This is a genomic window from Streptomyces olivochromogenes, assembly GCF_021538895.1.
Taxonomy (GTDB): domain Bacteria; phylum Actinomycetota; class Actinomycetes; order Streptomycetales; family Streptomycetaceae; genus Streptomyces; species Streptomyces olivochromogenes_A.
Genome location: NZ_JADDRL010000081.1, coordinates 1 through 43,479, shown reverse-complemented (window position 1 = coordinate 43,479; position 43,479 = coordinate 1). Strand labels below are relative to the sequence as shown.

The 43,479-nt window shown below is 71.7% G+C and carries 36 protein-coding genes and 2 pseudogenes; 16 read left to right on the top strand and 22 right to left on the bottom strand.

The features are described from left to right. Positions 1–657 (bottom strand): adenosylhomocysteinase (locus IPZ69_RS32490; RefSeq protein WP_235458236.1); only part of this gene is annotated, 657 nt, incomplete at its 3' end. 382 nt (positions 658–1,039) lie between these two features. Between IPZ69_RS32490 and lepB the strand changes: the two genes are divergently transcribed. Beyond that, entirely contained in the window at positions 1,040–1,714 is a 675-nt protein-coding gene (lepB, locus tag IPZ69_RS32485) for a signal peptidase I (RefSeq protein ID WP_235458235.1), read from the top strand. 75 nt (positions 1,715–1,789) lie between these two features. On the opposite strand, the gene IPZ69_RS32480 is transcribed toward lepB, so the two are convergent. The 6 genes from IPZ69_RS32480 to IPZ69_RS32455 form a co-directional block, all read right to left on the bottom strand. Next, positions 1,790–2,770, bottom strand: coding sequence for a cation diffusion facilitator family transporter (locus tag IPZ69_RS32480; protein ID WP_235458234.1), 981 nt, complete (start codon positions 2,768–2,770; stop codon positions 1,790–1,792). Between the two features lie 158 nt (positions 2,771–2,928). Continuing rightward, positions 2,929–4,080 carry a mannose-6-phosphate isomerase, class I gene (gene manA, locus IPZ69_RS32475; protein WP_235458233.1) on the bottom strand — a complete coding sequence of 384 codons (1,152 nt, stop codon included), beginning with the start codon at positions 4,078–4,080 and terminating at the stop codon, positions 2,929–2,931. A 101-nt stretch (positions 4,081–4,181) separates the two neighbouring features. Then, a complete protein-coding gene (locus IPZ69_RS32470) occupies positions 4,182–5,309 on the bottom strand; it encodes an SIS domain-containing protein (RefSeq protein ID WP_235458232.1) in 1,128 nt (375 codons plus the stop codon). 133 nt (positions 5,310–5,442) lie between these two features. After that, entirely contained in the window at positions 5,443–5,613 is a 171-nt protein-coding gene (locus IPZ69_RS32465) for a Trm112 family protein (protein WP_235458231.1), read from the bottom strand. Between the two features lie 132 nt (positions 5,614–5,745). Beyond that, a complete protein-coding gene (locus tag IPZ69_RS32460) occupies positions 5,746–7,110 on the bottom strand; it encodes a phosphomannomutase/phosphoglucomutase (RefSeq protein WP_235458230.1) in 1,365 nt (454 codons plus the stop codon). Between the two features lie 244 nt (positions 7,111–7,354). After that, positions 7,355–7,777, bottom strand: a complete 423-nt coding sequence (locus IPZ69_RS32455; protein ID WP_235458229.1) for a DUF3499 domain-containing protein — start codon at positions 7,775–7,777, stop codon at positions 7,355–7,357. 272 nt (positions 7,778–8,049) lie between these two features. Here IPZ69_RS32455 and IPZ69_RS32450 point away from each other — a divergent pair, with 272 nt between their 5' ends. Further along, positions 8,050–8,502, top strand: a complete 453-nt coding sequence (locus IPZ69_RS32450) for a metallopeptidase family protein (RefSeq protein WP_235458240.1) — start codon at positions 8,050–8,052, stop codon at positions 8,500–8,502. A 51-nt stretch (positions 8,503–8,553) separates the two neighbouring features. Here the strand turns inward: IPZ69_RS32450 and IPZ69_RS32445 are convergent, their stop codons facing one another. The 3 genes from IPZ69_RS32445 to IPZ69_RS32435 form a co-directional block, all read right to left on the bottom strand. Further along, positions 8,554–10,071 (bottom strand): DUF5719 family protein, encoded by a 1,518-nt coding sequence (locus IPZ69_RS32445; RefSeq protein WP_235458228.1) that lies wholly within the window; start codon positions 10,069–10,071, stop codon positions 8,554–8,556. Next, positions 10,068–13,730 (bottom strand): glycosyltransferase family 2 protein, encoded by a 3,663-nt coding sequence (locus tag IPZ69_RS32440; protein WP_235458227.1) that lies wholly within the window; start codon positions 13,728–13,730, stop codon positions 10,068–10,070. The genes IPZ69_RS32445 and IPZ69_RS32440 overlap by 4 nt, the downstream gene beginning before the upstream one ends. A 180-nt stretch (positions 13,731–13,910) precedes the next feature. Next, positions 13,911–14,174 (bottom strand): WhiB family transcriptional regulator, encoded by a 264-nt coding sequence (locus IPZ69_RS32435; RefSeq protein WP_003975777.1) that lies wholly within the window; start codon positions 14,172–14,174, stop codon positions 13,911–13,913. Between the two features lie 670 nt (positions 14,175–14,844). Between IPZ69_RS32435 and IPZ69_RS32430 the strand changes: the two genes are divergently transcribed. The 4 genes from IPZ69_RS32430 to IPZ69_RS32415 all read left to right on the top strand — a co-directional run bounded on the left by IPZ69_RS32430 (position 14,845) and on the right by IPZ69_RS32415 (position 18,879). After that, positions 14,845–15,351, top strand: coding sequence for a cysteine dioxygenase (locus IPZ69_RS32430; RefSeq protein WP_235458226.1), 507 nt, complete (start codon positions 14,845–14,847; stop codon positions 15,349–15,351). A 33-nt stretch (positions 15,352–15,384) separates the two neighbouring features. After that, a complete protein-coding gene (gene cofD, locus IPZ69_RS32425; protein WP_235458225.1) occupies positions 15,385–16,344 on the top strand; it encodes a 2-phospho-L-lactate transferase in 960 nt (319 codons plus the stop codon). 32 nt (positions 16,345–16,376) lie between these two features. Next, the gene (locus IPZ69_RS32420; RefSeq protein WP_235458239.1) at positions 16,377–17,711 is read left to right on the top strand and encodes a coenzyme F420-0:L-glutamate ligase; all 1,335 of its coding nucleotides are present in this window, start codon (positions 16,377–16,379) and stop codon (positions 17,709–17,711) included. A gap of 160 nt (positions 17,712–17,871) precedes the next feature. Then, positions 17,872–18,879 carry a DNA-3-methyladenine glycosylase family protein gene (locus IPZ69_RS32415; protein ID WP_235458224.1) on the top strand — a complete coding sequence of 336 codons (1,008 nt, stop codon included), beginning with the start codon at positions 17,872–17,874 and terminating at the stop codon, positions 18,877–18,879. A 219-nt stretch (positions 18,880–19,098) separates the two neighbouring features. Here the strand turns inward: IPZ69_RS32415 and IPZ69_RS32410 are convergent, their stop codons facing one another. Together IPZ69_RS32410 and IPZ69_RS32405 are read right to left on the bottom strand one after the other, a co-directional pair. Then, positions 19,099–20,181, bottom strand: coding sequence for a nucleotidyltransferase family protein (locus tag IPZ69_RS32410; protein WP_235458223.1), 1,083 nt, complete (start codon positions 20,179–20,181; stop codon positions 19,099–19,101). Positions 20,182–20,345: 164 nt separating this feature from the next. Further along, positions 20,346–20,550: pseudogene (locus IPZ69_RS32405) on the bottom strand (N-acetylmuramoyl-L-alanine amidase); the annotation flags it as partial. Between the two features lie 148 nt (positions 20,551–20,698). Between IPZ69_RS32405 and IPZ69_RS32400 the strand changes: the two are divergent. The 5 genes from IPZ69_RS32400 to IPZ69_RS32380 all read left to right on the top strand — a co-directional run bounded on the left by IPZ69_RS32400 (position 20,699) and on the right by IPZ69_RS32380 (position 28,371). Continuing rightward, a complete protein-coding gene (locus IPZ69_RS32400) occupies positions 20,699–21,454 on the top strand; it encodes a TIGR03089 family protein (RefSeq protein ID WP_235458222.1) in 756 nt (251 codons plus the stop codon). A gap of 104 nt (positions 21,455–21,558) precedes the next feature. Beyond that, positions 21,559–22,764 (top strand): LCP family protein, encoded by a 1,206-nt coding sequence (locus IPZ69_RS32395; protein WP_374294600.1) that lies wholly within the window; start codon positions 21,559–21,561, stop codon positions 22,762–22,764. Between the two features lie 234 nt (positions 22,765–22,998). Beyond that, positions 22,999–24,813 carry an LCP family protein gene (locus IPZ69_RS32390; RefSeq protein WP_235458220.1) on the top strand — a complete coding sequence of 605 codons (1,815 nt, stop codon included), beginning with the start codon at positions 22,999–23,001 and terminating at the stop codon, positions 24,811–24,813. A 128-nt stretch (positions 24,814–24,941) separates the two neighbouring features. Further along, complete coding sequence (locus IPZ69_RS32385) at positions 24,942–26,549, top strand: LCP family protein (protein ID WP_235458219.1); 1,608 nt, start codon at positions 24,942–24,944, stop codon at positions 26,547–26,549. Between the two features lie 103 nt (positions 26,550–26,652). Next, positions 26,653–28,371, top strand: a complete 1,719-nt coding sequence (locus IPZ69_RS32380; protein ID WP_235458218.1) for an LCP family protein — start codon at positions 26,653–26,655, stop codon at positions 28,369–28,371. Positions 28,372–28,393: 22 nt separating this feature from the next. On the opposite strand, the gene IPZ69_RS32375 is transcribed toward IPZ69_RS32380, so the two are convergent. Continuing rightward, complete coding sequence (locus IPZ69_RS32375) at positions 28,394–29,422, bottom strand: glycosyltransferase family 2 protein (protein WP_235458217.1); 1,029 nt, start codon at positions 29,420–29,422, stop codon at positions 28,394–28,396. A gap of 128 nt (positions 29,423–29,550) precedes the next feature. On the opposite strand from IPZ69_RS32375, the gene IPZ69_RS32370 reads away from it, so the two are divergent. Further along, positions 29,551–31,056: an LCP family protein gene (locus IPZ69_RS32370; protein ID WP_235458216.1), complete on the top strand. Its 1,506-nt coding sequence runs from the start codon at positions 29,551–29,553 to the stop codon at positions 31,054–31,056. 567 nt (positions 31,057–31,623) lie between these two features. Here IPZ69_RS32370 and IPZ69_RS32365 read toward each other — a convergent pair. After that, a complete protein-coding gene (locus tag IPZ69_RS32365) occupies positions 31,624–32,199 on the bottom strand; it encodes an acyl-CoA thioesterase (RefSeq protein ID WP_374294594.1) in 576 nt (191 codons plus the stop codon). 92 nt (positions 32,200–32,291) lie between these two features. On the opposite strand from IPZ69_RS32365, the gene IPZ69_RS32360 reads away from it, so the two are divergent. Then, a complete protein-coding gene (locus tag IPZ69_RS32360; protein ID WP_235458214.1) occupies positions 32,292–33,596 on the top strand; it encodes an LCP family protein in 1,305 nt (434 codons plus the stop codon). A gap of 199 nt (positions 33,597–33,795) precedes the next feature. Here IPZ69_RS32360 and IPZ69_RS32355 read toward each other — a convergent pair whose 3' ends face one another. From IPZ69_RS32355 to IPZ69_RS32345, 3 genes are all read right to left on the bottom strand, one after another. Next, positions 33,796–34,629, bottom strand: coding sequence for a class I SAM-dependent methyltransferase (locus IPZ69_RS32355; RefSeq protein ID WP_235458213.1), 834 nt, complete (start codon positions 34,627–34,629; stop codon positions 33,796–33,798). A gap of 79 nt (positions 34,630–34,708) precedes the next feature. After that, the gene (locus IPZ69_RS32350; RefSeq protein ID WP_235458212.1) at positions 34,709–35,071 is read right to left on the bottom strand and encodes a four-helix bundle copper-binding protein; all 363 of its coding nucleotides are present in this window, start codon (positions 35,069–35,071) and stop codon (positions 34,709–34,711) included. Between the two features lie 147 nt (positions 35,072–35,218). Next, positions 35,219–36,376, bottom strand: a complete 1,158-nt coding sequence (locus tag IPZ69_RS32345) for an acyl-CoA dehydrogenase (protein WP_268835320.1) — start codon at positions 36,374–36,376, stop codon at positions 35,219–35,221. Positions 36,377–36,568: 192 nt separating this feature from the next. Between IPZ69_RS32345 and IPZ69_RS32340 the strand changes: the two genes are divergently transcribed. Continuing rightward, positions 36,569–37,912 carry a UDP-glucose dehydrogenase family protein gene (locus tag IPZ69_RS32340; RefSeq protein ID WP_235458211.1) on the top strand — a complete coding sequence of 448 codons (1,344 nt, stop codon included), beginning with the start codon at positions 36,569–36,571 and terminating at the stop codon, positions 37,910–37,912. A 113-nt stretch (positions 37,913–38,025) separates the two neighbouring features. On the opposite strand, the gene IPZ69_RS32335 is transcribed toward IPZ69_RS32340, so the two are convergent. Next, positions 38,026–38,532 (bottom strand): CGNR zinc finger domain-containing protein, encoded by a 507-nt coding sequence (locus IPZ69_RS32335; protein ID WP_235458210.1) that lies wholly within the window; start codon positions 38,530–38,532, stop codon positions 38,026–38,028. Positions 38,533–38,644: 112 nt separating this feature from the next. On the opposite strand from IPZ69_RS32335, the gene IPZ69_RS32330 reads away from it, so the two are divergent. Continuing rightward, positions 38,645–39,004: a VOC family protein gene (locus tag IPZ69_RS32330; RefSeq protein ID WP_235458209.1), complete on the top strand. Its 360-nt coding sequence runs from the start codon at positions 38,645–38,647 to the stop codon at positions 39,002–39,004. A 109-nt stretch (positions 39,005–39,113) separates the two neighbouring features. On the opposite strand, the pseudogene IPZ69_RS32325 reads toward IPZ69_RS32330, so the two are convergent. The 4 genes and pseudogenes from IPZ69_RS32325 to IPZ69_RS32310 form a co-directional block, all read right to left on the bottom strand. Beyond that, positions 39,114–39,670, bottom strand: a pseudogene (locus tag IPZ69_RS32325) (membrane dipeptidase); the annotation flags it as partial. 103 nt (positions 39,671–39,773) lie between these two features. After that, the gene (locus IPZ69_RS32320) at positions 39,774–40,952 is read right to left on the bottom strand and encodes a dipeptidase (RefSeq protein ID WP_235458208.1); all 1,179 of its coding nucleotides are present in this window, start codon (positions 40,950–40,952) and stop codon (positions 39,774–39,776) included. A gap of 5 nt (positions 40,953–40,957) precedes the next feature. Next, positions 40,958–41,485, bottom strand: coding sequence for a 5-(carboxyamino)imidazole ribonucleotide mutase (gene purE / locus IPZ69_RS32315; protein ID WP_235458207.1), 528 nt, complete (start codon positions 41,483–41,485; stop codon positions 40,958–40,960). Then, positions 41,482–42,621 carry a 5-(carboxyamino)imidazole ribonucleotide synthase gene (locus IPZ69_RS32310; protein WP_235458206.1) on the bottom strand — a complete coding sequence of 380 codons (1,140 nt, stop codon included), beginning with the start codon at positions 42,619–42,621 and terminating at the stop codon, positions 41,482–41,484. Before IPZ69_RS32310 ends, purE begins: the two co-directional genes overlap by 4 nt. A gap of 174 nt (positions 42,622–42,795) precedes the next feature. Here IPZ69_RS32310 and IPZ69_RS32305 point away from each other — a divergent pair, with 174 nt between their 5' ends. Continuing rightward, positions 42,796–43,296, top strand: a complete 501-nt coding sequence (locus IPZ69_RS32305; protein ID WP_235458237.1) for a GtrA family protein — start codon at positions 42,796–42,798, stop codon at positions 43,294–43,296. The last annotated feature ends 183 nt before the right edge of the window (positions 43,297–43,479 follow it).

Below are 43,479 nucleotides of genomic sequence, written 5' to 3'. Positions count from 1 at the left end.
GGGGAAGAGGAGCACGCCGTCGCGCTGCATCTCGTACAGACGGTGCACGCCCGTCGTGGTCTCCTCGGTGACACCGCGGATCTCCGAGGCCAGCTGGGTCCACTTCTGGGGGTTCTCGCCCAGGGTGCGGTGCAGGAGCTGGAGGATGACGCGGTGCTCGTCGGACTCGGCGGTCTCCAGGCCGGGGACCTTGCCGTCCTTCTCGTACTCGACGCCCTTGTGGACGAGGAGGGTGGCGTCACCCCCGTCGTCCAGGATCATGTTCGGACCGCCCGTGGGGCTGTCCGCCCAGGTCAGCGCCTGCTCGGTGCACCACCAGTACTCCTCCAGGGTCTCGCCCTTCCAGGCGAAGACCGGGATCCCGGCGGCGGCGATGGCGGCGGCCGCGTGGTCCTGGGTGGAGAAGATGTTGCAGGAGGCCCAGCGGACCCGGGCGCCCAGGGCGACCAGGGTCTCGATGAGGACGGCGGTCTGCACGGTCATGTGCAGGGAGCCGGTGACACGGGCGCCGGCGAGGGGCTGAGCCTCGGCGTATTCCTTGCGGATCGCCATGAGGCCCGGCATCTCGTGCTCGGCGAGGGTGATCTCCTTGCGGCCGAACGCGGCCAGGGAGAGGTCGGCGACCTTGAAGTCCTGTCGGTTGTCGACAGTCGTCATTGCGAGCTGCTCCTCGGGATGGGGTCGAGGTGGGTACGGCTGGTCTGCGCGGCGGCGGACAGGGGTGCCCGAAAAGAGGGCACAGGCATGCCCACGTACGCGCAGCGCAGTCCGTCGGAGGCCCTCTCTCCCTCGGACGGTCCGCTGTGGGACCGCCCGACCGCCATCAGCAGCGACGTCTGGCTCCGTCCCAAGCTACACCGCGGGCCCCCGCGGTCCCCAGTCCGGCAGCGAACACATCACGCCGATCACGGTGTGTGACCGGGAGCCGAGACGGGCCACCTGGGGTCGCTTCTGAGGTTGGAGTGACGGGTGTGCACAGGTAGTTCACAGTGGCCCGATATCCTCGCGCGCCGCGGATGGGCCGCAAGGGGAGGATCGGATGGCGGGCAAGGGACGGGGACTCGGAGTCTCGGCACTCGTGGTGGGGCTGCTGGGGTTGTTGCTGGCGATCGGCACCTTCGCTCACCTGCGGTCGGCGTACGGGGCCTCCACCATGTCGGGCAGCAGCATGCGGCCGACGTACGACACGGGTGACCGGATCATCTGGGAGCACGTCGACGGGAGCGAGGTGCGGCGCGGCGACGTCGTGATGTTCACGCCGCCGGAGTCCTACGGGTTCGACGGGATCCTGATGAAGCGGGTCATCGGTGTGGGCGGGGACCGCGTCGCGTGCTGTACGACCGTGGGCACGCAACAGCGGGTGACGGTGAACGGGAAGCCGATCGAGGAGCCGTACGTGTACGGCGGTGACGCCGACGGCGCGCACCAGTCGTACGACGTGAAGGTCCCAAAGGGGCGGCTGTTCCTGCTGGGCGATTACCGCGCGAACTCCAATGACTCGCGTTTCCACGCGACCGACCACGGCGGCACGGTGTCCGTGGACGCGGTGCAGGGCCGCGTGACGGACGACCGCAGGACGCCCGCGCTGCTCGGTGCGGCGCTGGTTCTCGGGGGCGTCCTGGTCCTGGTCGGTATCGGGCTGGGGATCGGGGCGTGGGCCGTGCGGCGGCGGAAGGCCGTGCAGGCGCCGCCCTCGCCGTGGCCGGTTCACTAGGAAGACGAGAACGGCCGTGGGGCCCGCCGATTCGCTCGGCGGGCCCCACGGGCGTGACTGGGGTCGGTGACGGACTCAGTGTCCGGCCGGGTGCGGCGTCGGGCCGCCCGGGGTGGCCGCCGGGTCCGGGCCCTTGGCGGCCTCGGCCTCGCTGTAGATGTCCGGTTCGAGGTAGATCACGCGGGCGATCGGGACGGCGGCGCGGATGCGGGCCTCGGCGGCGTTGATGGCCTTGGCGACCTGGGCGGCCGTGTCGTCGTGCCGGACGGCGACCTTGGCGGCGATCAGCAGCTCCTCCGGGCCGAGGTGGAGCGTGCGCATGTGGATGAGGCGGGTGACGGTCTCGCCGTCGACCATGGCGGCCTCGATCTGCTTGACGACGTCGAGGCCGGCGGCCTCGCCGAGCAGCAGCGACTTGGTCTCGGCGGCGAGGACGAGGGCGATCGCGACGAGCAGGACACCGATGCAGACGGTGCCGATGCCGTCCCAGACGCCGTCGCCGGTGAGCAGGGACAGGCCGACGCCGCCGAGGGCGAGGACCAGACCGATCAGCGCGCCGAAGTCCTCCAGGAGGACGACCGGCAGCTCGGGGGCCTTGGCGCGGCGGATGAACTGTGCCCAAGAGAGCTTGCCGCGCAGCTCGTTGGATTCCTTTATGGCGGTGCGGAAGGAGAAGCCCTCGGCGATGATCGCGAAGACGAGGACGCCCACGGGCCAGTACCAGTGCTCGATGTCGTGCGGGTGGCTGATCTTCTCGTAGCCCTCGTAGATGGCGAACATGCCGCCGACCGAGAAGAGGACGATCGAGACGAGGAAGGCGTAGATGTAGCGCTCGCGGCCGTAGCCGAAGGGGTGCTGCGGGGTCGCCTCGCGTTCGGCCTTCTTGCCGCCGACGAGCAGCAGGAACTGGTTGCCGGAGTCGGCGACCGAGTGGACGCCCTCGGCGAGCATCGACGACGAACCGCTGAACGCGAACGCCACGAACTTCGATGCCGCGATCGCGAGGTTGGCGCCGAGTGCCGCCACGATCGCCCTGGTGCCGCCTGACGCGCTCATGTGTCCGCGTTGTCCCTTCGCCTACATCCGTCTACGCCGCCGACCGGGCCCGCGCCTTCGGCTTTGCCCGCCCTTTGCCGGTGGGCCATTGTTGCAGCCCTTCCCGGCGACGCCGCTTCAGGTATCCACAAGCCCAGTCAGACAATCACAAGGCGCGGTCAGACAATCACGGTGGCCCGGAAGACCGTGCCCTCTCCGGTCACCTCGGCCTTCTCGCCCGCCGGGACGAAGACCGACTGGCCGGGGGTCAGCCGGTGCTCGCCCGCCCGCACGGAACCCGCCGTGCAGAGCAGGATCTGCGGGGTCGCGAGGGTGAGGTCGTGGGCGGCGGCGCCCTCGGGCAGGGTGTAGCGGGACAGCCGGAACTCGTCGATGGGGGTCTCGTAGACCTCCTCGCCCTCGAAGGACGCCTCGGGGCGCAGGACACCGGGGTCGCCGGCCTCGAAGTGAACGATGCGCAGGAGTTCCGGGACGTCGACGTGCTTGGGGGTCAGGCCGCAGCGCAGGACGTTGTCGGAGTTGGCCATGATCTCGACGCCGAGGCCGTTCAGGTAGGCGTGCGGGATGCCGGCGCCGAGGAACAGGGCCTCGCCGGGCTGCAGGCGGACGTGGTTGAGGAGCATCGCGGCGATGACGCCCGGGTCGCCCGGGTAGTGGTGGGCTATCTCGCCATAGGGGGCGTAGTCGCCGCCGAGGCGGGTGCAGGCGGCCGTGACCTCGGCGACCGTGTGGGCCATCTCCTCGGGGTCGGCGCTGAGGATCGCGGTGAGGACCTCGCGCAGGGCCGCGTCCTCGGGACGCGCGTGCAGCAGATCGACGTACGGCTTGAGGGAGTCGACACCGAGGCCGTCGAGCAGGTCGGCGGTCTGCCGCGGGTCGCGGAAGCCGCACAGGCCGTCGAACTCCGTGAGCGCGCAGATCAGTTCGGGCTTGTGGTTGGCGTCCTTGTAGTTGCGGTGCGGGGCGTCGACGGGGATGCCCCGCCGCTCCTCGTCCGCGTACCCCTCCTTGGCCTGCTCCAGGTTGGGGTGCACCTGGAGGGAGAGCGGGGCGCCCGCGGCGAGGATCTTGAGCAGGAAGGGCAGCCGGGGACCGAACTTCGCCACGGCCTTCTCGCCCAGCTCGCGCTCCGGGTCCGCGTCGATCACCTCGGCGAGCGTCCCGCGCGCGGTGCGCGAAGGAGCGCCCGGGTGAGCGCCCATCCACATCTCCGCCTGCGGCTCGCCGGTGGGCTCCGCGCCGAGGAGCTGCGGGATGGCGGTGGGAGAACCCCAGGCGTAGGGGCGGACGGTGTTCTCAAGGCGGTCCATGTACTTCTCTCTGCCGGTTTTCTCTGCGTACGACACCGGTTCGCCGGGAGTTCGGTCGGCGCGCCGCGCCACACGGAACGGTCGGGGCGTCGTGGTACAGATCACGCCCTCGAAGCGAGCGCCAGGTAAACGGCGGCGAAATCCGTGACGGCGATCAGCTCGGCGAGGGTGTCGAGTTCGTCGCCGGGCTCCGGCTCCAGCTCACTGATCGGCGTGTCGTGGCTGAGGGCCAGATCGCGGGCGGTCGGGGCGGCGGTGAGGCCACCGATGGGGCGGTCGCGAAGCAGCACCACGCGCGCGTGCAGCGCCGGGGCCTCCTCGACGCGGTCACGGAAGAAGTCGTCGGGGTCGGCGCTGGCGGCGAGCGAGCCCGCCAGCAGGGCGCTGTGCGCGGCGAGTGCCAGCGGGAGTTCCTCGACCAGGGCGGGGCGGCCGCCCAGTTCGGCGAGGGCGGCGGCGAAACGGCGGCCCGCGGCGCCGGCCGAGGTGCCCTCCGTCCAGATCACCGGGAGCGCGTCGGCGAGTTCGGCGGCGAGGGTCTTGGCGGGGTTGCTGTAGGTCGCGATGGCCGGGCCGCAGCGCTCGGCGATGTGGTCGAGGCGGTCGGCGACCTGCTCCAGGGCCTCGGGCGGGGCGGCGAGCAGACCGACCCGGTCGAGGAGCGCGAGGAGCGGGGTGAGCAGCGCCCACAGGACGCCCGGGGAGGACGCGGCGAGGGGCTCGTCGTGGTCGTAGGGGGCCGTCGCCATCGGGACGAACAGGCCGTGGGCACCGGAGACCGCCTCGGCCAGCGGGGTGCCGGCCGGGGCCACGGCGGCGACCGAACAGCCTCGGCGGTAGGCCTGCTCGGCGAGCAGGGCGAGGCTGGGCTCGGTGCCGTCCGGGGTGGCGATCAGCAGCAGGTCCACGGAACCGGCCCAGCCGGGGAGTTCCCAGCGCAGGGCGCCGGCTGCCGGGGCGACGCCGGTGGGGGCCAGACGGGTGACGGGGCTGCCGGCGCCGGCCAGCGTGCCGAGGAGGTCGGCGGCGTGCGTGGCGGCGGCGCCGGGGCCGGCGATCAGGACCGCCCGGGGGCGGCCGTCCGGCTTGAGGTCCTGGACGCCGGCCTCGACGGCGTGCCGGGCCGCGGTGCGGACCCGGGCGCCCGCCTCCGCGGCGCCGCGGAGCAGGCCTCGTTGGTCGGCCTCCGCGAGGCCCTCCGGGGTGTCGAGCAGCGCTTCGTCGAGCATGGGCGGCAGCCTCCGATCGCCGGGGGTCCTTGAGGGGCGGCTCGTTTGTGTGGGGCGGGTGCCTGCGCGGGGCCCTGTGCCCCGTCGTCGCGCCGGGCGTGCGGCCTCGTGGTCGTACGAGGCGCTCGCGGGCCTACGCGGGGCGGCGGGCCTCGTCCACCAGGAGGACGGGGATGCCGTCGCGGACGGGGTAGGCCAGGCCGCAGTCCTGACCGGTGCAGATCAGCTCGGCTTCCTGCTCCGAGAGGGGAGCGTGGCAGGCCGGGCAGGCGAGGATCTCCAGGAGGCCGGCTTCGAGCGGCATGGGGTGTCCCTTCGGGCGGGTGTCGGCGTGCACTGATGTGCCTGGTCAGCGTACCGCCGTGGGGAGCTGGGCGGAGGGCTTGGGCGAGCAGGGGCGGGGCGCCGGGCCGTCTTGGGCGGCCCGGCGCCGGCGTCAGCCGCGGATGATCGCGAGCGCCTCGTCCCTGATCTTGTTCATCGTCGCCTCGTCGCGGGCCTCGGCGTTCAGGCGCAGGAGGGGCTCGGTGTTCGAGGGGCGGACGTTGAACCACCAGTCGGCGGCGGAGACGGTGAGGCCGTCGAGGTCGTCGAGGGTGACGTCGTCGCGGCCCTCGTAGGCGGAGCGGATCGCGGCGAGGCGGCCCGCCTGGTCGGCGACCGTGGAGTTGATCTCGCCGGACCCGGCGTAGCGGTCGTACTGGGCGACGAGGGCGGACAGCGGGCCGTCCTGGCCGCCCAGGGTCGCGAGGACGTGGAGGGCGGCGAGCATGCCCGTGTCGGCGTTCCAGAAGTCCTTGAAGTAGTAGTGCGCCGAGTGCTCACCGCCGAAGATCGCGCCCGCCCTGGCCATCTCCGCCTTGATGAAGGAGTGACCGACACGGGTGCGCACGGGCGTGCCGCCGTTCTCCCGGACGACCTCGGCGACCGACCACGAGGTGATCAGGTTGTGGATGACCGTGCCCGCGCCGCCGTTCCTGGCGAGTTCGCGCGCGGCGACCAGGGCGGTGATCGCCGACGGGGACACGGGAGCGCCCCGCTCGTCGACGACGAAGCAGCGGTCGGCGTCGCCGTCGAAGGCGATGCCGAGGTCGGCGCCCTCCTCGCGGACCCGCTTCTGCAGGTCGACGATGTTGGCGGGGTCGAGGGGGTTCGCCTCGTGGTTCGGGAACGTGCCGTCCAGTTCGAAGTACATCGGGACGAGGTTGAGGGGCAGGCCGGCGAAGACCGTGGGGACCGTGTGGCCGCCCATGCCGTTGCCCGCGTCGACGACGACCTTCAGGGGGCGGATGGAGGTCAGGTCGACGAGCGAGCGGAGGTGCGCCGCGTAATCCTCCAACGTGTCGCGCCGGCTGAGCGTTCCCGGCTCGGCGGCCGGCTCCGGGGCGCCCGACTCCAGCCACCGCTCGGCCAGTTCACGGATCTCGGCGAGGCCGGTGTCCTGCCCGACCGGGGCCGCGCCCGCACGGCACAGCTTGATGCCGTTGTACTGCGCGGGGTTGTGCGAGGCCGTGAACATGGCGCCCGGCAGGCCGAGTGCGCCCGAGGCGTAGTAGAGCTGGTCCGTCGAGCACAGGCCGATCTCCGTGACGTCGACGCCGCGTGCGGCCGCGCCGCGCGCGAAGGCGCGGGACAGGCCGGGCGAGGAGGGTCGCATGTCGTGGCCGATCACGATCGCGGTCGCGGCGGTCACCTGGACGAAGGCCGCGCCGAAGAGTTCGGCCAGCGGCTCGTCCCACTGGTCCGGGACCACTCCGCGTACGTCGTACGCCTTCACGATCTGCGACAGATCAGCAGCCACGGCCAACCCTCCTGAAAGTCCTATCGGTCGCCACAAACTACCCGCCCCGGACGGCGGCCCGCTGGGCGGACACCCTGTGGACTCCGAGCCGTGACGTCAGGTCAGGCGCGGCACCCGGGACCCGGGCACGGCGGCCGGCTTCGTACGGCGGGACACGCGCGTACAGGGCACGTCGCAAGCGGGAGGGACGTCCCGCGCGCGGGAACGCGGAAGGAGCGTGTCACACGCGAGAGGGAGGGGTCGCTCAGTTGTCCGGTGAGCGCAGCACCCGCAGGTGGCCGCGGCGGGCGACCTCCATCGGGTCCGCACCGCGTCCCCCGCCGCCGGCCTCGGCCGCGCGCTCCTGGGGGCGGGCCGCCTCGCGCACGGCGTTGGCGAGCGCTTCCAGGTCGTCCCCGGTGGGCCGGGCCGGCGCGGAGCCGTCGAGGAGGCGGACGACCTCCCAGCCGCGCGGGGCGGTGAGGCGCTCGGAGTGCTCGGCGCACAGGTCGTAGCAGTGGGGTTCGGCGTAGGTGGCGAGCGGGCCGAGGACCGCGGTCGAGTCGGCGTAGACGTACGTCAGCGTCGCGACGGCGGGTCGGCCGCAAGCGGTGCGCGAACAGCGACGTACAGGGCTCACGACGATGGACGGTACCGCACTCTTGAGCGGGCCGCGACGACTCTCCACCAGGTCACCCCACCGTGTCGTGTGGCGAGACGCCGCACACACCCATCGAAACGCACCTCGCTGACCTGCATGGACGGCCCTCCGTCCGACCTGGGGCGGGTCCGCTTCTGGTCAGCACTCGGTACAAACAGCGTCAAATGCCTTGAGCTCGACGGTCTCGGAGAGATACGGAAACGAGCCCAACGTTGGCCGGAATGGTCATCCCGCGACATGCCTGGTTGCCGCATGGGGGTCGGGCGGCCGAGCCGCGCGAGGACTACGCTTCACCGGTGATGGACAACCGTGTACCGCCCCGTGCCGCCGGCCCCGGGCCTCGTCGTCGTGATCGCCACGGGCGGGGCATGCGCGGACCGATCGCGCCGCCCCAGGTGCCACTCGCGGCGAGCCGTGCCGAGGCGTTCGCGGATCTGGTGCAGGACTCCGTGGAACGTCTTGAACGGCGGTGGCCGCAGCTGGCCGACATCGACTTCCTGGTGCTGGAGGTACCGCGCCTGGAGGGGCGGCCGGAAGACGTGTGGAGCGACGAGGCCGTACCGCTCGGGGGGACGATTTCCGCGCGCGACGGACACCGGGCCCGGGTCGTGGTGTACCGGCGGCCCGTCGAGATCCGCACGAAGGGGCGGGACGAGCGCGCGGCGCTGGTGCACGAGGTGGTCGTCGAGCAGGTGGCCGAGCTGCTGGGGCTCACCCCCGAGACGGTGGATCCCCGGTACGGGGAGGACTGAGCGCGGGCCGCACGGCCGGCCCCGGAAGCCCGTGGACGGCCGCGCCGCGCGCTACCGCTGCAGGATCGACAGGTCCTGGTCCGCCTGCGGTACGGCCACCGTGCCGCGGTCGTCCGGGAGCGTCTGGATGGTGAAGCCGGGGACGCCGTTCTCGGTCGCGGAGAGGGTGCGGGCCGCGTAGACCGGGCCACCGTCGAGCGGTTCCACCGTCAGGGCGTAGGTGCCCTTCAGACCGGACGGCACCGGGGCGTCGATGTTCTGGGTGGTGCCGGACTTGATCGTGTAGGTCTTCGAGACCGGCTGACCACCCTCGCTGCCCGCCGACGCCGTGACCTTGACCTTCGCGGCACCGGTGGGGGCCGTGAGGGAGAGGGTCGTGCCCTTGGCGCTGTTGTCGGCGGAGGTCGCGCGCGTGCCGACGGGGGCGGTGGCGGGGATGAAGGCCGTCTCCTGGTTCGCGCCCTTGCCGCGGACGACCCGCAGCGCCGCCACGACGGGGACGGACCGGCCGCTGGGGCTCAGGATCAGGGAGCCCGCCTCGCCCCGGGTGACGTCGCCCAGGTCCACCGCCGTGGTCATGCCCGACTTCACGTGCAGCGTCTCGTTCCCGGCCGGGGTGATCTGGCCGTCCGGGGAGGCCAGGCGGACCTTCAGGTCCGCGTCGGCGTCCCCGGGGGTGAAGGCGATCAGACGGACGGACGTGGCGTCCTTCGGGATACCGGGGAGGACCAGGTCGCCGGCCGGATCGGCGGAGGCCGCGAGCCAGTCACCGCCGAGCTTGTCGTCCAGAGCCTGCACGGCCGCGCCGACCCGCCCGCTGCGGACGCTGACGTGCACGGTCAGGTTGGTCTCCCGCGCGGCGGCGAGCGTGGACAGCAGGACCGGCTCGCTGGAGTGCGGCTGGACCGTGATGCCCTCCCCCACCGTGGACTTGATCGCGCCGTCCTTGCCGTAGAGCTCGATGTCGACCACGGCGGGGCCGTCGTCCGGGTTGGTGAGGTGCACGTAGTCGGTGCGGGCGGCGTCCGTGCTGGCGCCCGGGAACCAGAACTCCGTGTCCGGGGCGGTGCAGTTGACGCCCTGCAGGCCACGGCCGGTGCCAGCGGCGATCTCCGTGGTCTCCTGGACCGTCCAGCCGGGCGCGAACTTCCCCTCGGCGGTGCCGACCAGCGCGGGTGTGTCGGAGCCGGAGCTGTCGCCGGTGGCCGGCGTGCCGGGCGTCTTGGGGGTCACCAGGGACTTGGGCGCCTTCTTCTTGCCGTTCTTGTCGCCCTTGCCGTCCTTCGAGCCGCCCGGTGCCTGCGTCGACTCCTCCGTGGCGGACTGGAGTTCGGCCTTGCCGCCGCCGTCCGTGCCCTTCGTGACGGGCGTGAACGACGTGTACGAGGTCTCGGCGATGTCGGAGAGGCTCGGCGCCGGGCACAGCAGGCTGGTGCGCTCCACGGGCAGTTGGGCCGCCGCCTCGGCGCTGTGCGTGCCGGACGCGTCCGGCTTGCTCACCGCGGCGAAGCCGGTGACGGCCGCGAGCGCGGCCGTGCCGGCGATCAGGGACAGGGTGGTGCGCTTCACTGCTGGCTCCCGTCGGGGCGCTCACTGCCGGTGCCGTGGGGGTGGGACTGCGCCGGGTCGTACGCGGGGTCGTAGCCCTGCTGGTACGTCGGGTCGTACGACGCCTGCTGCGACTGCCCGCCGTAGGCGTACGGGTCGTACTGCCCGTTCTGGCCGTTCTGGTACGGGTCCTGGTACGCCTGCTGGTCGTAGCCGCCCGGCTGGTACTGCCCGGCGTCCTGGTACTGGTCGGCGCCGTAGCCGCCGTACGCGTCGCCCGCGTAGCCGGTCGTGTCCCACTCGCCGTACGACGCCTGGTGCGGCACCGCGGCGGGTGCCTCCTCCGGAGGAGGAGGCATGGCGTCGAGCCCGGACTCGTCCGTCTCGGCGGCCCCCTCGGCCTCGGCCTGGGCGCGCAGGCGGCGGGCCCGGCGGCCCTCGCCGGCGGTGGCCTCGGCGGGCACCGGCAACTCCTCCTCCGGGAGGTCGTCGTCGATGTCGCGGCGCCTGCCGGGCAGGGCGAGCACGACCAGGACGACGGCGAGCGCGCCCTGCGCCCACAGCCAGCCGGTGTGGCTCATCGGGTCGTCGTAGGCGACGTCCAGCCTGCCGCCGCTCGCGGGGAGTTCGAAGCCCTGGGCCCAACCGTCGACCGTGGTGCGGGTGAGCGGCTTGCCGTCCAGGGTGGCGGTCCAGCCCGGGGCGGTGGAGTCGGCCAGGCGCAGGATCCGGCCGTCGGAGCCGGTCGGGACCGTGGTGTGGATCTCGACGGGTCCGGCGGCGACGGCCTGCGGGGTGCCCGAGCCGGCGGCGGACACGATGGCGGCGCGGGAGACCTGCTGGTCGATACGCCACAGGGCGCTGCCGTCCTGCTGGCTGAGCCGGGACAGGCCGGGCGTGGCGTCCAGGACGCGGCTGACCTCGCGGGGCGCGCCCTTGTGGACGAGGACGTAGCGCACGGCGAAACCGCCGAGCTGGTTCACCTGGTCGGCGCCGGAGCCGGCGACGAGGTTGGCGACGACCTTGTCGAGCTTGCTGTTCTCACCGTCGGCGGCGGCGAGTTCGGCGTCGCCCATGCGGGCGCCGGAGCCACGGACGAGGGTGTACCGCACGCGCGCGTCGGAGTCGCTGTCGAGGACGAGAGTGCGGGCCTGGTCGCGGGTGTTGCTCTCCTCGGCGACGAAGGCGGGCACCTGCACCGGGTCGCGCCGCTCGACCGGGCCGTCGGCGCCGCGGATCATCCAGCCGGCGGCGAGGAGCAGCGGGCCGGCGGCGGAGGCGAACGCGATCAGCGCGGCGACCGGCTGACGCCAGCCGAAGCTCTGCTCGGCCACGCGCGCGCGTGCCCCGTCGGCGCCGAGCGCGGCGGCGGCCAGGAGGGCGAGGGCGTAGACGAGGGTGGCGGGTCCGGCCCAGGTGGACTTGTTGGACAGGACGGCGAAGACGAGGCCCACCAGGGCGACCGCCCAGGCCGTCCGGACGGCCCACTGCCGCTCCGTGCGCATCAGCGCGGCCAGCGCGGCCAGGACGACGCCGATGAGCATCAGGCCGTCCATGGTGCCGGGGCCGCCCGGGCTGGCGCCGAGCAGGTCGAGGGCGGAGGCGGCCGAGGAGCCGTACTCCAGACCGGCCTCCTTGAAGAAGCCGAACGGGAGCAGCGTCAGCGACCAGGGGGCGAGGACCAGGAGCGGGATGCCCAGCTGGACCAGGAAGCGCAGGCCGTGGGCGACGAGGTCGGCGCGGCGCACGGCCAGCACGCCGATCCCGAGGACCAGGGCGATGGGCCACACGATCGGCGTGAACGCGGTCGTGAGGGTCAGCAGCAGCGCGTACGCCCAGGTGGCGCGCCAACTGCCGCGCGCGCCCGAGGCGTGCGCGAGGCCGGCGGCGGCGACGCCCGCGCGGGCCAGCAGCGGCAGCAGCACGGCGAGGACGGCGGTGCCGATGCGGCCGGCCGCGAGGGCGCCGGTGGCGGCGGGCAGGAAGGCGTAGGCGACGGCCACCCACGCGCGCAGGAGCCGGGAGGTGACGAGCGGCCGGGAGGCGAAGTACGCGGTGAATCCGGCGAGCGGCACCGAGCCGATCAGTAGGACCGTGACCGCGAGGCCGGTCGAGCCGAACAGCACGGAGGCGAGCATCGCCACGATCGCGAGGTAGGGCGGAGCGGACGGGGTGCCGCCCGCGCCCACGGGATGCCACGAGTCCAGGTAACGGGACCACAGCTCGCCGGAGTCGCCGGGGGCGGGCAGCAGGGCGCCGCCGGTGAGCGCGCCGCTGCCGAGGAGTGCGCGGCAGGCGCCGAGCGAGACGAGCAGCAGCACCAGGAAGAGCACCGGGCCGGGCTTGCGGGCGATGCGCTTGAGGCGGGCGAACTGCTCGATCTCCAGGAAGTCGGCGTCGTCGCCGCCGGGGCCGGACTCGACGGAGCCGCCGTGCCGGCCGGCCGAGGAGACCTCCGGGTCGGAGCCGCCGAAGAGGTTTCCGGCGACCTGTTCCACGGTGGCCCGCACGGTCGCGCCGGGCGGCGGGAACAGGGGCCGCAGCTCGTCCTTGTCGATCTGCGGGCGGCCGCGCCTGCGCCGTCCGGCGAAGATCCGTCCGGGCCGCAACAGGGTGCCCAGCAGGCCGCGGATCTCGTCGACGGCCTGTCCGGGGACCTTGCCGACGAGGTAGGCGACGGTCCGCAGGAGCGTGCCGAGCACGAGGCGCAGCAGCACCCAGGGCAGCGTCGCCGCACGCGTGTTGACGAGGAGGGTGTAGACGGCGCCCGCCTTGTCGACCTTGTGCGGGGAGGCGGCGGTGCGGCTCACGCAGTCGACGGTGCGGCGTTCGCGGGAGGCGGCCTCGGCGTGTCGTACGACCGCTTCCGGGGCGACGAGGACACGGTGGCCGGCCGCGTGCGCGCGCCAGCACAGGTCGACGTCGTCGCGCATCAGGGGCAGCCGGCGGTCGAAGCCGCCGAGCTCCTCGAAGACGTCGCGCCGGATGAGCATGCCGGCGGTGGAGACGGACAGCACGGGCCGTACGTGGTCGTGCTGGCCCTGGTCCTGTTCGCGGCGGTCGAGGCCGGTCCAGCGGCGGCCGGAGTTGGCGATGGTGACGCCGACCTCCAGGAGCTGCCGGCGGTCGTACCAGCCGCGGAGCTTGGGGCCGACGACGGCCACGTCGTCGCGGCCGAGTTCCCTCTCGTTCTCGACGATCCGCAGCAGCTGGGCGAGGGCGTCGGGTTCGGGGGCGCAGTCGTCGTGCAGCAGCCACAGCCACTGGACGGGCTCCCCGTGCGGGAGCTCGGGCATGTCGTAGGCGTCGTCGCGCCACGTGCGCGTGACGGGGTCCCAGCCGCTGGGGCGCTTGAGGTACGACAGCTCGTCCGGGGTCAGGACCGGTGCCGTGCGGATGGCCTCCTCGACGGCCTGGCCGAAGCCGGTGCGCCGGGCGAGGTGCAGCACGCGGTCGGCGCCGAGCGCGTCGGTGACCAGCTGGGCGGAGGCGTCCGCGCTGCCGGTGTCGGCGGCCACGGCGTACTGAACGGGGCGCTCCTGGCCGAGCAGCCCGTTGAGCGCGTCGGGCAGCCAGCGGGCGCCGTCGTGGGCGACGAGGACCGCCGTCACCACGTGACGCGGGAACTCAGGGGCGGCAGCGGGGTCTTGATGGGCTGCCGTATGGCTGTGCACGGACATCGAGGTACGGGCCCCGGTTCGATGGACTGCGGTGGACACCTGTGCCCCGAGGGGGCAGCGGGACGTCTCGGACGAGCGACCACACTATCGGCTGGGCATGACGACGGCCCGCCGCCTGTGGATAACCCACCGACTACGGGCCGTTCGTTACGTATGTACGGAGAGGTCCGGCGCGCCCCGTCAGACGGCGGCCTTCTTCAGCCGGCGCCGTTCGCGCTCCGACAGGCCGCCCCAGATGCCGAAGCGCTCGTCGTTGGCGAGGGCGTACTCAAGGCACTCGGAGCGGACCTCGCAGGCGAGACAGACCTTCTTGGCCTCTCTGGTCGAGCCGCCCTTCTCGGGGAAGAAGGACTCGGGGTCGGTCTGGGCGCACAGCGCGCGCTCCTGCCAGCCGAGTTCCTCGTCCGCGTCGTCGACCAGCAGTTGCTGCACCAGCTCGGTCATGTGCGCCCCTCGTCTGTCTTTCGCGTCCCCGTGTCGCAGCCGATACCGATTTGGGCTGAACGACACGAGTGAAATTACAAGTGTGCTGCTCCGGGCGAGTCAAGCCGGGATCTGCTATTGGGCCCGTTATTCACTCTGCGGAACCAAGGCCGTGCGGAAAGTGTTCAAATCGGCATAAACCTTGACACGCAGAACGAGCCCTGTGGGGGGCACCAGCTCCGCACAGACCTGTACGGAGAAGGACGCCCTGGAGTTCGATCGCGTTCCAACGAGGCCGCCGCGCCCGGATGTGCGCGATGTGTCCTGGCGAACGAATGAACAAACCTTTCATCAGGGAGATGAACCGGATGAGGTGAAACATGTCCCACATTCCGGGCGTCGAGTTGACAGTGCGGGTGTGAACCGCTCTCCTTGTGGGCATGCTCGCGAACTTGGCGCTCACCTCGACCCGCACCGCCGGGTCCCACGGTGCTGCCCGCGCTCGCTGTAGCTGTTGTTGCTGTTCCAGCTGTTGAGCCAAGCGCGCTCCGGCTGCCCTGAGTCCATCCCGACTCGGCTGCTGTCCCCTTCCCGCCCTCATCCCGGGCGCCCCTCCTGCCCGTGATCCGGGCGGACGGTACGCGACACCCCAGCCAGCCCCCCACTCTTCACCGAGGAACCTCACACCCCGATGAACAGCGACAACGACCTGCAGATCGCCGGCGACATCCTCGAAGTGCCGCACCTTCTCCAGCCCCCGCGCGAGCACCCGGCCACCGTCGCCGAGTTCGTCGGCCTGGCCCGTGCCATCGCCGCCGACCGCTCCCAGTGGGAGCACCTCGTCCGCTACGACGCGACCACCCGCTGGTACCACCGCCTGCGCACGGGCCCCGGCTACGAGGTGTGGCTGCTGTCCTGGGTGCCGGGGCAGGGCAGCGAGCCGCACGACCACGGCCGCTCCTCCGGTGTCCTGACCGTCCTGGAGGGCACGCTGACCGAGCGCACCGAGCGCGGCACGTGCGCGTTGGAAGCGGGCGCGCAGCGGGTGTTCGCCCCGGGCTATGTGCACGAGGTCGTCAACGACACGCTGGAGCCGGCGGTCAGCCTGCACGTGTACCACCCGGGCCTGACCGAGATGCCCATGCACACCACCCCGCACTGCGAGGCGCGCAGCGAACCGCGTCCGGTGACTGCCTGACGCTTTGTCGTACCCGCCTGCCAGACTTCTCCCATGCGCATTGTGGTTCTGGCAGGCGGCATCGGTGGTGCCCGGTTCCTGCGCGGTCTGAAGAAGGCCGCGCCGGACGCGGACGTCACGGTCATCGGCAACACCGGCGACGACATCCACCTCTTCGGGCTCAAGGTCTGCCCGGACCTCGACACGGTGATGTACACGCTCGGCGGCGGCATCAACGAGGAGCAGGGCTGGGGGCGGGCCGAGGAGACCTTCCACCTCAAGGAGGAGCTCGCGGCGTACGGGGTCGGCCCGGAGTGGTTCGGGCTCGGCGACCGGGACTTCGCCACACACATCGTGCGGACGCAGATGCTGAGCGCCGGGTATCCGCTGAGCGCGGTGACCGAGGCGCTGTGCGACCGCTGGAAGCCGGGCGTCAAGCTCGTCCCCATGACCGACGACCGCGTCGAGACGCACGTCGCGGTGGAGATCGACGGGGAGCGCAAGGCGATCCACTTCCAGGAGTACTGGGTGAGGCTGCGGGCCTCCGTCCCGGCCGAGGCGGTCGTGCCGGTCGGCGCCGAGCAGTCGAAGCCGGCGCCGGGGGTCCTGGAGGCCATCGCGGAGGCGGACGTGATCCTCTTCCCGCCGTCCAACCCCGTCGTCTCCGTGGGCACGATCCTCGCGGTGCCGGGCATCCGGGAGGCGATCGCCGAGGCGGGCGTGCCCGTGGTGGGCCTCTCCCCCATCGTCGGGGACGCGCCCGTGCGCGGGATGGCCGACAAGGTGCTGGCGGCGGTCGGCGTCGAGTCCACCGCCGCGGCCGTGGCCGAGCACTACGGCTCCGGGCTCCTCGACGGCTGGCTGGTCGACACCGTGGACGCGGGTACGGTCGAGCGGATCGAGGCGGCCGGCATCCGCTGCAGGGCCGTACCGCTGATGATGACCGACCTGGACACGACCGCCCGGATGGCCCGCGAGGCGCTGGAGCTCGCGGAGGAGGTGCGCGGAGCGTGAGCGGCGGGGTGACCGAGGGGACGGCCGGCGCGGTGGCCGAGGACGCCGCCGCGGCGAGCGGTGCGGGCGATGCGGGCGGATTCCGGGTCTGGGCCCTGGACGGGCTGCCCGAGGTGCGGCCGGGCGACGACCTCGCCAAGCTGATCGCGGCCACCGAGCCGGGACTGGTCGACGGGGACGTGCTGATCGTCACCTCGAAGATCGTGTCCAAGGCGGAGGGCCGGATCGTCGAGGCGGCCGACCGGGAGGCGGCGATCGACGCCGAGACCGTACGGGTCGTGGCGCGGCGCGGGGCGCTCAGGATCGTCGAGAACCGGCAGGGGCTGGTGATGGCCGCCGCGGGGGTCGACGCCTCCAACACCCCCGCGGGGACGGTGCTGTTGCTGCCCGAGGACCCGGACGCGTCCGCGCGGGCGATCCGGGACGGGCTGCGCGACACCCTCGGCGTCGACGTCGGGGTCCTCGTCACCGACACCCTCGGGCGACCCTGGCGCACGGGGCTCACGGACGTCGCGATCGGCGCCGCGGGCGTACGCGTGCTGGACGATCTGCGCGGGGGCACGGACGCGTACGGCAATCCGCTCAGCGCGACGATCGTCGCGACGGCGGACGAACTCGCCGCCGCGGGCGACCTCGTCAAGGGCAAGGCGACCGGGCGCCCGGTCGCCGTGGTGCGCGGGCTGCCCCACCTGGTCGCCGAGGACCACGGGGACGGAGCGCGGACCCTGGTGCGCGACGCGGCCACCGACATGTTCCGGCTCGGGACCTCCGAGGCGGTCCGGGAGGCGGTGACCCAGCGGCGTACCGTACGGGCCTTCACCGACGAGCCCGTCGACCCCGGAGCGGTACGGCGGGCGGTGGCCGCGGCGGTCACCGCGCCGGCGCCGCACCACACGACGCCGTGGCGGTTCGTGCTGCTGGAGTCGCAGGAGTCCCGGACCCGGCTGCTGGACGCCATGCGGGACGCCTGGATCGCCGACCTGCGCCGGGACGGCAAGAGCGAGGAGTCGATCGCCAAGCGGGTCCGGCGCGGGGACGTGCTGCGCAACGCGCCGTACCTGGCGGTGCCCTGCCTCGTCATGGACGGCTCGCACACCTACGGGGACGCGCGGCGGGACGGGGCCGAGCGGGAGATGTTCGTGGTCGCCACGGGCGCGGGCGTGCAGAACTTCCTGATCGCGCTGGCCGGTGAGCAGCTCGGTTCCGCGTGGGTGTCGTCGACGATGTTCTGCCGGGACGTGGTGCGCGAGACGCTCGGGCTGCCGGAGAACTGGGATCCGATGGGGGCGGTGGCGATCGGACGTCCGGCCGAGGACCCGCGGCCGCGCCCGGCGCGCGAGGCCGGGGCCTTCATCGAAGTGAGGTGACGTAAGGGGGCGTGAGGGGGCGTGAGGTGAGGCCACCGGGGCGTACGACCCCCTAGGCTCGAAGGGCGAACCTCGTGGCTCGCCCCACTCACCTCGCTCGCCTCGGTCACCTCCTACCGCTCCGGCACCACTCCGCTCCGGCCTCCCTGGGATCTCATCCGTGTCAGGACGTTTCGCTCCGCGGCCCACGCGTACGACCGTGCGCGGTGGCCATGTCGCCGTGCCCGCGACGCCGGGGCTGCCGCGGCAGGCCGTGGCGCCGGGCCGGGTACGGACCTGGGCGCCGGCGGGGCCGCTCGACCTGGGGCTGGTGCTCGGGCCGCTGCGGCGCGGACCCGCGGATCCGACGTTCCGTACGACGCCGGACGGGAGCGTGTGGCGGGCCAGCCGGACGCCCGCCGGTCCGGGGACGCTGCGGGTCGCGGCGCACGGCGGTGAGGTGCGCGCGCAGGCGTGGGGGCCGGGGGCGCAGTGGCTGCTGGAGGGGCTGCCGGACCTGCTGGGTGCCGCCGACAATGCCGACGCGTTCGCGCCGCGGCACCGGCTGGTGGCGCTGGCCCGGCATCGCCGACCGGGACTCAGGCTGACGCGGACCGGGCTGGTGCTGGAGTCGTTGATCCCCTCGATCCTGGAGCAGAAGGTCACGACCGACGAGGCGTACCGGGCCTGGCGGCTGCTGGTGCGGAAGTTCGGGGAGCCCGCCCCGGGGCCCGTGGACGGGCGGTTGTGGGTGATGCCCGAGCCGCGGACCTGGGCGCTGATTCCGTCCTGGGAATGGCATCGGGCCGGCGTCGACAACAAGCGGGCGTCGACGATCCTGCGGGCCGTGCGGGTCGCCGCGCGGCTTGAGGAGGCGGTCCGGATGGAGCCGGCGCAGGCGCAGGCGCGGTTGGAGATCGTGCCGGGGATCGGGCCCTGGACGTCGGCGGAGACCGTGCAGCGCAGTCATGGGGCGCCGGACGCGGTGACCGTCGGGGACCTGCATCTGCCGGGGATCGTGGGGTGGGCGCTCGCCGGGGACCGGCACGCGGACGACTCCGTCATGCTGGAGCTGCTGGAGCCGTATGCCGGGCAACGGCATCGGGCGGCCCGCTTGATCCTGCTGAGCGGGAAAACGCCGGCGCGGAGGGCCCCACGGATGCCTCGCGGCGATATCGGCCGGTTGTGAGCTGCGTTCGGGTCGGCTTCGGGGGTGCTCGGAGCTGCCGCTGGGCGGGGGTGGGTCGCGCGGCCCGGCGCTGACGGGGCGCCGCTGCGCCCACCCGTGCCGCCTGGGGGTCCCCCCTGCTCGAAGAGCTTGGGGGAGGCACGATTGCCCGCAGCTACGGCTAGAGCAGGGGGTTTGAGGGCGCAGCCGCCAAGGACCGGACCCCCAATCACCCACCCTTTACTGATCGGAAGAGAAGCGGAGCGCCCCCGCCGGGATTTGCGCGTCGCACCACACCCGTACGCCCTCGCGGAGTTCGTTGTCGGCGCCGACGACCGCGCCGTCGCCGATGACCGTGCCGGTGAGGACGGAGCGTTCGCCGACGCGGGCGCGGGTGCCGATGAGGGAGTCGGTGATGACGGCGCCGGGGCCGATCACGGCGCCCGGCAGGATCGTGCTGCCGAAGACCCGGACGCCCTCGGCGACGAACGCGCCCTCACCGACCACCGTGCCGCCGGTCAGCTTGGCGTCGGGGGCCACCGTGGCCGTGGGCAGGACGAGACGGTCGCCGCAGCGGCCCGGGACGGCGGGTGACGGGGCCCGGCCCAGGACCAGGTCGGCCGAGCCGCGCACGAAGGCCGCCGGGGTGCCCAGGTCCAGCCAGTACGTCGAGTCCACCATGCCCTGCAGATGGGCACCGGCCAAGAGCAACTCGGGGAAGGTCTCGCGCTCCACCGACACCGCGCGGCCGCACGGGATCGTGTCGATGACCGAGCGCCGGAACACGTACGCCCCGGCGTTGATCTGGTCGGTGACGATCTCCTCCGGCGTCTGCGGCTTCTCCAGGAAGGCGAGGACGCGGCCCGTGTCGTCGGTGGGGACCAGGCCGTAGGCGCGCGGGTCCGTGACCTTCGTGAGGTGCAGGGACACGTCCGCGCCCGTCGACGCGTGCGTGTCCACCAGCGCCCTGATGTCCAGCCCGGTGAGGATGTCCCCGTTGAAGATCAGTACGGGGTCGTCCGGACCTGAGTGGAGACGGGAGGCCACGTTGCGGATCGCGCCGCCCGTGCCGAGGGGTTCGTCCTCCGTGACGTACTCGATGTGCAGGCCGAGCGCCGAACCGTCGCCGAAGTACGGCTCGAAGACCTCCGCCAGATAGCTCGTCGCGAGCACGATGTGGTCCACGCCGGCCGCTTTCGCCCGCGCCAGCTGGTGCGTGAGGAACGGGACTCCGGCCGCCGGAACCATCGGCTTGGGAGTGTGCACCGTGAGCGGACGCAGCCGGGTGCCTTTGCCGCCGACCAGGAGGATCGCTTCTGTCACCTGTCGTCTCTGCTTCCTGCCGGGACCGGCCGAACTGTGTTCCGGCCGGCCAGTGTATGCAGACCGTGCGACGGCGCCCTCGATGGCCGCGCGGTGTTCCGCGTCATCCGCGTGCGGTTTCCCCCGGCTGCCCCCGACGGCGGTGAACGCGCGCCCCGGCCTCGGCGCCCTGGGTGGCGAGCCGCGGTGGAACGGGCCGAGCCGAGCCTGGCGTGGAGCCGCCTGCTCGGGCAGTCCGTGGCGAACCCGTCCCGATGGCCGGAGATCACGTTCAGTCGTACGTTCTTCCCCTTTTGGGAAGAGATTGCCACCGCCGGACTTCAGGTATGTCTTTCCTCGCGGATTGGCCCCGTAGAGCCCGAGCTTCCCTCCGCACGTGGTAGCGGTGGATACCGCGAATGACGCACGGGGCCTGCGAGCAGCCGCACTTGTCACCTCTGTCTGATCTGTCTGATCTGTCCGAGCCAGTGGCCCCGCCACCCGGTGCCCGGCTTGGGCGCCGCGTACGCTTGCGCGGGTGAATGCCACCGATCGCACCCCTGCCGACCTGCTGCGTTCCGCGCTCGCCGCGGACCCCGGACGCCCCCTGGTGACCTTCTACGACGACGCCACCGGCGAACGGGTCGAACTGTCCGTGGCCACCTTCGCCAATTGGGTGGCCAAGACGGCGAACCTCCTCCAGGGCGACCTGGCGGCCGCGCCCGGCGACCGGGTCGCGCTGCTGCTGCCCGCGCACTGGCAGACCGCGGTGTGGCTGCTGGCGTGTTCGTCGGTGGGCGCGATCGCGGACGTGGCGGGCGACCCGGCGGCGGCCGACGTCGTGGTCAGCGGTCCGGACTCGCTGGAGGCGGCGCGGGCCTGCCGCGGGGAGCGGGTCGCCCTCGCGCTGCGGCCGCTCGGCGGGCGCTTCCCGCAGCCGCCGGAGGGTTTCGTGGACTACGCCGTCGAGGCGCCGAGCCAGGGCGACCGCTTCGCGCCGTTCGCGCCGGTGGATCCCGAGGAACCCGCCCTGATCGTGGCCGGGGCGGAGTACACGGGGGCCGAGGTCGTCGAGCGGGCGCGCGCCGACGCGCCCTCGCTGGACCTGACGGGGCCCGGGTCCCGGCTGCTGTCGGGGCTGCCGTACGACACCTGGGAAGGCCTCAGCGCGGGGCTGTACGCGCCCCTGGCCGTCGGGGGGTCCGTGGTCCTGTGCCGCCGTCTGGAGCAGCTGGGCGAGGACGCGCTGGCCAAGCGGATCGAGAGCGAACGAGTGACCGCGTCCCGGCACTGACTGTCACCCACTCGGAGTAACACCGCCCGCCCTCGGCGCCCGCTCGGGGCCATGGTCGTAAGAGCAGGACGACACGCTCGTACGCCATGAGGGGTGGCCCAGACGTGACCGACACCGCAGGTACGCCTTCTGGAGGCACCCTCGGTCCCGGCGCGGGTGCCTCAGCCACCGGCGACGGGCTCATACGCAGGCGCCGGCGACGCTGGGTGCGGGGCGCGGCCCTGGGCCTGGGCGTCCTGGTGCTCGCGGCCGCCGGCGGCGGCTGGGCCGTGTACGCGAAGCTCAGCGCCAACATCACGCCCGACGAAGCGGCGGCGGCCGAGCTCGCCCGGTACGAGCGGGAGCGGCCCACCGCCCTGGTGCGCGGCGCGCAGAACATCCTGCTGATCGGGTCCGACACCCGGGCGGGGGACGGCAACGGGAAGTACGGCAAGGACCTGGGCAGCGAGCGGTCCGACACCACGATCCTGCTGCACCTGGCGCACGACCGGCGCAGCGCGACCGCCGTGTCCATCCCCCGCGATCTGATGGTGGACGTGCCGGGCTGCCTGCGGGCGGACGGCCGCCGTACCGCGCCGACCTTCACGATGTTCAACTACGCCTTCGCTATGGGTGGTTCGGCATGCACCATCCGTACCGTCGAGAAGCTGACCGGCGTTCGGATCGATCACCACGTCGTCGTGGACTTCCACGGGTTCAAGGAGATGGTCGACGCCGTCGACGGTGTGCAGGTGTGCCTGAAGGCGCCCATCGACGACAAGGCGGCCAAGCTGAAGCTGCCCGCGGGCCGGGTCACCCTCGACGGAGAGCAGGCGCTCGGTTACGTCAGGGTCCGCAAGTCGCTCGGCAACGGCAGCGACACCGACCGGATGGACCGGCAGCAGCAGTTCCTCGGGGCACTGGTCAACAAGGTGCGCAGCGGTGATGTCCTGCTGAACCCGGTGAAGCTCTATCCCGTCCTGGACGCGGCCACGTCGGCGCTCACCACTGATCCGGAACTGGCGAGTTTGCGCGGTTTGTACCAACTGGTGCGCGGGCTGCGGGACATCCCCACCGAACATGTGCAGTTCTTGACCGTTCCGCGGGAGTCGTACGTCTACGACCTCAATCGCGATCAACTCGTGGAGCCCGAGGCGGAGAAGCTGTTCGCGCTGCTGCGCGCCGACAAGCCGGTGACGGTCGCGAAGTCGATTCCAGGGGAATCGACAACAAAGAGTGGTAATTCGGATAGCAACGGGGACGCTTCCGACACCCCCTCCACCGCTCCCACGTTCCGCGGAAACACGGCCGCCGAGGACAGCTGCGAGTAAAGCACCCACCAAGGCCGCGAACTTCGCTTCAGGAAAATGCGGCGGATTGCCCGGTTGTAGGGACGTGGAATTTGTCACCGCCGTCGCTTGACGCTGAACTGGGCGGATAGTGTGAGCGACCCGGTGCACCCAACCACGAGAACCTTCTTGGAGCCGTGCACTGATTGACCGAGACCCGAGCGCCTTTGTAGGGGGGAAGGCGCCGCGTGGCCCCGACGGAGGATTCGGACAACCGTGGACGCGCAAAGCCGTGGGCGGGCGGACAACATCGATCCCGCAGACCAGTGGGTGCTCAATCCGAACACAGGCGAATACGAACTGCGACTGAGCCCTTCCACACCGCAGTCGGCGGTACCCGGTCCCCGTAGATCCGGAACACGCGGCTCTGGCCGTCCCGGTGGCGGGCCGCGGGACCGGGCCGGCGCACCGGGGCGGGAGGGGCGCCAGGCGCCGGGCCGGGAGACACGCCAGGCACCGGGCCGGGACACGCGCGAGCCGGGCCGGGAGACTCGTGAGTCGCCCGACGGTGACGTGCCGCCGCAGCGCAGGCGCCGCGGCGAGCCCGAGCCATTGCCGGGGCGCCGCAACCGGCGGCCGGTGAAGAAGAAGTCGAAGGTCAAGAAGGTCCTGATGTGGACCGGCGGCACCATGGCGTTCGTGCTGATCGCCGCGGGCGCGACCGCCTACCTCTACCTCAAGCACCTGGAGGGCAACGTCACCACGACGGACGTCGGTGACGCGGGCTCGAAGGGGTTCAGCAAGGACGAGGCCTTCAACATTCTGATCATCGGCACCGACAAGCGCACCGGCAAGGGCAACGAGGGCTACGGCGACCAGGGCAGCGTCGGGCACGCCGACACCAACATCCTGCTGCACGTCGCCAAGGACCGGACGAACGCCACCGCGATGAGCATCCCGCGCGACCTGATCGTGAACGTGCCGGACTGCCCGACGAAGCAGGAGGACGGCACCGACAAGGTCATCCCGGGCACGCGGAACGTCCGCTTCAACACCAGCCTGGGCCAGGACGGTCGCGACCCGGGCTGCACGATGCGCACCGTCCAAGCGGTCACCGGCATCCACGTGGACCACTTCATGATGGCGGACTTCAACGCGGTGAAGACGTTGACGTCCGCGGTGGGCGGTGTGCAGGTCTGCCTCGCGCACCCCGTCAACGACAAGCAGTCGCACCTCAAACTGCCCGCGGGCAAGTCGGTCGTGGAGGGCGAGCAGGCCCTCGCCTTCGTCCGCACCCGGCACAGCTTCGGCAACCAGGGCGACCTCGACCGGATCAAGGTGCAGCAGCAGTTCCTGAGTTCGCTGATGCGCAAGATGTCCTCCGGCGACACCCTGACCGACCCGACCAAGCTCGTGGAGCTGGCCGAGGCCGCCACCAAGGCGCTGACCGTGGACACCGGCATCGGCAAGGTCAGCACGCTCAAGGACGTGGCCCTGGAGCTGAAGAAGGTGCCGACCAAGAACATCAGCTTCCTGACGGTGCCGGTGATCGACAACCCGGCGGAGAAGGTCCACGCGACCGTCGTCGTCAACCAGACCACGGCGCCCGAGGTCTTCGACGCGATCAAGAACGACGTCTCCTTCACCGAGGTGAAGAAGAAGCAGAAGGCCCAGAAGGACGCCCAGGCCGCCCGCCTCAAGGGCACCAAGGCCGCGGCCTCCGAGGTCCGGGTGCGGATCCTCAACGGCGGCGCCCCGTCCGGCAGCGCGCAGGAGACCCTCCAGTGGCTGCAGAACGACGAGGGCGTGCTCAAGTCGGAGAACGCGGGCAACGCCCCGGCGGCACTGGGCAGGACCACGCTGGAGTACGGGCCCGACCAGGCGGCCCAGGCACGCAGGCTGGCCGCGATCATGGGTCTGTCCGGATCCGCGATGAAGCCCGGCAAGAGCGTGACCAACTCCCAGGGGCTACCGGCGATGACGCTGACTCTGGGCAAGGACTTCAAGGGTGCGGGCGTGTCCCTCACCGCTCCGTCGAAGGCGCCGGAGGTCGACAAGTCCACGGCGGACAAGGTGAAGTGCGCCTCGTAGGTAACCCAACGGGCCCCTCGTGCGTCTAACCGGACGCGGGAGGGGCCCGTTGTCAGGCGCAGGGTGGGGAGGGCAGGTCGTTGGCGCAGAGCAGTGTGCGGGGGGAGGTTCCTGCGGTGGAGGACACGATGTCACTCACGCCACAGGAGCCGGGTAAGTCCGACGGACAGGGCCGGCACGGCGGAGGCGGGCGGCGCAGAGGCGGCCCGAAGGGGGACGGCCCACGGCGCAGACGGCGCGCGTTGCGCTGGTCGGCGACCGTGCTGTCGGTGCTGATACTCGGCACGGCCGGCGCCGGATACCTGTACTACCAGCACCTCAACGGCAACATCCAGAAGGGCCGCCGGGACATCGGCGACTCCAAGGCGTCGAAGACCGCGCCCAACGCGGCCGGCCAGACGCCGCTGAACATCCTGCTGATCGGCTCCGACAGCCGTAACTCCGCGCGGAACCTGCAGCTCGGCGGGTCCCGGGAGAACGTCGGCAGTCCGCCGCTGGCCGACGTGCAGATGCTCATCCACCTCTCCGCGGACCGCAAGAGCGCCGCGATGGTGAGCATTCCGCGCGACACCCGGGTCGAGATCCCCAAGTGCACGGACCCGGACACCGGCAAGGTGTACCCGGCGACCGACGACATCATCAACACGACGCTGGCCCGTGGCGGGGCCGGCTGCACGCTGGCCACCTGGCAGAACCTCACCGGGGTCTACATCGACCACTGGATGACGATCGACTTCGCCGGCGTGGTGTCCATGGCGGACGCCATCGGCGGCGTCGACGTGTGTGTGAAGCAGAACGTGTGGGACCACTCGACGCCCAGGGTGCGCGGTGGCTCGGGACTGAAGATGACGGCGGGCACGCACAAGGTCAAGGGCGAGAAGGCCCTGCAGTGGCTGCGCACCCGGCATGCCTGGGGCAGCGACCTGATGCGGGCCAGGGCCCAGCACATGTACCTGAACTCGATGATCCGCACGCTGAAGAAGCAGAACGTCTTCACCGACACCGGGCGGCTCACGGACCTGGCCGAGGCGGCCACCAGCTCCCTGAAGGTCTCCGAGGAGATCGGCACGGTCAAGAAGCTCTACGACCTGGGCATGGAGCTCAAGTCGGTGCCGACGGACCGCATCACCTCGGTGACGATGCCGAACGTCGAGGACTCGCGGAACATCGATCACGTCGTGCCGGACGGCGCCAACGCCGACAAGCTGTGGCAGATGCTCCGCGACGACGTGCCGCTCGACAAGAACGGCAAGAACGACAAGGGCACGGACGCGAAGAAGAAGACCGGCAAGGGCCCGGCCGCCAAGCCCGCCTCGGTCGACGCGAGCCGGCTCGGTGTGACGGTGCAGAACGCCACCGGGACCTCCACCGAACCCGCGGTCGGCGGCCGGGCGAACGCCATCACCCAGGAACTCGCCGGCAAGGGCTACGCGCGGGCGACGGCGGACCGGACGGCGGCCCTGTCCGAGGACAAGACGGTCGTGCGCTACCCGAGCGCCGAGTTGGAGGGGGACGCGCAGCGCGTCGCCAAGGCGCTGGGCATCCCGCTGAGCGCGGTGCGGAAGTCGACCGATGTGTCAGGTGTCACGGTCGTCGTCGGCTCCGACTGGCGTACGGGCGCGGCGTATCCTAAGCAGTCCGCGCCGAAGGCGGGCGACCTGCCCAGCAACTCCGACGCCATCAACGGCTCGGACACCAAGCAGTGCATGGACGTCTACAAGGTCTACCAGTGGTAGCGCCTTCTCCCTAGGACACCCGGTGCCGGTGCCCGCACGCCGTGCGGGCACCGGCGAACCGCGTCTTCGTGCGCACAGGTAACTCTTACCTGTCTGCAGAACAATGCGGGCACGCCCGGGCCCGAAGGCCGGGCACCAGTGGCATGAGCGGGTGGGAGGGCAGGCAGTGGTGCGAAGCAGTGTGCGGGGCGAGGCTCCCCCGTCCGGCGACACGACCGGCGGCACGACGTCCCCCACGCGGCAGCGCCAGGACTCCCCGGCTGACGGTGACGGTGGCCGGCACGGCGGCGGGCGACACGGTGGCCGCGAGGACACCGGCGACGACCGCAGGCCGCGCAGACGCCGCGCCCTGCGCTGGTCGGCGACGATCCTGGCGGTCGTGATACTCGTCACGGCCGGGGCCGGATACCTCTACTACCAACACCTCAACGCGAACATCAAGAAGGACGCCCTCAACATCGGCGACGCCAAGGACAGGGCGGCCGCGTCGAGGGCGAACGCGGCGGGCCAAACCCCGCTGAACATCCTCCTCATCGGCTCCGACGCGCGGAACACCGAGGAGAACCAGAAGCTCGGCGGCGCCAAGGACACCTTCAACACGCCGCCCCGCGCCGACGTCCAGATGCTGGTGCACGTCTCGGCGGACCGCTCCAACATGTCGGTGATCAGCATGCCGCGCGACACCCTGCTGCGGATACCGAAGTGCACGGACCCCAACAGCGGCAAGGTGTACGAGGCGAGCACCTCGTTCGCGATGACGAACGACTCCCTGGGCCGCGGCGGCCCCGGCTGCACGGTGGCCACCTGGGAGAAGCTCACCGACATCCACATCGACCACTTCATGATGGTCGACTTCGCCGGCGTGGTGTCCATGGCCGACGCGATCGGCGGCGTACCGGTGTGCGTGGACGCCAACGTCTACTCGCACACCGCCTCCGGCCACGGTTCGGGCCTGAAGCTGACGAAGGGCACCACCTCCATCAAGGGCAAGCAGGCCCTGCAGTGGCTGCGCACGCGCTACGGGTTCGAGGACGGCAGCGACATAGCCCGGACCAAGGCGCAGCACATGTACATGAACTCGATGGTCCGCCAGCTGCGCGCCAACGCCACGCTCAGCAACCCCAACAAGCTGCGCAAGCTGGCCGAGACGGCCACGAACGCGCTGACGGTGGACGACGGGCTCGGCACCGTCGCGAAGCTCTACGACCTGAGCACGGAGCTGAAGAAGGTCCCCACCAAGCGCATCACCATGACGACGATGCCGTGGGTGTACTCCTCGGACGGCAACCGGGTGCTGCCCAAGCCCGCCGACGCCGCGAAGCTGTTCCGGCTGGTGCGCGAGGACATCGCGCTGGACGGCAAGGACAAGAAGAAGACCACGAAGCCGAAGACGTCCACGGACCCGGCCGCGCCGGACGACGAGATCGCGGTGCAGGTGCAGAACGGCACGCGCGGCGACAGCGGGGTGGCCGTCACCGGCCGCGCGGGCGCGATCACCCAGCTGCTCGTCGGCAAGGGCTTCGACAAGGCCGTGGCGGACCCCTCCGCGCAGCTCGGCGAGGAAAGGACGGTCGTCCGCTACCCGAGCGCCGACCTGGAGGGCGACGCGCGGCGGGTCGCCAAGGCGCTGGGCATCCCGGCCGGCCAGGTGAAGAAGTCGACGGACGTGTCCGGGGTCACGCTCGTGGTCGGCGCGGACTGGCGCTCCGGCACCGAGTACGTCGCCGTGGCGGACGACAACAGGACGCCGGAGTCGGCGAGCGCCCTCAACGGCGCGGACACCACGGCCTGTATGCACGTCGACCCGAACTACACCTGGTAGTCCGGGCCGGGGCGGGCGGTGCTCAGCGGGAGGTGAGCACCGCCGGACGACGGGACGCGATGACCTTCTTCGCCAGCGCCTTCGGGCTGGTGAGGAAGCCCCAGCCCCACGACATGTGCATGGTGGCGAGGGCCACGGGGATCTGCAGCCGGGCCTTGAGCGGCAGCCCCTTGCCGGCCGGTACGGAGCCGAGCGCGATCGCCGCGAGATAGCCGCCCGGGATCAGGAAACCCAGCGGGGTCAGGGCCGCGCCGACCACGAGTCCGGCCGCGATCGCGCACACCGCGACCGGCGGGGCGAGATAGCGCAGGTTGATGGAGCCCTCGTGGTAGCGGGCGACGACGTGCCGCCAGCGGCCGTAGTCCTTGTACTGCTTGGCAAGGGCGCGCACGCTCGGCCGCGGCCGGTACGACACCTTCAGCTCGGGCGAGAACCAGATCAGTCCGCCCGCCTCCCTGATCCGGAAGTTGAGCTCCCAGTCCTGGGCGCGGATGAACTCCTCGTTGTAGCCGCCCTGTTGTTCCAGGGCCGCGCGCCGGAAGACGCCGAGGTAGACCGTCTCGGCCGGTCCGGCCGAACCGCCGGTGTGGAAGGCGGCGTTGCCGACCCCGATCTTCGAGGTCATCGCGGCGGCGACCGCGTGCTCCCAGTCGTTCTCGCCCTCGGCATGCATGATGCCGCCGACGTTCTGCGCGCCGGTCTCCTCCAGGAGCCGTACGGCGGTGGCGATGTAGTTCGGCGAGAGCATGCCGTGACCGTCGACGCGGACCACGATCGGATGACGGGAGGCCTTGATCGCGGCGTTGAGCGCGGCGGGGGTGCGGCCGGTCGGGTTGGGGACGGTGTGCACGCGCGGGTCGTCCCGTACGAGCTCGGCGGCGATCTCGTCCGTGCGGTCCGTGGACGGACCGAGGGCGATCACGACCTCCATCTCGCCGGCGTACTCCTGCGCGAGGATCGCTTGGACGGCTCCGCGCAGATGCCGCTCCTCGTCGAGGACGGGCATGATGACGGACACGGCGGGGAGCTGCACGTCGGGATTGGCGTTCATAGGGGGCTCACGTTACCGCGAACGGGGGACACCGGTGCGCGCCGCCGGTCCGCCGCCGCGGGCTGGAGATCGTATGGGCCTACGGTGCTCACGATCCCACGTACGGCCCCGCCCCCAGCGGAGGTTCCATGCCCGCTCCACCGCCCCGCTCCCCCGCACGGCCGCGACAGAGCCCCCGGCCGCCCCAGCCGCGGCGTGCGCCGCAGTCATCCGTACGGCGCAAGCCGCCGCGCAGACGGCCGCGCTGGGCCATGCGGGCGGTGACCACCCTGTCCGTGGTGGTGCTGGCCTCGGCCGGGATCGGGCACGCGGTGGTCACCAGCCTCGACGCGGACATCGCCCGGGTGGATCCGTTCAAGGACATGAAGAACCGCCCGCGCGGGAGCCACGGCATGAACGTGCTGCTGGTCGGCACCGACGGCCGCGACAAGATCACGGAGCAGGAGCGGCGCCGGTTCCGGCTGGGCGGGGCGCCCTGCCACTGCACCGACACGATCATGATCGTGCACATCTCGCAGGACCGGGAGCGGGCGAGCGTGGTGAGCCTGCCGCGCGACTCGTACGCCGAGGTGCCCGAGCACGTCGACGAGGCGACCGGGCGGTCGCTGGCGCCGCACCCGATCAAGATCAACGCGGCGTACGCGGAGGGCGGGCCGCAACTGACCGTGCGCACGGTCGAGAACATGACCCATGTGAAGATCGACCACTATCTGGAGGTCGACTTCACCAGCTTCATGCGGACCGTGGACGTGCTCGGCGGCGTGCGGATCTGCACCGCGCAGCCGATGAAGGACTCGTACACCGGCCTGGACCTGCCGGCCGGCACGCACACGCTGATGGGCGGGCAGGCCCTGCAGTACGTCCGGTCCCGGCACATCGACGGCGCCTCGGACCTCGGCCGGATGAAGCGCCAGCAGCGGTTCCTGGCGGCGCTGATCGAGCGGGCGACCTCCTCGGGGGTGCTGCTGAATCCGATGAGGTTCCGGGACGTGACGCGGGCGGTGCTGGGCTCGGTGCGCGCGGACAAGGGCTTCGGCGCGGACGAACTGCTCGACCTCGGCCGGGCGATGCGCAGCTTCTCCCCGTCCTCGTCCGAGTTCACCACCGTGCCGATCGGCCGGCTGGGATACCCGGTGAAGGGGATCGGCTCGACGCTGAAGTGGGATCCGGCCGGGGCGGACCAGCTGTTCCAGGCCCTGCGCGACGACAAGCCGCTGGCCCTGAAGCGCCCGCGGCACGAGCACGGCCCGGCGGCCGTGCCGGTGGAGGTGGCCCCCCAGCAGGTCCGCGTCCAGGTGGAGAACGGCACCGCGACGGCGGGGCTGGCCCGGCGGATGGACACGGCCCTGGCCGCGACGGGCTTCGCCACCACCCGGCAGCCGGTGACCTCCACGGAGCACTCCGTGCGCCGGACGGTGATCGTCTACGACCCCCGCTGGGACCGCTCGGCCAGGACCCTGGCGGCGGCCCTGCCCGGCAGCGAACTACGGCCGACGCCGGGCCGTGGGCCGGTGCTGCGGGTCATCGCCGGCGCGGACTTCAAGGAGGTACGCAAGGTGAAGCCGGACACCCTGGACCAGGGCCGAGCGGGAGTGGTCCACGGCGACGAGGTGGTGTGCCCCGGCAACGCGTGATCCAGGGCGTTCCCGGGGCGCCGGGCCCGCGTCACCGGCGCGAGGCAGCGGGCAGACTCCAGGGCCCGTCCCGGGTACCGGGCCCGCGTCACCGGCGCGAGGCAGCGGGCAGAGACCCGAGGCCTGCCCGAAGCGCCGGGCCCGCATCACCGACGCGAGCCACCGAGCAGGACCCAGGCCCGTCCGAGGTACCAGGCCCGCATCAGCGACGTGAACCGCCGAGCAGAACCCAGAACCTGTCCGAGATACCAGGCCAGCGTCACCGGCGCGAGCCAGCGGCGCACCCAGAACCTGCCCGAGTGCCGGGCCCGCATCACCGACGTGAGCCGCCGGGCAGAGCCCGAGGCCTGTCCGAAGTGCCAGGCCCGTCACCGGCGCGAGCCGCCGGACACAACCCAGGACCTGCCCGGGGTGCCAAGCTCCGCGTCATCGACGTGAGCCAGCGGGCAGAACTCAAGGACCGCCCGAAGTGCCGGACCCGCATCACCGGCGCGAGCCGCCGGGCAGAGCCCAAGGGCTGCTCGACGTGCCAGGCCCGCGTCTCCGACGGGATCCGTGGGGCGGGCCCTAGTCCTCGAAGCCCTCCGCTGCGCGCCTCTCGCGGAGTTCTCTGATTTCGCGGCGGCGGGCCAGGCGGTGGGTGCGGCGGATCTGGGCCTCCTGGTAGCGGCGCTTGTCGCGTTCCGTCTCCGGGAGGACCGGCGGGACCCGGCGGGGCTTGCCGTCGGCGTCGACGGCCGCGAACACGAGGTAGGCGGAGCCGACCTGGGTGGGCGGGGTGGACTCGTTCCAGCGCTCGGCGAGGACCCGTACGCCGACCTCCATGGAGGTCCGCCCGGTCCAGTTGACCTGGGCCTTCACATGGACCAGGTCGCCGACCCGGACCGGTTCCAGGAACGCCATCTCGTCCATGGACGCGGTGACGGCGGGACCGCCGCAGTGCCGGCCGGCCACCGCGCCCGCCGCGTCGTCGACCAGCTTCATGATCACACCACCGTGCACCGTCCCCAGAAGGTTGGTGTCGTTGTGGGTCATGATGTGGCTGAGGGTGGTGCGGGACGCCGAGGTCACCTTGCCCGGAATGTCCGGATCTATGTCCGGAACCTGGTCTGTCATGGCCTCCACCTTATGCCGAAGCAACATGCGCGGACTTTGTGTCATCTTCGCAACAGCGCTGCCCTGATTTTTCGACGCCCCTTGTCGAGCACACAGTCCGTCCCTGCACACTGGGGCCCATGAACGATTGGCCCGAGCGATGGTCCGACGACAACGGCAACCGCTACGGACGCGGCAGTGCCAACGCGCAGCCCGAGAGCGCGCGGGTGATGCGCCAGGTCCGGCGCGGCCCGGCGGCCCCGTCCGGGCGCCAGGGCGGGTACGGCAACGGCGGCCCGTCCGCACCGCCGTACGGCGCCGGTGTCCCGCAGCAGCCGACGTACTCCGACGGTCAGGGGTACGACGACGGCTACGGTGACTACGACAGCGGCTACAACACGGGCCAGGTCTACGGCGGCGGCCCGGGCGGCGGCGACGGTACGCCCGACTACGGTCCGCGTCCCGCCCCGAACTGGCGGCGCCGCCTCAAGTGGACGGCGATCACCCTCGTGACCGTCCTGGTCGTCACCTCCGTGGCGACCTATTTCTGGGCCGACTCCAAGCTCCACCGTGACGTCGACCTGTCCAAGGTCATAGACCGGCCCGAGACGGGCGACGGCACGAACTACCTGATCGTCGGCTCCGACAGCCGCAAGGGCATGACGGCCGAGGACAAGAAGAAGCTGCACACCGGCTCCGCCGAGGGCCAGCGCACCGACTCGATGATGATCCTGCACGTCGGCGACAGCGGCGACACGCTGATCTCGCTGCCACGTGACTCGGACGTGGTGATCCCGTCGTACAAGGGATCGGCGTCCGGGAAGGTCTACCCGGCCCGGGGCCGCCACACCAAGCTGAACGCGGCCTACGCCGAGGACGGCCCGACGCTGCTCGTGCGCACCGTCGAGTTCAACACCGGCCTGCACATCGACCACTACGTGGAGATCGGCTTCGGCGGCTTCGCGAAGATCGTGGACGCGGTCGGCGGCGTCGAGATCGACATCGACAAGGGCTTCAAGGACAAGTACTCGGGCGCCGACTTCAAGGCGGGCAAGCAGACGCTGAACGGCGAGCAGGCCCTCGCCTTCGTCCGCACCCGGCACGCCTTCGCCACCTCCGACCTCCAGCGCACGAAGAACCAGCAGAAGTTCCTCTCGGCGCTGGCCCACCAGGTGGCCACCCCGTCGACGGTCCTGAACCCCTTCAAGTTCTACCCGACCATGGGCGCGGGCCTGGACTCCCTGACCGTCGACAAGGACATGAGCCTGTGGAACCTGGCCTCCATGTTCTGGGCGATGAAGGGCGTCAACAGCGGTGACGGCACCTCGCTGAACATGCCGATCTCCGGCTCCACCGGCGGCAACCTCGTCTGGGACAAGGCGAAGGTCAAGACGCTGGTCAACGAGCTCAACAACGACGAGAAGGTGACCGTCACCGGTAACTAGGGGGTGTCGTTTGGATCAGGCCGGCCGTGACGAACGGTGCGGATCGGCCGACCCCGAGCGGGGTCTGGTGCGTGCAGCTGCAAGGCGGAGGAGGGAGTCGACGCGGAGCGTCGGCGAGTGACGACAACGCGGCAGATGTGCGTGCCAGACCCCGCGACGCCGGGATGATCCAAACGACACCCCCTAGGGCCGATCCGTCCTAGGCCGTCGCGGCGGCGAGCAACGACACATGGGGAAGGGCCAGGTGCCCTTCCCCATTCGTTTCCGGGGCGGCGAACTCGGCGCACAGCCGCTCGTACTCGTGCCTGATGCGTACGACGGTCCCGGCGTCCTGCGACGTGACGACCAGCCCGATGGTCGCGAGGCCGTCGGCCGCGGCGCCCCACCACTCCTCGACGGTGGTGCGGTGGTCCCAGGCGAGTTCGCCGGCGTCGGCGTCGGCGAACCCGGCTTCCCGCAGAAGCCCCGCGAGGCCGTCCGGGGTCCGGGCGAAGTCCTCGGCCGGATCGAGCCGCGGCAGGTACGCCGGCGGCACGGCCCCGCCCGCCGTACAGGCCCGGCCGAGCAACTCCTGCCCGGCGCCGCGCCGGGCGCCCCAGGTCGTCAGGGCGACCCGCCCGCCGGGCCGCAGCACCCGGCGCAGCTCGGCCAGCGCGGCACGCGGGCGGCCGACGTGGTTGAGCACGAAGTTCCCGACGACGGCGTCGAACGCTCCGTCCGGGAAGGGCAGTTCCGGAAGGACGGCGACCTCGGCGGCGATCCCGCGCCGTACGGCGGCCGCCACCATGCCCGGATCCGCGTCCACGGCCCGCACCAGCGCCCCGCGCTCCCGCGCGGCCACGGCCGCCGTGCCGGTCCCGGTGCCGACGTCGAGGACGCGCGTCCCGGCGCCCACCCGCGCGGCGTCGAGCAGCGCCTCCACGGGGTACGCGCACAGCCGGGCGAAGCTTCTGCCGTAGGCCTCGGCCCGGCCGTCCCACATGGCTCGCTCGGCGGCGTCGAAGGCTTCGGTGGCGCTCGGAGAGATCGTCATGGGGTGAGCCTGCCGCAGGGGGCGTCGGAAAAAGATCAAGGGCGCCCCGTGAGGCGCCCTTTGGTGGTGCCGGGGTGGGTCACATACGGGCGCCCGCCATCGCGCGGCACATGTCGGCGCAGCGGCGACACGCCTCGGCGCAGCGCATCATCTGGGGATCGTCCGGCATCGCCATACACGCCTCGGCGCACATGTCGCACGCCTTGGCGCACATCGCGCACATCTCGGCGGACATGGGCGAGCGGCGCATCATCATGTCGGCGCACATCCGGGTCATCTCGGAGCAGTCCATGAGCGCGCGCATGATCTGCATCTGGGCCTGACCGCCCATCTGCATGCAGGAGCTCATGGTCTCCTCGCAGACGGTGTGGCAGGACATGCACGCCTCGACGCAGTCCTGCATCTGCTTGCTCATGGCGCTCATGGTTCCGGGCTGGGTCATGGCTCCTCCTGAGAGGCAGAGGGGCCCAGGGCGGGCCCCATGTGGTTCCGTCCTACGCCCGACCGCCCGGTAGTGCCATTCAGGAGACGCCCGTGGCCCTCCGTCCGGGCGGGACGAAGGGCCACGAAGCCGCGAAGAAGGCGTGCCCTACGGCAGGTTGCGGGCCATGACGATCCGCTGGACCTGGTTCGTACCTTCGTAGATTTGTGTGATTTTCGCATCACGCATCATGCGCTCCACCGGGTAGTCCCGCGTGTAGCCGTAGCCGCCGAGGAGCTGGACGGCGTCCGTCGTGACCTCCATCGCCACGTCCGAGGCGAAGCACTTGGCCGCGGCGCCCTGGAAGGTGAGGTCGCTGTCGCCGCGCTCGGAGGCTGCCGCGGCCTGGTAGGTGAGGGCGCGGGCGGCGGCGATCTTCATGGCCATGTCGGCCAGCATGAACTGGACGCCCTGGAAGTCGGCGATCGGCTTGCCGAACTGCTTGCGCTCCTGGACGTAGCCCTTGGCGTAGTCGAGGGCGCCCTGGGCGACGCCGAGGGCCTGGGCGGCGATGGTGATGCGGGTGTGGTCCAGCGTCTTCATCGCCGTGGCGAAGCCGGTGCCCTCCTCGCCGATGATGCGGTCGGCCGGGATGCGGACGTTGTCGAAGTAGACCTCGCGGGTCGGGGAACCCTTGATGCCGAGCTTCTTCTCCGGGGCACCGAAGGAGACGCCCTCGTCCGACTTCTCGACGACGAAGGCGGAGATGCCCTTGGTGCGCTTGGTCGGGTCGGTCACGGCCATGACCGTGTAGTACTCGGAGACGCCCGCGTTGGTGATCCAGCGCTTCACGCCGTTGAGGACGTAGTGGTCGCCGTCGCGGACCGCCTTCGTCGTCATGCCGCCCGCGTCCGAGCCCGCCTCCGGCTCGGAGAGGCAGTACGAGAACATCGCGTCGCCCTTGGCCAGCGGCGCCAGGTACTTCTTCTTCAGGTCCTCGGAGCCGGAGAGGATCACCGGCAGCGAGCCCAGCTTGTTCACCGCGGGGATGAGGGAGGAGGACACACAGGCGCGCGCCACCTCCTCGATCACGATGACCGTGGCGAGCGCGTCGGCACCGGCGCCGCCGTACTCCTCGGGTACGTGCACGGCGTGCAGGTCGTTGGCGACGAGAGCGTCGAGCGCCTCCTGCGGGAAGCGGGCCTCCTCGTCCACCGCGGCGGCGAACGGCGCGATCTTCGCCTCGACCAGCGAGCGGACGACATCGCGGAGCATGTCGTGCTCCTCGGACGGGCGGTACAGGTCGAAGTCAGCCGATCCGGCCAAGGTCTCTCACGCTCCAAAGACGCAGTGATTAATGGCGTGGCATTGATGCTAATTACCGTTAAGTAACTCAAATTTTAGGGCCCGGCCCCGGGGACGCCTACGTGAGCTTGGCGACAGCGGGAAAGTTGCCCTGCACAGGGCCCGGATATGCTCGGGCCCGCACCACCGCCGTCCCGTCTGCTGGAGCACTTCATGAGCCTCAAGATCACCGTGATCGGCACCGGCTACCTCGGCGCCACGCACGCCGCGGCCATGGCCGAGCTGGGGTTCGAGGTGCTCGGACTCGACGTCGTGCCCGAGAAGATCGCCCTGCTCCAGCGGGGTGAGGTGCCGATGTACGAGCCCGGCCTCGAAGCCCTGCTGAAGAAGCACGTGGCGGGCCTGGAGGGGTCCTCCGGGCGGCTCCGGTTCACCATGGACTGGGCCGAGGTCGCCGCCTTCGGCGACGTCCACTTCGTCTGCGTGAACACCCCGCAGAAGCACGGCGAGTACGCGGCCGACATGTCGTACGTCGACAACGCCTTCGCCCTCCTCGCTCCCCATCTCACCGGCCCCTCTCTCGTCGTCGGCAAGTCCACCGTGCCCGTCGGCTCCGCCGAGCGCCTCGCGGCCTACCTGGCCGAGCACGCGCCCGCCGGTGCCGACGCCGAGCTGGCCTGGAACCCGGAGTTCCTGCGCGAGGGCTTCGCCGTCGCGGACACGCTGCACCCCGACCGGATCGTGGTGGGTGTGCGCAGCGAGCGGGCCGAGAAGCTGCTGCGCGAGGTCTACGCGACGCCGGTCGGCGAGGGCACGCCCTTCGTGGTCACCGACTTCCCCACCGCCGAGCTGGTAAAGACGTCCGCGAACTCCTTCCTCGCCACCAAGATCTCCTTCATCAACGCGATGGCCGAGGTGTGCGAGGCCGCGGGCGGCGACGTCGTGAAGCTGGCGGAGGCCATCGGCCACGACGACCGGATCGGCAAGAAGTTCCTGCGGGCCGGGATCGGCTTCGGCGGCGGGTGCCTGCCCAAGGACATCCGGGCCTTCATGGCGCGGGCCGGCGAGCTGGGCGCCGACCAGGCGCTGACCTTCCTGCGCGAGATCGACTCCATCAACATGCGCCGCCGCGGCCAGATGGTCGAGATGGCCCGCGAGGCGCTCGGCGGCGGCTCCTTCCTGGGCCGCCGGGTCGCGGTCCTCGGCGCCGCCTTCAAGCCCGACTCGGACGACGTCCGGGACTCGCCCGCGCTCAACGTGGCGGGCCAGATCCACCTCCAGGGCGGCCAGGTGACGGTGTACGACCCGAAGGGCATGCACAACGCCCGCCGGCTCTTCCCGACCCTCGGCTACGCCGACTCCGCGCTGGACGCCGTCCGGGGTGCCGACGTGGTCCTGCACCTGACCGAGTGGCGGGAGTTCCGCGAGCTGGACCCGGCGGCGCTGGGCGAGGTCGCGGCGGCGCGGGTGATCCTCGACGGGCGCAACGCCCTCGACCCGCAGGTGTGGCGGCAGGCCGGGTGGACGTACCGGGCGATGGGCCGTCCCACCGCGTAGGGGCGGCAGGCGTACGCGTGACGCCGGTTCGGCCGAGGCTCAGTCGGCCGAACCGGCGTCTTGTTGCATTCTGCACCACGCGACCCCGGCATGGCCGGTGAACCTGCTGTGGCTTACGGCTCTTTGGCCCGGTACCGCCGCATCTTCGCGCGCGCCCCGCACACCTGCATCGAGCACCAGCGGCCGCGGCCGGCCGGGCTGCGGTCGTAGTACGCCCAGTGGCAGGTCACGGCCTCGCACGCCTTGAACCGGCTCCAGGTGCCCGCGACCAGCGCCTCGGCCACGGCGGCGGCGACCCGGGAGAGCAGGGGGCCGTCGCCCGCGGGGGCAAGGCTCGCGGAGCCGTCGCTCGGGTCGATCGCCAGGTACAGCGGGGCGCCGGCGAGCAGGTCGCCCAGCGGGGTCACCTCGCGGTGCGGCGGGTGGCCCGCGTGGGCCAGCAGCGTGGCGCGCAGCGACTCGCGCAGCTCGCGCGCGCCCGGCAGCTCGTCCTCGGTGAGCCCGAAGGGGGCCCGGCCGTCCGGTGTGTCGAGCAAGTCGCCGCCGCTCGCGATGTCGAGCGTGTTCAGCAGGGCCTCGATCAGGGCCAGGCCTCCCGGCGCGGGCGATCTCTCACTCATGCCTGCAAGTTACCTCCCGAATTCACTTGCGACGTTACCTCCACTACGGGAGCATGCGGTAACCGTTACCGGTTGCCCGCTGCTATGGGTAACCCGCTCCGTGGAGGAAGCCATGGCACTCGCCAAGCTCGGCCCCGTCGTCCTGGACTGCCCCGACCCGCGCGCGCTCGCCGGCTTCTACGCCGAGGTGCTCGGCGGCACCGTGGAGGGCGAGGGCGAGTGGGTGGACCTCCGGCTGCCCGGCGGACAGGCGCTGGCCTTCCAGGCCGCGCCCGGCTTCGTACCGCCGCGGTGGCCCGCGGCCGATCACTCGCAGCAGTTCCACCTGGACCTGGTGGTGGAGGACCTGGACGCGGCGGAGAAGGGGGTGCTGGAGCTCGGCGCGCGGCCGCTGGACACCGACGACCGCTCGCGCGGCTTCCGTGTGTACGCGGACCCGGCGGGGCATCCGTTCTGTCTGTGCGCCGGCTGACAACAGGGCGCCGGGTCGACGTGGGAGGAGGTGGACGCCGCCCACGAGAAGGTGCTCGCGCTGGGCGCGCGGCTCCGGATCCCCTCTCCGTCCGGCTCCGGTCCGTCTGTCCGTCCAGCTCCGCGATCTTCGCGGTCGAGGCCTCGCGGCGGAGCTGGGCAGCGCGGGCCGTGCAGTCGGCGGTGCGCAGCACCCGCTGGACGTTGCCCCAGGTCAGCAGGCGAGCTCGATGTCGGACCAGCCGCGGTGGAGCAGCTCGGCGATCAGGTGCGGAGAGCAGGAGGCGTCGGTGAGGTCCTGGGGGTGGGCGGCGCCGGAGTCGTAGGTGCCGGACAGGCCGACGCTCTCCGGCCCGGCGACCGTCCGCACGTGGTCGAGATGGTCGGCGACGTCCCGGACGCTCGGGCCGGTCTGCTCGGCGGTGAGCGGCACCATGCACAGGCCCTGTGCGGCGCCCAGCTCGGCGAGGAGGTCGTCGGGGAGGTTGGCGAGGTGCGGGCGCAGGGCGCGGGCCGCGGAACGGGTGCACATCACCGGTGTCCTGGAGAGCACGACGGCCCGGCCGACCGTGGCGTCGGAGGCACCGGAGACGTCGGCGAGCACGCCGAGCCGGTTCATCTCCCGCAGGACCTCCTCGCCGAACCGGGTCAGCCCGGCCCCGCTCGCCCTGACCTGCGCTGCCGCGCCGACAGCGACGGCTCGGCCCCTTCTCCCGGGCCGAGCCGTCGCTCACTCTGTCCCGGCGCGCTCCCCGCGCCGGATCCGGCGCTCAGCCGTCGAGTTCCTCGATCCTCGCGCGGGAGGGCGCGCGGGTCGCCCGCAGGTCCCGGGAGACGTCCTCCGCCGCACCGAGCACCCGTACCGAGTTCTGCCAGGTCAGCTTGGCCAGGTCGGGCTTGGACCAGCCGCGGTCCAGGAGTTCGGCGATCAGGTTGGGGTAGCCGGAGACGTCGTTCAGGCCGTCGGGGGTGAACGCCGTGCCGTCGTAGTCGCCGCCGATGCCGAGGTGGTCGATGCCGGCGACCTCGCGCATGTGGTCGAGGTGGTCGGCCACCGTCGCCACCGTGGCGATCGGGCGGGGGGTGCGCTCCTCGAAGGCGGCGTGCACCTTCATCGCCTCGGCGGTGGTGTCGAGGTGGTGGAAGCCGTGCGCGCGCATGTTCTCGTCGGCCGCGGCCGTCCAGTCCACGGCCGCCTGGAGCACGAACTTCGGTACGAACGTCACCATCGCCACGCCGCCGTTCGCGGGCAGCCGTTCGAGGATCTCGTCCGGGATGTTGCGGGGGTGTTCGCACACGGCACGGGACGAGGAGTGCGAGAAGATCACCGGCGCGTCCGAGGCGTCGAGCGCGTCGCGCATCGTCGTCGCCGCCACGTGGGAGAGGTCGACGAGCATGCCGAGGCGGTTCATCTCCCGGACGACCTCGCGGCCGAAGGCCGACAGACCGCCGACGTTCGGCTCGTCCGTCGCCGAGTCCGCCCAGTCGTTGTTGTCGTTGTGGGTGAGCGTCATGTAGCGCACGCCCAGCTCGTACAGCCCGCGCAGGGTGCCCAGCGAGTTGTCGATCGAGTGGCCGCCCTCCGCGCCCATGAGGGAGGCGATACGGCCCTCGGCGCGCGCCGCCTCCATGTCGGCGGCGGTCAGCGCGGCCCGCAGGTCGGCGGGGTAGCGGTCGATCAACTGCCGCACGCAGTCGATCTGTTCGAGCGTGGCCGGGACCGCGCCGGGCAGGTCCGAGCGCACGAACACCGACCAGTACTGCGCGCCCACGCCGCCCTCGCGCAGCCGCGGGATGTCGGTGTGCAGGTGCGCGTTCTGGTGGGCGGCTATGTCGCGGGCGGCGAGGTCGTAGCGGACCTGCTCGCGCAGCGCCCAGGGGAGGTCGTTGTGGCCGTCGACGACGGGGAACTCGCGCAGGAGTTCCCGGGCTTCCTCCAGCGGGGCCATCGGCGTCACTTCCCCGAGCCGAAGCCGAAGCCGCTCGCGCCCTCGACCTTGGCGCGCAGGCGCTTGCCCTTCTCGGTGGCCTGGTCGTTCAGCTCCTGCTGGAACTCCCGCATCCGGCCGAGCAGTTCCTCGTCGTGCGTGGCGAGGATGCGGGCCGCGAGGAGACCGGCGTTGCGGGCACCGCCCACGGAGACCGTCGCGACGGGGACGCCGGCCGGCATCTGCACGATCGACATCAGGGAGTCCATGCCGTCGAGGTACTTCAGCGGGACCGGGACGCCGATCACCGGCAGCGGGGTGACCGAGGCGAGCATGCCGGGCAGGTGGGCGGCGCCGCCCGCACCGGCGATGATCACCTTCAGGCCGCGCCCGGCGGCCTGCTCGCCGTACGCGATCATCTCGCGCGGCATGCGGTGCGCGGAGACGACGTCGACCTCGTACGCGATCTCGAACTCGTCGAGGGCCTGCGCGGCGGCCTCCATGACGGGCCAGTCGGAGTCCGACCCCATGACGATGCCTACAACTGGGCTCATTCGGTGATGGTGCCTCTCAGGTAGCCGGCAGCGTGACGGGCGCGCTCCAGCACGTCGTCCAGGTCGTCGCCGTAGGTGTTGACGTGGCCGACCTTACGGCCGGGCTTCACGTCCTTGCCGTACATGTGGATCTTGAGCTTGGGGTCGCGGGCCATGCAGTGCAGGTACGCGGAGTACATGTCCGGGTAGTCGCCGCCGAGGACGTTGACCATGACCGTCCACGGGGCGCGCGGGCGCGGGTCGCCGAGGGGCAGGTCGAGGACGGCGCGGACGTGGTTGGCGAACTGCGAGGTGATCGCGCCGTCCTGGGTCCAGTGGCCCGAGTTGTGCGGGCGCATCGCCAGCTCGTTGACGAGGATGCGGCCGTCGCGGGTCTGGAACAGCTCGACGGCGAGGTGGCCGACGACACCGAGTTCCTTGGCGATGGTCAGGGCCATCCGCTCGGCCTGCAGCGCGAGGCTCTCGTCGAGGTCGGGGGCGGGAGCGATCACCGTGTCGCAGACGCCGTTGACCTGCTGGGACTCGACCACCGGGTAGGCGACGGCCTGGCCGTGCGGGGAGCGGACGACGTTGGCGGCGAGCTCGCGGACGTAGTCGACCTTCTCCTCGGCGAGGACCGGGACGCCCGCCCGGAACGGGTCGGCGGCCTCCTCGGCGGTCTCCACGACCCACACGCCCTTGCCGTCGTAGCCGCCACGGACGGTCTTGAGGACGACCGGGAAGCCGTCGCCCTCGGACGCGAAGCGGACCACGTCCTCGGGATCGGACACGATCCGGTGGCGGGGACAGGGAACGCCGATGGCGTCGAGTTTGGCGCGCATCACCCCCTTGTCCTGGGCGTGCACGAGCGCGTCGGGGCCGGGGCGCACGGGGATGCCGTCCGCCTCCAGGGCCCTGAGGTGCTCGGTGGGCACGTGCTCGTGATCGAAGGTGATCACGTCACAGCCGCGAGCGAAGGCGCGCAGTGTCTCCAGGTCGCGATAGTCGCCGATGACGACATCGCTCACGACCTGGGCCGCGGAATCCTGTGGGGTGTCACTGAGGAGCTTGAACCTGATGCCGAGCGGGATGCCCGCCTCGTGTGTCATACGAGCGAGCTGGCCCCCGCCGACCATGCCGACTACCGGGAACGTCACGCCCCTAGGGTATCGGCCACGCCGCGCGGGCCGGATTCCGTGCCTCTTACCCCACTTCTTACCTGGGCTTTTCCTGTGTGTTGCCCGTCCGTGGCCGGATGCGCGGGCGGGACGGGGAGGGGGGTGGTTAGCATGACTGGGCTGACGAAACCTACGGACGGGGACTGCACGATCATGGAACGTGGTTCCTCGGGGCTGGACAGGTTCGTCCACGAGGTCGCGAAATTCGGCGCCGTGGGCGCCCTGGGCACGGTCGTGAACTTCGGCGTGTCCAATCTGCTCTGGCACCTGACCAGCCTGCAGGCCGTACGCGCCAACGTGATCGCCACGGTGGTCGCCATCGCCTGCAACTACGTGGGCTTCCGTTACTTCACGTATCGGGACCGTGACAAGGGCGCCCAGAGCCGGGAGCTCACGCTGTTCCTGGCCTTCAGCGCCGTCGGCCTGGTGATCGAGAACGGCATCCTGTACGCGGCCATCTACGGCTTCGGCTGGGACAGCTCCCTGCAGCGCAACATCTTCAAGGTCGTGGGCATCGGCATCGCCACCCTGTTCCGCTTCTGGTCCTACCGCACGTGGGTGTTCCGCACCCTCCCCACCCACGAGGCCGTCGCCGACGCGGAATCCTTCCTGGAGGAAGAGACGAAGACCCGCAAAGCGACCCAGCGGGCCTGACCACGCCCTGAGCAACGCCTGCCCCACCCAACGCCCCGACCGAGCAGGCTGCCGGGCAGGCCACGCCGACGGTCGCACCGCTGGACCCGGCGACCGCGCGGCCAGATCCGGGTCGCCGGGCCGACCGCCCCGGCCGCAGCACCGCCGGATCCAGCCACCACACCCTCACACCGGCTGTCTCAC

Coding starts and splice junctions, on each gene's coding strand:
- IPZ69_RS32355 (WP_235458213.1), bottom strand. CDS start 34,629: ATGACGATCTCTCCGAGCGCCACCGAAGCCTTCGACGCCGCCGAGCGA.
- cofD (WP_235458225.1), top strand. CDS start 15,385: ATGCGCATTGTGGTTCTGGCAGGCGGCATCGGTGGTGCCCGGTTCCTG.
- IPZ69_RS32375 (WP_235458217.1), bottom strand. CDS start 29,422: ATGAACGCCAATCCCGACGTGCAGCTCCCCGCCGTGTCCGTCATCATG.
- IPZ69_RS32385 (WP_235458219.1), top strand. CDS start 24,942: ATGTCACTCACGCCACAGGAGCCGGGTAAGTCCGACGGACAGGGCCGG.
- IPZ69_RS32350 (WP_235458212.1), bottom strand. CDS start 35,071: ATGACCCAGCCCGGAACCATGAGCGCCATGAGCAAGCAGATGCAGGAC.
- purE (WP_235458207.1), bottom strand. CDS start 41,485: ATGAGCCCAGTTGTAGGCATCGTCATGGGGTCGGACTCCGACTGGCCC.
- IPZ69_RS32440 (WP_235458227.1), bottom strand. CDS start 13,730: ATGTCCGTGCACAGCCATACGGCAGCCCATCAAGACCCCGCTGCCGCC.
- manA (WP_235458233.1), bottom strand. CDS start 4,080: ATGGACCGCCTTGAGAACACCGTCCGCCCCTACGCCTGGGGTTCTCCC.
- IPZ69_RS32380 (WP_235458218.1), top strand. CDS start 26,653: ATGCGGGCACGCCCGGGCCCGAAGGCCGGGCACCAGTGGCATGAGCGG.
- lepB (WP_235458235.1), top strand. CDS start 1,040: ATGGCGGGCAAGGGACGGGGACTCGGAGTCTCGGCACTCGTGGTGGGG.
- IPZ69_RS32340 (WP_235458211.1), top strand. CDS start 36,569: ATGAGCCTCAAGATCACCGTGATCGGCACCGGCTACCTCGGCGCCACG.
- IPZ69_RS32320 (WP_235458208.1), bottom strand. CDS start 40,952: ATGGCCCCGCTGGAGGAAGCCCGGGAACTCCTGCGCGAGTTCCCCGTC.
- IPZ69_RS32335 (WP_235458210.1), bottom strand. CDS start 38,532: ATGAGTGAGAGATCGCCCGCGCCGGGAGGCCTGGCCCTGATCGAGGCC.
- IPZ69_RS32370 (WP_235458216.1), top strand. CDS start 29,551: ATGCCCGCTCCACCGCCCCGCTCCCCCGCACGGCCGCGACAGAGCCCC.
- IPZ69_RS32430 (WP_235458226.1), top strand. CDS start 14,845: ATGAACAGCGACAACGACCTGCAGATCGCCGGCGACATCCTCGAAGTG.
- IPZ69_RS32435 (WP_003975777.1), bottom strand. CDS start 14,174: ATGACCGAGCTGGTGCAGCAACTGCTGGTCGACGACGCGGACGAGGAA.
- IPZ69_RS32470 (WP_235458232.1), bottom strand. CDS start 5,309: ATGCTCGACGAAGCGCTGCTCGACACCCCGGAGGGCCTCGCGGAGGCC.
- IPZ69_RS32450 (WP_235458240.1), top strand. CDS start 8,050: ATGGACAACCGTGTACCGCCCCGTGCCGCCGGCCCCGGGCCTCGTCGT.
- IPZ69_RS32465 (WP_235458231.1), bottom strand. CDS start 5,613: ATGCCGCTCGAAGCCGGCCTCCTGGAGATCCTCGCCTGCCCGGCCTGC.
- IPZ69_RS32365 (WP_374294594.1), bottom strand. CDS start 32,199: ATGTTGCTTCGGCATAAGGTGGAGGCCATGACAGACCAGGTTCCGGAC.
- IPZ69_RS32360 (WP_235458214.1), top strand. CDS start 32,292: ATGAACGATTGGCCCGAGCGATGGTCCGACGACAACGGCAACCGCTAC.
- IPZ69_RS32480 (WP_235458234.1), bottom strand. CDS start 2,770: ATGAGCGCGTCAGGCGGCACCAGGGCGATCGTGGCGGCACTCGGCGCC.
- IPZ69_RS32330 (WP_235458209.1), top strand. CDS start 38,645: ATGGCACTCGCCAAGCTCGGCCCCGTCGTCCTGGACTGCCCCGACCCG.
- IPZ69_RS32305 (WP_235458237.1), top strand. CDS start 42,796: ATGGAACGTGGTTCCTCGGGGCTGGACAGGTTCGTCCACGAGGTCGCG.